Source organism: Methylobacterium sp. Leaf123 (assembly GCF_001423405.1).
Lineage (GTDB): Bacteria > Pseudomonadota > Alphaproteobacteria > Rhizobiales > Beijerinckiaceae > Methylobacterium.
Window position 1 is genome coordinate 1 of record NZ_LMNS01000003.1, and the last position, 57671, is coordinate 57671.

Sequence of the window (57671 nt, forward strand, 5' to 3'; positions counted from 1 at the left end):
GCGCTGGAGGCCGAGGGTGTCGTGGCCACAGTCGCGGATGCGCGCTTTGCCAAGCCGCTGGATGCGGAGCTGATCGTCGATCTGGCGATGAGCCACGAGGTTCTGGTGACGATCGAGGAGGGCTCGGTCGGCGGCTTCGGCGCGATGGTTCTGCACCTGCTGGCCGAGCGCGGCGTTCTGGATACGGGCCGCGTCCGGGTCCGCACGCTGACGCTGCCGGACAGCTACCAGGACCACGACAAGCCGGAGAAGATGTACGCCGAGGCCGGGCTCGATGCCGACGGCATCCTCAAGGCCGTCCGCGCCGCCNCGCTGCCGGACAGCTACCAGGACCACGACAAGCCGGAGAAGATGTACGCCGAGGCCGGGCTCGATGCCGACGGCATCCTCAAGGCCGTCCGCGCCGCCCTGCCGGACCAGAAGAAGGGCAGCCGGACTGGGCGCCTGCGTCTGGCCTGAGGCTCGAGTGCCTGAAAGCCATCGCCCGGCGGGCGATGGCACCGTAGACCGGGCGCGAAGAGCGCCTCGCGAAGCGAAAGCCAAGGCCGCGGGGGCGGCTGCCGGCGCTTGAGGTTGCGAAAGACGCGCGGTGCTTGCTGCACCGCGCCATCAGTGAGACAAGCGCCGCACCGTCCGGCCCTGAATCGGGTGCGTCGACGGAGCGGCGTTTCCATTCGCCCTCTGGTCCCACGACCAAGGGGCGAGATCACCCGTGAATCACGCGAGCACGATGACAGAGCCGACCCAAAGCGGCCCGTTCCCAGCGGGGCCGGTGTTGATCACCGGTGCCAGCGGCTTCCTCGGAGCCGCCCTGGTGGACGTCTTCCGTGCGGCCGGGTTTGCCGTGCGCATCACCGTGCGCGCCTCCTCGCCCCGCACCAACCTGATCTGGCCCGATGTCGAGATCGTCGAGGCCGACATGCGCGACCGGGCGGCCGTGGCGAGCGCCATGCGCGGCCAGCGCTACCTCGTCCACGCCGCGGCCGATTATCGGCTCTGGGCGCCGGACATGGAGGAGATCGTCCGCACCAACCGTGACGGCACGCGCATCCTGATGGAGGAGGCGCTGAAGGCCGGCGTCGAGCGGATCGTCTACACGTCGAGCGTCGCGACCATCAAACCGCACGACGACGGCACCCCGGCCGACGAAACGCGTCCGCTGACGCCGGAGACCGCCATCGGCGCCTACAAGCGCAGCAAGGTGGTGGCCGAGCGCGTGGTCGATGAGATGGTGACCCGTGATGGCCTGCCCGCCGTCATTGTGAACCCCTCGACGCCGATCGGCCCGCGCGACGTGAAACCGACGCCGACCGGCCGCATCATCCTCGACGCGGCCCAGGGCAAGATCCCGGCCTTCGTCGATACCGGCCTCAACCTCGCCCATGTCGACGACGTGGCCGCCGGCCATCTCCTGGCCCTGCGCAAGGGCCGGATCGGCGAGCACTACATCCTCGGCGGCGAGGACGTGATGCTGGCGCAAATGCTTGCCGACATCGCCGCCATCGTCGGTCGCAAGGCGCCGACGACGCGGCTGCCCTACGCGGTGATCTACCCGATCGCGTTCATCTCCGAGCAGATCGCGCGGGTGACCGGCAAGGCGCCGCTCGCCACCATCGACGGCGTGCGCATGTCGAAGTACCGGATGTTCTTCTCCGACGCCAAGGCACGGGCGGAACTCGGCTATTCCGCGCGGCCCTACCGCCAGGGCCTTGAGGATGCCATCGCGTGGTTCCGTCAGGCGGGGTACATGAAATGAGCGCCGCGCTTCAGACCGCCACCGACGCTCGCACCGGCAAGGGCCAGCACGACGAGAACTTTCCCGTCGCCTCGCACCTGATCCACCCGCGCTACCGCGGGGCGATCCTAGCCTTCTACAACTACGTCCGGGCCGGCGACGACGTCGCCGACCACACCGGCCTGAGCCCTGAGCGCAAGATCGAGCTGCTCGATGCACTCGCCGACGCGCTCACCGGCAAGGGCGGCTCGGACCCCACGGTCGAACCGCTCAAGCGGGAATTGGCCGCCCACCGCCAGCCGCCGACCCACGCGCTCGAACTGCTCGACGCCTTCCGCATGGATGCGCGCAAGTCGCGCTACGCGGATTGGGACGAGCTGATCCATTATTGCCGCTACTCGGCGATGCCGGTCGGGCGCTTCCTGCTCGATGTGCACGGCGAGGACCCGGCGCGGGTCTACCGGACCTCCGACGCGATCTGCGCCGCGCTTCAGGTGCTCAACCACCTCCAGGATTGCGGCAAGGATTTCCGCAATCTCGACCGGGTCTATATCCCACTCGACGTCATGGAGCGGCACGGCGCCGACGTGTCGATGCTGGGGCTGCCCCAGGCCACGCCGCAGTTGCGCGCGGTCATCCGCGAACTCGCCGAGCGCACGCTGGTGTTGCTCGAAGAGGGAGCGCCGCTCCCCAATCAAATCAACGATTTCCGCCTGAGCCTGGAGATCGCCGCGATCCATCGGCTGGCCGTCGTCCTGACGCGGGGCCTGCTGACCCGCGATCCGCTCAGCGAAAAAGTCCATCACGGCAAGGCCGCCTTCGCGCTCACCGCGCTCGGCGGCATCGCCGCCACGCTGGTGCGCCGCCCGTTCCGGTCGCGTGCGCCCCGTCCCGCCCCCGCCGGAGCCGGCCGATGAGCGCCACCGCCACCCCGATGCCGGGCGAGACCCCCGACTCGACCGCCCTGCCGGCCGCCGGCTCGTCCTTCTACACGGCGATGCGTCTGCTGCCGAAGGAACGGCGTGAGGCGATGTATGCCGTCTACGCCTTCTGCCGGGTCGTGGACGATGTCGCCGACGATGGCGGCCCGCGCGAGGTTCGCGCCGCCGAACTCGACCGCTGGCGCGCCGATATCGACGCGCTCTATGCCGGCAATCCGCCCGCGCGGGTGAAGCCGCTCGAAGAGCCGATGCGTCGCTTCGACCTCAAGCGCGAGGATTTCCAGGCGGTCATCGACGGCATGGCGATGGATGCGGAAGAGGACATCGTCGCCCCCTCGGAGGCCAAGCTCGACCTCTATTGCGACCGGGTCGCAAGCGCCGTCGGGCGGCTCTCCGTGCGCATTTTCGGCATGCCGGAGGCGGACGGAATCCGGCTCGCGTGGCACCAGGGCCGGGCGCTCCAGCTCACCAACATCCTGCGCGACATCGACGAGGATGCCGAGCGCGGGCGCCTCTACCTACCGATGGAGAAATTCCACAAGATCGGGCTGATGAACCCGACTCCGCAGAGCGCGCTGGCGCATCCGCGTCTCGGCGAGGTCTGCGCCGCGGTCGCCGCGGAAGCGGAAGAGCATTACCGCCAGACCTGGGCGATCATCGCGCGCAGTCCGCGTCGCGCCACCAAGGCGGCCCGCCTGATGGCGGCGGCCTACCGCCTCTACCTCAAGGCCGTGGTGAAGCGCGGCTGGGCAGCCCCGCGGGCGCGGGTGAAGCCGGGCAAACTCCCCCTTCTCCTCGTCGCTCTGCGCCACGGGATTCTGTGATGACGGGTACGGTTCACGTTGTCGGCGCCGGGCTTGCCGGCCTCTCGGCCGCGGCCTCGCTGGCGGAGGCCGGCAGCCGTGTGGTGCTGCACGAAGCGGCCAAGCAGGCGGGTGGGCGCTGCCGCTCCTACTTCGATCCCTCGCTCGGCCTGACCATCGACAACGGCAACCACCTGCTCCTGTCGGGCAACCGCTCGTCCCTCGATTTCATGCGCCTCATCGGCGCGCCGGACAGTGCCCTGACCGGGCCCGACGAGGCGGTTTTCCACTTCGCCGACATCCGCAGCGGCGAGCGCTGGACCTTGCGCCCGAACGAGGGCCGCTTGCCATGGTGGGTGCTGCGGGCCGGCCGGCGCGTGCCGGGCACCCGCGCGCGCGACTACCTCGCGCCGGTTTCCCTGATGATGGCCGCCTCCGGCAACAAGCCGGGCCAGAGCGGCACGATCGGCGAGAAGATGTCCTGCGAGGGTCCGCTCTATGAGCGGCTCTGGCACCCTGTCCTGCTCGCCGCGCTCAACACCGATCCCCGCGAGAGCGATGTCGGGCTCGCCGCCACCATCCTGCGCGAGACCCTGGGGGCGGGCGGGCGTGCCTGCCGGCCGCTCATCGCGGTCGAGGGCCTGTCCGCTGCCTTCGTCGATCCGGCCCTGCGCTACCTCGAGAGCCGCGGCGCCGAGATCCGCTACGGCCGGCGCCTGCGGGCGCTGACCCTCGGCCAGGGCCGAATCGAGCGCCTCGACTTCACCGACGAGCCGACGGTGATCGGTCGCGACGACGCCGTGGTCATGGCCCTGCCGCCCTGGGTCGCGAGCGAACTCCTGCCCGGCACGCCCGCGCCGCAGGAATTTCGATCCATCGTTAACGCGCATTTCGCCGTGCGTCCGCCCGAGGGCGCTCCGCTGATGCTCGGCGTCGTCGGCGGCCTGACCGAGTGGCTCTTCGCCTATCCCGACCGTTTCTCGGTCACCATCAGCGGCGCCGACCGCCTGCTGGAGGACGGCCGCGAGGATCTCGCGCGCCGGATCTGGACCGAGATCGCGGATCTCAACGGCCTTGCACGGGATTTGCCCAACTGGCAAATCGTCAAGGAGAAGCGTGCGACCTTCGCGGCGACGCCCGCGGAAGCCGCGCGCCGACCCGGCGCGGCGACGCGCTACCGGAATCTGGTTCTCGCCGGTGATTGGACGGAGACGGGGCTGCCCTCGACCATCGAGGGCGCGATCCGATCCGGCACAAACGCCGCGCAAGCTCTGTTCCGCACCGGGATGTGCGGACGGGCACAGGCACAGGGAGTCGCTTGAAGGATATGACGACGGCATCGAGACAGTCGAACGAGGCGAGAACGATGCGTGAGGCGGCCGTAAGCAAGGTCGAGACGCTGCAGCGTCCCAAGACCCGCGACGTGTCCCTCGACGACGTGGAGCGTGGCGTCCAGAGCGCCACCCGCGCGCTCACCGAGATGACGCAGGCGGATGGCCACATCTGCTTCGAACTCGAGGCGGATGCGACCATCCCCTCCGAGTACATCCTGTTCCACCAGTTCCGCGGAACCGAGCCCCGGCCCGGTCTCGAGGCCAAGATCGGCAATTACCTGCGCCGCGCGCAGTCGAAGGTGCATGGCGGCTGGGCGCTGGTGCATGACGGCCCGTTCGACATGAGCGCGTCGGTGAAGGCCTATTTCGCCCTCAAGATGATCGGCGACGACATCGAGGCGCCGCATATGCGCGCCGTGCGCAAGGCGATCCTCCAGCGCGGGGGCGCGGCCAACGCCAACGTCTTCACCCGCATCCTGCTCGCGCTCTACGGCGAAGTGCCGTGGGCGGCGGTGCCGGTGATGCCCGTGGAGGTGATGCACCTGCCGAAGTGGTTCCCGTTCCACCTCGACAAGGTGTCCTACTGGGCCCGCTGCACCATGGTGCCGCTGTTCGTGATCCAGGCCAAGAAGCCGCGGGCCAAGAACCCGCGCGGCGTCGGCGTGGCCGAACTGTTCGTGACGCCGCCCGATTCGGTGCGGACCTGGCCGGGTTCGCCCCACGCCACCTGGCCGTGGACGCCGATCTTCGGCGGCATCGACCGCGTGCTGCAGAAGACGCAGGACCATTTCCCGAAGGTGCCGCGCCAGCGCGCCATCGACAAGGCGGTCGCCTGGGTCTCCGAGCGGCTGAACGGTGAGGACGGCCTCGGCGCCATCTTCCCGGCCATGGTCAACTCGGTGCTGATGTACGAGGTGCTGGGCTATCCGCCCGAGCACCCGCAGGTGAAGATCGCGCTGGAAGCCATCGAGAAGCTCGTCGCCGAGAAGGACGACGAGGCCTATGTCCAGCCCTGCCTCTCCCCGGTCTGGGATACGGCGCTGAACAGCCATGCCATGCTCGAAGCCGGCGGCCATCAGGCGGAGGCCAATGCCCGCGCCGGCCTCGATTGGCTCAAGCCCCTGCAGATCCTCGACATCAAGGGCGACTGGGCCGAGACCAAGCCGAACGTGCGCCCCGGCGGCTGGGCCTTCCAGTACGCCAATCCGCACTACCCGGACCTCGACGACACCGCCGTCGTGGTGATGGCGATGGATCGCGCCCAGCGTCAGCACGGGCTGGTCAGCGGCATGCCGGACTATTCCGAGTCGATCGCTCGCGCCCGTGAATGGGTCGAAGGCCTTCAGAGCGCCGATGGCGGCTGGGCGGCCTTCGATGCCGACAACAACCACCACTACCTCAACCACATCCCGTTCTCGGATCACGGCGCGCTGCTCGATCCGCCGACCGCGGACGTGACCGCCCGCGTCGTCTCGATGCTTTCGCAGCTCGGCGAGACCCGCGCGACCAGCCGGGCGCTCGATCGCGGCGTGACCTACCTGCTCAACGACCAGGAGAAGGACGGGAGCTGGTACGGCCGCTGGGGCATGAACTTCATCTACGGCACGTGGTCGGTGCTGTGCGCGCTCAACGCCGCCGGGGTCGATCCGCAATCGCCTGAGATCCGCAAGGCGGTGGCGTGGCTCATCCGCATCCAGAATCCGGATGGCGGCTGGGGCGAGGATGCCTCCTCCTACAAGCTCAACCCCGAATTCGAGCCGGGCTACTCGACCGCCTCGCAGACGGCCTGGGCCCTGCTCGCGCTGATGGCGGCGGGCGAGGTCGACGATCCGGCGGTCGCCCGCGGCGTCAACTACCTCGTGCGCACGCAGGGGCAGGACGGGCTGTGGAGCGAGGAGCGCTACACCGCGACCGGCTTCCCGCGGGTGTTCTATCTCCGCTACCACGGCTATCCGAAGTTCTTCCCGCTCTGGGCGATGGCCCGCTTCCGCAACCTGAAGAAGGGCAACAGCCGGCAGGTGCAGTTCGGGATGTAGTTTTGGGCGTTCGTCCCAAGGAAGAGAGACGGCGCGGGGGCATCCCGCGCCGTTTTCGTTTGTACCGGGGCGCCGTCCGAACGAGATCGGTCCTGCGCCCCTTTCCTGATACGAGCCCGCGAGACTGCCGTTGATCCCCTGGGAGCACCTCGACACCGCCGCGATCCCCGGTGAGGCGGGGACCTTGCGCCTGATGCGCCGGGGCAGCGAATTCTCGATCCAGCTCGATCGCAACGAACTCATGAACAGCCGGCTCAGCGGCTCCGAGGAGGCGCTGGCGCAGCTCTCGGCCGAGCGGATCGCGGGCGTGAAGACGCCCCGCGTGCTGATCGGCGGCTATGGCATGGGCTTCACCCTGCGCGCCGCGCTGGGCCTTCTGCCCGCTTCGGCGCAGGTGAGCGTGGCAGAGATCGTGCCGGCGGTGCTCGCCTGGGCGCGGGGTCCGATGGGGGAACTGACCGGCGGCTGCCTGGATGACCCGCGGGTTTCGATCCGTGAGGCCGACGTCGCCGCGGTGATCCGCGAGCGTTCGGGGGCTTGGGACGCGATCCTGCTCGACGTGGATAACGGCCCCGACGGTCTCACCCGCAGCGCCAACGACCGTCTCTACGACGCCGCCGGCCTCGGTGCCGCGCGCGCGGCCTTGCGTCCCCGCGGCGTGCTCGCGGTCTGGTCGGCGCATCCCGATCCCGCCTTCACCCGACGGCTCGGACAGGCGGGGTTTTCGGTCGAGGAGGTCGGCACGAGGGCGCGCGGCAAGCGCGGGGCCCGGCACGTGATCTGGCTGGCCGGACGGCGCTGATGCCGGCAGCAATCCCAATCGCAACCTCATCCTGAGGTGCCCGCGCCAGCGGGCCTCGAAGGATCCTCCAGATCGCGCACCGCTTACCGGTGTATCCTTCGAGGCCGCCGCTCCGCGCCGGCACCTCAGGATGAGGGAATGGCAGGGATATACGGGAGGTTCACGCCCCCCGGCGGGCCATCAACTGCTCGATCAGCGTAGCGCCGGTTTCGAGCGCGGCCAGCTCTTCCCCAATCGTCGCGACCGTCTGCGCGATCTGCTCCGGGGTGTGCTCGGAGGTCATGAAGAAGCGTAGGCGGGAGGAGCGCTCCGGCACCGCCGGGTGGATGATCGGCTGCACGTTGATACCGCGCTTGAACAGCCGGTCGGACAGCGTCACGGCTTTGAGCGAATCGCCGATGATGACCGGGATCACCGCCAGCCCGAGGCTCGTGCCGGTGTTGAGGCCGTGCTTCTTGGCCAGCGCCAGGAACTGGTTGCCGTTGCGGCGCAGGCGCTCCACCCGCTCGGGCTCGGCCTGCATCACCGAGAGCGCAGCCTCGGCCGCCGCAGCGAGCGGCGGCGACATGCCGACGCTGTAGACGAAGCCGCCCGCGGTGCATTTCAGGTACTCGACCAGCACCGAAGGGCCGCAGATGTAGCCGCCGCAGGAGGACAGCGTCTTCGAGAGCGTGCCCATCCAGATATCGACGTCGCCGGCATCGACCCCGCAATGCTCGTGCAGCCCCGCCCCGGTGCGGCCGAGAACGCCGAGCCCGTGGGCGTCGTCCACCATCAGCCAGCAATCGTAGCGGCGCTTCAGCTCGACGAAGGCAGCCAGATCCGGCGCGTCGCCGTCCATGCTGTAGAGGCCCTCGATCACGATCAGCGCGCGGCGGTGCTCGTGACGCGTCGCTTCGAGTAGCTTTTCGAGGGCGGCCGGGTCGTTATGGGCGAAGGAGCGGCGCTGGGCGCCGGAGAGCTGGGCGCCCGTCACCACGCTGTTGTGGATCAGCGCGTCGTGGAAAATGACGTCCGGCGCTTCCAGGATCGCGCCGATGGCGGTGACGTTGGTGGCGTGCCCGCTCACCAGCACCACGCAGGCTTCCGTGTCGTAATGGGCGGCCAGTGCCCGCTCCAGCTTGAGGTGGCCGGGCCGCTCACCCGCCACGATCCGGCTCGCGGAAGCCGAGGTGCCGAAGGCCTCGATCGCCTTGCGCGCGGCACCGCTCACCGCCGGGTGACCGTTGAGGCCGAGATAGTCGTAGGACGAGTAGTTCGAGAAGGTCTGGCCCTCGATACGGGTGTTGGCGCCCGCACGGGTCTCGTGAACCCGGAAGAACGGGTTGCCGAGGCCGATCAGGTCAGCGGCCGAGCGCTGCAGGCGCAGCTCCCGGTAGCCGGTCAGCTTCTCGAAATCCTGAGGCGAATCGTTGGCCGGCGCCCTGGTCTCGGCGAGGGCGGGGGCGGGCCGGGCATTGGCGCGGCCCAGCCGGTTGGTGACGAAGCTCGCGAGCGCGGCCCGGCCGTCCTGCGGGCGTGACGGCTGGGTCATGGCAAGATCTCTTTAATGTCCGAGACGTTCTTCTCAACGAGCTCGTTGAACGGCACGAGCGTGGCGGCATCGAGATCGCCGACATGCTTCGTGGCGAGACTCAAGGTCACGCCCGCCGCCTCGTCTACCGGCGTCGCCACCGCCTGGATCAGGGTTTCGGTCAGCTCGTTGACGGTCAGCCCCGAGGAGATGCCCGCGGGCGGCGCGTCGAGGGCGAAGCGCTCCTGAAGGCTCGCCCCCAGCTCGACGCCCATCAGCGAATCGAGGCCGATCTCGGAGAGCTGGCGCACGCGGCTGATGTCGTCCTTCGGCAGGCGCAGGATGCGGGCGATGTCCTCGACGATGGCGTCGGAGACCGTTTTGCGCACCGCGTCAATATCCTGGCTCCGCAGCAGCGCCCCGATATTGATGGCTGCCACCGTGCCGGACTCGGCCTGCTGGTCGCCGCCGAGGCTGGCATAACTCGGCGAGCGCAGGGTCGCGAGGCGTTCGCGCGCCTTGCCCCAGTGCATCGCCGCGATGGCGATCACGCCCTCGTCGCTCGCCTTGCCCTGGCCTTCCAGCGCCTCGGCCATCAGGTCGAGGCAGAGGCGGGCATCCATCGGCGTCACGCCGACGCGGGAGGCCAGCGTTTCCATCACCGCCTTGTTGCGGGCGAGCACGCCGACATCGCCGATGGCACCCCAGGCGACCGCGAGCGCGGGCAGGCCGAGGCGGCGGCGCTGCCGGGCGACGCCTTCCATGAAGCCGTTGGCGGCGACATAGGAGCCCTGGCCGGGATTGCCGATGAAGGTCGTGGCCGAGGAGAACAGCACGAAGTAGTCGAGCTTTCGCCCGCGGGTGGCGGCATCGAGATGCCCCGCACCGATCACCTTCGGCGCGATCACCGCCTCCAGTGTTTCCGGCTCGATCGCCGAGATCAGGCCGTCCTGCAGCACCATGGCGCCGTGGATCACGCCGGCGAGTTTCTCGCCCCGTGCCTCGATGCCTTCGATCAGCGCTTCGACCGCCCGGCGGCTGGTGATGTTGCAGGCCTTGGTCTCGACCCGCACGCCTTGTGCGGCGAGCTCGGCGACGACCGCGCGGCCCTCCGCGTTCGGCTTGCCGGAGCGGCCGACGAGGACGATGCGCTTGGCCCCCCGGTCGGCGAGCCAGCGGGCCGCCTCGATGCCGAAGCCGCCGAGGCCGCCGGTGACGAGGTGGACGCCCTCGGCGCTCACCGTGAAGGCGTTGCGCTGGACCCGCGCCACGGAGCCGGGTGCCGGCGGCGTGACGACGATCTTACCGACATGCCCCGATTGCTGCATCAGCCGGAAGGCGTCCGACGTCTCGTCGGCGGCGAAGGGCTGGTAGGGCAGGGGACGTAAGCCCCCTTCGGCGAACAGAGCCATCACCTCGCGGAACATCCGCGCGCCGTCCTCGCCCTGGTGCTGGAGCACCTGATCGAGATCGACGCCGAAGTAGGAGAGGTTCCGGCGGAACGGCCGCAGCCCGATATGGGTGTTGGCCACGTAGTCGCGCTTGCCCAGTTCGACGAAGCGCCCGAACGGCCGCAGGCAGTTGAGCGAGCGCTCCATCATCTCGCCGAACAGCGAGTTGAGCACCACGTCGACGCCGTCGCCGGTGATGCGGCGGACGTCGTCCACGAAGGCGAGCGAGCGCGAATCGAGCACGTGCTCGGCGCCGAGCGCGGCCACCAGCGCGCGCTTCTCCCGCGAGCCGGCGGTGGCGATGACCCGCGCGCCCTTCCACTTGGCGATCTGAAGCGCGGCCAGACCCACGCCGCCCGCGCCGCCATGGACCAGCAGCCACTCGCCCTTGCGCAGGCGGGCGCAGGTGCAGAGCGCGTAGTAGGCGGTGAGGAAGGCCACCGGCACCGTCGCGGCGGCGGCCGGATCGAGCCCCGCCGGCATCGGCGCGACGACCATTTCCGGCACGACGACGTGGGTGGCGAAGCCCGATTGGGCGAAGGCCACGACGGCATCGCCGACGGCGAAATCCACCACGCCGGGGCCGATCGCGGTCACTTGGCCCGAGACTTCGAGGCCCAGGCGCGGGCCGGCAAAGCCGTCCTCCAAGATCTCCTCCGGGAGCATGGAGAGCGCCCAGAGCACGTCGCGGAAGTTGAGGCCGGTGGCCGCCACCGCGATCTCGACCTCGCCGGGACCGGGGGCGACGCGCTCGGCCGGGCCCCAGACCATCTCGTTGAGGCCGCCGGTGTTGGACCGCTCCAGCCGGGCGGCAGGCGCCGCCTCACCGACCGTCTTCGCGGCACGGCCGGGATGGAAGCGCACGACGCGGGTGGCGTCGGCATCGAGCACGATCTCGGTCTCGTCGGTGCCCGACAGGATCAGAGCGCGCAGCCGCTCGGCCGCGTCCTTCGAGGACAGGGTCGGCGCGAGGTCGATCCGGCGCACGTCGAGGGTGGCGGTTTCGTTGGCGAGCGTCCGGCTGAAGGCCCAGACGCCGGCCTCGACCGCCGCCACCTCGCCGCCCGCATCGCGGGTGGCACCGGGGGCGACCACCCAGAGCCGGGTCTGGCGGCTGCCGAGATGCTCGGCGCAGCGCTTCAGGCTGAGGCAGCGGTCGCGCAGCCGCGTCGCCGCCGCACCCTCGCCGGCGAAGGCACCGGCCAGGAACACCACGGTGTCCGGGGTCTCGCGCTCGAGTTCCCGCAGCGATTGCTCGGAATCGAGGATGATCGAGACGTGGACGCCGCTCGCGACCAGCAGGGTCGCCAGCGACGAGGCGGTCTCCGCGCCGAACTCGTCATGGGAGCCGACGACGAAGGCGAAGCTCTGGCCGTGGCCGACCGCCGAGCGCGTCGGGGCTTCGGCGACGAGCAGGAGGTCGTCGCCGTTGGCCGAAGCCGCCCGCTCGGCCGAAACCCGCACGAGGCCCGACGCGCTGAGGCGGCGCTGCCAGCCGGTGACGTCGTCGAGACGCGAGAGCGGCATGCCGGCGACCGCTTCCTCGAACCAGTTCGGCGCGAGGCCGAAGACGAGGTCGCGGAACAGCGAGGCGCCGGGCTCGACGGCCACGAGCAATCCGCCCGAGGCGAGCGCGGCGGCGAGCTGTCCCGGCAGAGCCTTGTCGGCACGGTGCAGCACGTCGCTGGCCAGAATCAGATCGAAGGCGGCGGCCGGCAGAGCGGCGATGTCCTCGATCACCTCCACCGTGGTCGGCAGGGCGAGGCGGGCGCGCTCGGCGAGACGCCGGTCCGTGTCCAGCACGGTCAACCGGGCATCCGCCTCGCGGGCCAGCGCGGCGGCGCGGGCCGAGAGCGGGCCGAAGCCGACCTGAAGGATGCGCAGGGCCCGGTCCGACGGCATGCGGCCGCGGGCCTCGGCGACGATCCGTGCCACCACGTCGGCGGCGGCGCGGGCCGTGGCGCCGCGCAGATGGAAGGCGTCCAGGGCCGCCGGGGGCAGGCTGGCGGAAGCCGGCGCGTCGCCCGCCACGATCCGCCCGACCAGGGCGGTGGTGTCGGCGAGCAGCACCAGTTCGGCGGCCAGTTCCGGATGGTCGGCCGCGATCCAGCGCATGGTCTCTTCGGGCGCGGGAAGGGACACGTCGCGGCGCAGGCGCCAGACGCCCTTCTCGAGGGTCGCGAGACCGCTGCTCTCCAGGGCGTAGAGGGCGTTGGTCGCCCAAGCGTGCAGCGACGTGGGCAGGCGGCGGTCGAGGGTGACCTTGCCTTTCTCGGAGAGGCCGTCGGCGAGGCGGTAGGCGAGCGCCGTCGCCCAGCCTTCCAGCAGCAGATGGCCCGGCCCGAGATCGGCCGTGTCCGGCGCGGTCGCGGCGGCGAGGCTCGGGCGCAGGCGCTCGGCCACGCTCGGGCGGCGCTCCAGCGGCAGGGCGGTCGGTTCGGTGGCGCGCTCGACCCCTTGCGTGATCGCGTAGGCGTCGAGGTCGCTGCCGCTGCGGGCGCGCAGGGCCTGGAACCGGCCCTCGCGGATCGTCGCGACGACCTCGCCCTCGGCGTCGGTCAGGGTGAAGTCGGCCAGGATCGAGCGCTCGTTGCAGCGCCGGGTGCGGATCTCGGCCCGGGCGATCGCGGCGCCGGGGCGCAGCAGCCGCACCTCGCCGAAGCGCACCGGCACGTAGGCCTTGGTGGCGCCTTCGCCCATCAGCTCGGCGAAGAGCAGGATCAGGCCGTGGAAGCAGGAATCGAGGCGCGCGGGCACGAGGCCGTAGCGGGCATCGGCCTCGGCTGGGATCAGCTCGGAGACGATGGTGGTCTCGTCGATGCGCGCCGACGCCGCCACCTGCCGGAAGTTCTCGCCGAAGCCGAGGCCGGAGGCGAGGGCCCGGCGGTAGAGCCCCTCACCGGAAATCGCGTGCTCGGCGGGCACCGCGAGGTCGCGGCGGGCCGGCACGGGGAAGTCGCCCTCGATGATCTTGGCCGAGGCGTGGAGCTGCCACGGGGTCGGGGTCAGGCGGGGGCGGCTGAGGATCTGGATCTGGTTGCCGGAGCCGGAGAGGCGCACCAGCACCTCGCGCAACGAATCCTCGGCGAAGACCATCGGCGAGAGGATCTCGACGTCGGACAGCGTCACGCTGTCGGCGCGCAGGGCTTGGCGGGCGACGTAGAGCGCCATTTCGACGAAGGCGGCGCCGGGCAGGATCACCTGACCGTCGATGCGGTGGTCGTCGAGTTCGGGCACCAGCGCCGCGTCGAGATGGCCGTGCCATTCGAGGCCGTCGGGCGCGAGGCGCGCGCCGGCGAGCGGGTGGTAGGGCCGCGGCGCGGCGCCCGCCCCCTCGGTGGTCTCGGCGAGACGGAACGGGCGGCGCTGCCAGGGATAGAGCGGCAGGGCGATGGCGCCGGCCGGATCGGCGCCGAACAGGCCCGCCTCATCGACGGCGGCCCCCGCGACGAGGGCGGCGGCGACCGCCTTGGCGATCGGATCGCCGCCGATGGGCTTGCGGTGCATCACGCCGACCGAGGCCACCTCGATGGCGAGCGGCTCGATGGCGTCGCCGATATGCGGGAGCAGGGTCGCGCGCGGGCCGACCTCGACGAAGACGCGGGCGCCCTGGCGGGTCGCCTCCTGCAGCGCCTCGCAGAAACGCACCGGCTCGCGGATGTTGCGCCACCAGTAGCCGGCGCCGAACTGGGCACCGGGCAGCACCGTGCCGGTCACGGTCGAGACCATGGCGGTGTGGCCGGCCGAGGCCTTGAGCCCGTCGAGGTCGCGCAGCAGTGGACGCTCGGTCGGGTCCATCAGGCGGCCGTGGAAGGGGTAGTCGAGGTCGAGCTTGCGCCCGCGGCGGCGCTTGCGCGCCAGCGCCTTCATCGCGGCCTCGATATCGGCCTCGGGGCCGGCCACCGTGATCGCCTTGGGGCTGTTATAGGCGGCGATGTCGAGGGTCGGGTAGTCGGCGAGAAACGTCTCCATTTCCTCGGCCGGTCCGAGCAGCACGGCCATGGTGCCGAAGCCGCGCGTCGATTCCTGGTGCTTGCTGCGGTAGAAAATCACCCGCACCGCCTGTTCCAGGCTCAAGATGCCAGCGGCCTCGGCCGCGGCGATCTCGCCGACGCTGTGGCCGAGCACGTAGCGGGGGGCGAGGCCCTTGGCGCGCAGGGCCGCGGTCGAGGCGCTCTGGATCGCGAAGATCAGCGGCTGCGAGACGCGGGTGAGCGAGAGACGCGTGTCGAGATCCTCGGCGAACATCGCTTCCTTGAGCGACCAGCCGGAGAGCTTCTCGAACAGCTTGTCGGTCTGATCGAAGCGGGCGCGGAAAGTCTTGCTCTCCTCATAGGCCTCGCGGCCCATGCCGACCCACTGGCTGCCATTGCCGGAATAGACGAAGGCGACCTCGGCCTGGCGCTCGACCGCCGTGCCGACGATGGCGGCATCGCTGTCCTCGCCCTCCGCCAGCGCCCGCAGGGCGGCGGGGACGTCGGTTTGAGGAGTGAGCGGCAGAGCGAGCCGGGTGCCGAGGCGCTCGCGGCGATGGAAGGCGGCGGCCGTGACGCGGGCGGCTTCGGCCGGCGCGGCGCCGTCGAAGCGGGCGGCGTAATCGAGGGCGAGATCGTTCAGGGCGGCGCGGCTCTGGGCCGACAGCAGCAGGATCTCGGGCGCGGGGCCCGCATCGTTGGCGGCCGCGACCGGGCGTGCATCGGTGAGCACGACGTGGGCGTTGGTGCCGCCGAAGCCGAACGAGTTCACGCCGGCGAAGCGCTCGGCCTTGGTGCGGGCGAGCGCCAGCGGCGCGCGGTTGACCGCAAGCTTCATCGCCTCGAACGGGATGTCGGGATTGAGCTCGGCCGCGTGCAGCGAGGGCGGCAGCAGGTCGTGCTCGAGCGCGAGGCTGGCCTTCAACAGGCCTGCGAGGCCCGAGGTCGGCTCGGTATGGCCGATATTGGTCTTGATCGAGCCGATCGGCAGCGGGTTTTGGCGCGGCTTGCCGAGCTTGGAGCCGATGGCCCCGGCTTCGATCGGATCGCCGACGGGGGTGCCGGTGCCGTGCGCCTCGACGAAGGCGAGCTTATCGAGGTCGATCTCGGCGTCACGGTAGACCTGCTCCAGCAGCGCGCCTTGCGCGTGGCCGGAGGGCAGCGAGATGCCGGTAGTGCGCCCGTCCGAGTTGACGCCGCTCGCTGCGATCACGCCGCGCACCGCCCGGCCGCTGCGGGCGGCGGCCTCGGCCGATTGCAGGATCAGGACGACGCCGCCCTCGGCGCGGACATAGCCGTCGGCGCTCGACGAGAAGGCCTGGCACAGGCCGGTGCGCGACAGCATCTGCGCGTTGGAGAAGGAGATGAAGTTGAACGGGCTCGCCAGGATGTTGGCGCCGGCCACCACGGCGGTGTCGACCTGCCCGGCCTCGATCGCCGCGATCGCCGCGTTGAGCGCGACCAGCGACGACGAGCAGGCGGTGTCGAGGGTGAAGCTCGGGCCCTTCAGGTCGTAGATGTAGGAGATGCGGTTCGAGATGATCGAGAGCGTGTTGCCGGTGGCCGCGTAGGCGTCGCCCGAGGACGGATCGAGGATGCGCAGGTTGCCGTAATCGAGCGCCGAGGCGCCGACGAACACGCCGATATGGCTGCCGGCCACCGCGGAGGGGCGTAGGCCCGCATCCTCGAACGCTTCCCAGGTCAGTTCCAGCAGCATGCGCTGCTGCGGGTCCATCTGCTCGGCCTCGCGCGGCGAGATGCCGAACACACCCGGATCGAACGACCAGATGTCGTCGAGCACGCCGGCGGCCCAGGTGTAGCTCTTGCCCCGCTCCTGTGCGCGCGGATGCCCGAAGGCCTGCAGCGACCAGCGGTCCTCGGGGATGCGTGAGACGGCGCAGCGCCCCTCCGTCAGGAGCTGCCACAGCCCCTCGACGTTCTGAGCCCCGGGCAGGCGGCAAGCGCGGCCGACGATCGCGATGTCTTTGCGGTGAGTCACGTCGATCCGTTTATGCTCGTGAAGCAGGGACCGGGGGTCCGTCCGGCGAGGGCGTTTCGCCCCCACCGCGAATGTCTCTTGAAACCTCGGCTTCTCCGTGGCGCCCGCGACAGGGCGGCCGACGATCGGGGGTTTGAAGAGGCATCCTTTAATCTGACCGTCTGGACCGTCCAACCCGCTTGGCTGCAACCTCTCCCTTAATCCTGAGAGATTGGGAGATTGTGTGGCACGTATTCATCAGTGAATCGTTGATGGTGAAAAATCCGCGCGGTGCCGAGGCCAACAAAGATCAGTAGGGGCGTCGAGGTAAGTTCAAAAATTGCCATCACTCTGCCGCGCTTGTGGCAAAGGTCATGCGAATATTGCGGCGAGCTTTCAATAAGCTTTCTCGCTCGGCTGATATGATCGATCGCGGCGGCCACTGGCGAATTGCTGCGCTTATAAGTTGCAGCCTTCCCATTGGGCGGATGAGACCGGTTCGAAAGTCCGTCCGAAGCGCTGAGGGGTCACACGTCCCAATCAAGCAATGCCGATGCCCGAATAGGCAAAGCCGTGCCGTTCGGTCTCCGCGGGCGCGTAGACGTTGCGCAGATCGACGAGGACGGGCGCGCGCATCACACCCTTGAGTCGGGCAAGATCCAGCGCCCGGAACGCGTTCCACTCCGTCACGATCACCAGAGCGTCCGCGCCCTCCGCGCAGGCATAGGCGTCCTCAGCGTAGGCAACGCCCTGCAGCAGCGGCCGCGCCTGCTCCATCCCCTCCGGATCGTAGGCCACGATCTGTGCGCCCGCATCCTGCAAGCCGGCGATGATCGACAGCGAGGGCGCGTCGCGCATGTCGTCGGTGTTCGGCTTGAACGTCAGCCCGAGCAACGCCACCCGCTTGCCCCGTACGCTGCCGCCGCAGGCCGCGATCACCTTGCGCGCCATCGCGCGCTTGCGCTGATCGTTGACCGCCACCACCGTCTCGACGATCCGCACCGGCGTGCCGTAATCCTGCGCCGTCTTCACCAGGGCCAGCGTGTCCTTCGGGAAGCACGAGCCGCCATAGCCCGGCCCGGCATGCAGGAACTTGGAGNACCGGCGTGCCGTAATCCTGCGCCGTCTTCACCAGGGCCAGCGTGTCCTTCGGGAAGCACGAGCCGCCATAGCCCGGCCCGGCATGCAGGAACTTGGAGCCGATGCGGTTGTCGAGGCCGATGCCGCGGGCGACCTCCTGCACGTTGGCGCCGACCTGCTCGCACAGGTCCGCGATTTCGTTGATGAAGGTGATCTTGGTCGCCAGGAACGCGTTGGCGGCATACTTGGTCAGCTCGGCCGTGCGCCGTCCGGTAAGCAGGATCGGCGCCGCATTGAGGTAAAGCGGGCGGTAAACCTCCTGCATCACCGCCGCCGCGCGGGTGTCCTCGGCGCCGATGACGATGCGGTCGGGCCGCTTGAAATCGTCGATGGCGGCGCCCTCGCGCAGGAATTCGGGGTTGGAGGCCACCCCGACATCCATGTCGGGCCGGGCCTCGCGGATGATGCGCTCGACCTCATCGCCGGTGCCGACGGGCACCGTCGATTTGGTGACGACCACGGTGTAGCCGGTCAGCGCCGAAGCGATCTCGCGGGCGGCGGCATAGACGTAGGAGAGGTCGGCAAAGCCGTCGCCGCGGCGGGACGGGGTGCCGACCGCGATGAACACGGCCTGGGCGCTCGCCACGGCGGGCTTGAGGTCGGTGGAGAAGGTGAGGCGTTTGGCCCGCACGTTCTCGGCGACGAGGCTGTCGAGTCCGGGCTCGTAGATCGGCATGCGGCCCTCGTTGAGGGCGGCGATCTTGTCCGGATCCTTGTCGATGCAGACGACCTCGTGGCCGAAATCGGCGAGGCACGACACGAGGCCGACATAGCCCGAGCCAATCATCGCAATGCGCATCGATGTCTCCGCCGGGGCGGCCGGATCGCATCCGGCGTGTTGCGGTGCGGTGTGTAGCCCGGTTCGGAGCCGGCGCAAACCTTCGTCCGCGCCGCCGGCCTATAGCCGGTAATGCGCCGCCGCGCGCGAAAGGTTCGGATTGTAATAAGGGTCGGCCCGCAGCACCGGCTCCCAGCGCTCGCGCATCACCCGTGATTCGGCCTCGAAGCGGGCGCGCTTCTCCGGCGTGTCCTCGGCGCCCCGGCTCTTCGATTCGTGGTGGACGAGGCAGGCCTGCGGCGTCCAGACGATGCGGTAGCCTGCTGCGCGAATCCGCAGGCAGAGATCGACGTCGTTGAAGGCCACCGCGAGATGCGCGGCATCGAAGCCGCCGACCTCGGAAAAGACTTCTGCGCGCATCGCGAGGCAGGCGCCGGTCACCGCGGAGACTTCCTGCGACAGCTGCATCCGCGCGAAGTAGCCGGGTTCGTTGCCCGGCAGGCCGAGATGACTGTGGCCGGCGATGCCGCCGATCCCGAGCACGATTCCGCCGTGCTGGATCGTACCGTCGGGGTAGAGGAGCTTTGCGCCGACCGCGCCGATCTCAGGGTCGCTCGCGATCGAAGCGAGTTCGGTGAGCCAGCCCGGCTCCAGCACCTCGATGTCGTTGTTGAGGAATAAGAGGATCGCGCCCCGCGCCGCGGCGGCGCCCCGGTTCGACAGCTCCGAGAAGTTGAACGGACCGGGCGCGGGCAGCACGCGCAGGCGCGGCTCGGAGGCATAGCGCGCGAAGAGATCCCGCGTCGCCGGCTCGGTGCTGCCGTTATCGACAACGACGACCTCCAGGGCCGGGTAATCGGTGCGCGCGAACAACCCGTCGAGGACGATACCGAGCAGTTCCGCCCGGTCGCGGGTCGGGATGACGACCGAGACGAGGGGCGGCGGCTCCGGCAGCGGGCGGACCAGCCGGTTGAACCCTTGCGGTCCCCGCTCGGCCCGCGCGCCCCGGCGTGCGGCCACCTCGGCGAGCGCCTGCAAGCGCGCCGCCTCGGCCCGCGCCAGGGCCCGATCCGAGAAGGTGCCGGACCCGGCCGCCGCCCGCCAGTGATAGAGCACCTTGGGGATGTGGCGCACCCGCTCCGCTGCAAGTCCTTCGGTCAGGCGCAGCAGCAGGTCGTGATCCTGGCTGCCCTCGAAGCCGGGCCGCAGGCCGCCCAGCCGGCGCAGCATGTCGGTGCGGACCACGCAGAGATGGTTCACGTAGTTCTGGGCCCACAGCAATTCGCGGTCGTAGCCCGACTTGAAATGCGGTTCGAAGCGGCGGCCGCGGCCGTCGACCTTGTCCTCGTCGCTGTAGATCAGCGCCAGATCCGGATCGGCCCGAACGGCGGCGGCCACCTCGAACAGGGCGTTTTCCGAGAGGAGGTCGTCGTGGTCAAGGAAGGCGGCGTAGGCGCCGCTCGCCAGGGTCAGCGCGTCGTTGGTCGCGCGGGCGATGTGGCCGTTCTCCGGCCGGCGCAGGGAGCGGATGCGCGGCTCCTCGGCGGCGTGGCGGGCGATCAGCCGCGGAATGCGCGGATCGGTCGAGGCGTCGTCGGCGATGCAGAGTTCCCAGGCCGGATAGAGCTGGCTCCGCACCGAGCGGATCGCCGCCTCCAGCACGCGCGGATCGGGATTGTGGACCGGCATCAAGACGGAGATCAGCGGCGGCGGCTCCCAGCCTGCGATCTCGGCACGGATTCGTGCCCGCTCCGCCGCCGTGAGGCGGTCGAACCGGGCGATCCAGGCCGAATAGCCGGTCTCGGCCCGATGCGAGAGAGCCCGCGCGATCAGCCCGCGGGCGCGGACCTTCAGACCGAGGATGCGCCAATAGACCGCCTGCGCCGTGAGGCCGGGCTGGCGCGTGCCCGCCCGCGCCACGATCCCGATGCGACCGCGGCGGCGGATGGCGAGGTCTTGCAGTTGAAACGGATTGGTCCGCGACAGGGCGCTCAAGCGTAAGCCCGAGACGCCCGGCGGCAGCCGGCCGGTCCAGGCGAAGGCATCGCCGCCGAGCGGCTCCTCGGCCAGCGCCATGCTCTCGCCGCCGCTCGAGACCGCGCTGACGAGGGCGCGGGCGATGCCGCCGCTGCCGGCATCGCGCCATGTCAGGCTCACCCAGGCGCCGCCGAGGCCGGCGCCGGAGAGGTCGATGCGCAACTCGGCCCCGTCCGCACCCGTCACCGGCAGCGCCCGGCCCGCGAGCGACGCTATGGGCCCGGCCCGTTCCGCCATCGCCCCTCAGCTCTCCCAACTCTTCGAGACGGAGGCCCGCACGGCGTCGCTGAGCACGGTGTCGTAGACCACCATGTCGCGGGCAAAGCGCATGCCGCGCAGCAGCTCGGCGAGCGCCAGCGTCTCGTTGGGGATCGGCAGGGGCAACGGCACCGGCGCCTCGATCCCGATATGGTGGAAGGCGGAGGCCATGAACGCCTCGAAGTAGTCGCGGTGGCCGACGACGTCGATGCGGGACAGAATCTCGACCGCGATGATGGAACTGCCCGGCATCAGCCGGTCCTCGGGCACGTGGGTGCTGAGCTGACGGGTCAGGGGGTTGTAGAGCAGGTGATAGGCCGGCTCCGGCATCATCCGGAACAGCCGCTTCAGGCTCTTCACGTCGGTGAAGTCGTAATCGAGGGTGAAGGCGGCGGCCTCGACGAGATTGCCGAGACGCCAGTGCTGCTCGGCATTGGCGGCAAGGCTCGCCCGCTCGCGCAGCCAGTAGAGGCGGCTTGCCAGTTCCACGAAGGGGTCGTGGATCATCAGCATGGTGAGCGCGCCGCTCTGGACGAAGTGCCCCTCGTAGCGCGGGAAGATGATCGAGCCGGCCATCAGGCAGGAATCGAGGGTGACGGTGTCGAACATCGCCCGCAGGATCTCGTCCGGAAAGCGGCCGATGCCGAAATACGATTGCTGGAAATAGGGATACAGCGCGGTCTGGATCACCGTTTCCGGGCGGATATGCCCGTTGATCAGGATGACCTTCTTGTCGGTGAGGCCGGTCCGCGGCAGCCGCCGGTAGATCAGCACATTGGTGTCGACGTCGTAGATCTCGAGCCGCTCGATGCCGGGAAGGCCCGGCACGTCGGTCTCGCGGACCTCGAAATGGCACTGCCCGGTCGCGTGCCAGCCGAACCGGACGAAGTTCGGATCGGCATGGATCGCCGAGACCTCGGCCACCCGGCGCCCCTCGATGCAGACGGAGACCCGGCTGATCGCCTGCGGGTTGTCCGGCACCACCCAACCCCGGATCACGTCGCCCTCGTCGGACGAAAGGAGAAACCGCATCCTTAGCTCGCCGCCCTCGGCCCCGTGCTGATCGGTACGCTCGTTCCGCGCGCCGGCTTGCGTTGCGGCGCGGCCTGTTTGACCCGCCTCTCCCTCGCAATGCAGCCGTGAGGGCAACGGAGGGGAGATCGGCGGTCGGTCGTCCCGCGGTGCACTCTTAGCCGATTTTTGCCGCTCGCATGCAATGGGCCCCGGCAGTGATGGGTGGCGCGGGTGTTTCGACGGCGGGCATCAGATTCCGCCAAAGTCCCGCTTGCGGAGCCGCTCGGCACCGGCTATAGCCGCGGCCTCGCAGGACGCCGGGGCCACCCGGACAGCTTGCAGGGGCGCGTAGCTCAGCGGGAGAGCACTACCTTGACATGGTAGGGGTCACAGGTTCGATCCCTGTCGCGCCCACCATCCCACCCCGATGGGATGACCGAGTAGACCAAGGCTCCGGAGACGGGGCCTTTTTCTTTGGCCGATCGACACCCCCGATCGCGGGGCGGCGCGCCGAGGAAGCCCGTTTCAAAAGAAAAGCCCCGCCGTCTCCGGCGGGGCTTTCTTGTTCCGGCCTCCGCCCCCGAGGGAGCGGAGGTGTCGGCTCAGGCGTGGGCGAGCGCCGCGTTCGGCACCGCCGCGTTGTTGGCGAGGTGGTGCTGCTTCAGCATCGGCCGCAGGACGGCGATGGCAAGCGCCGCCGCGATCAGGTCCATCGTCGCCACCGTGTAGAGCACCGTCGACCACGTGCCCGTCGCCTGCATGATCAGGTTCCCGACCGGCACGAACAGCGCGGCAAAGCCCTTGGCGCAGTAGAGGACGCCGTAGATCTTGCCGATATGCTTCGAGCCGAAGGTGTCGGCGGCGGTGGCGCTGAACAGCGAGTACACTTCGCCCCAGGCCAGGAACACGATGCCCGACAGGATCACGAACGCCCAGGGGTTCGAGCCGAAATAGCCGAGCGCCACGATGCCGATGCCTTCCATCGCGAAGGCGATGAACATCGTCTTCTCACGGCCGATCCGGTCCGAGATGAAGCCGAAGAGCGGACGCGAGATGCCGTTCATGACGCGGTCCAGCATCAGGGCGAAGGGCAGCGCGGCCATGGCGAAGAAGTACAGGTTCACTTGGAAGTGCTTCACGCCGAGGTCGGTCGCGATGACGCCGAGCTGCGCCACCGCCATCAGGCCGCCGGTCACCGTGCAGGTGAACATCAGCAGCATGACGTAGAAGACCGGCGTCCGCAGCGCCTCACCGAGGGTGTAGTCGCGGCGGCTCTGCAGCACCTTGGTCGAGAACTTGACCTCGTCCTTGGCCGGCGAGCGCATGAAGATGGAGGCCAGGATGATGACGGTGCCCTGGATCAGGCCGAAGGTGAAGAACGCCTGGGCGTAGCTGCCGGCATCGATCATCTTGGCGATCGGGATGATCGTCAGGGCCGAGCCCGCGCCGTAGCCGCCCGCGGTGAGACCGACGGCGAGGCCGCGCTTGTCCGGGAACCACTTCAGGGCGTTGTTGATGCAGGTGGCGTAGACGCAGCCGACGCCGATGCCGCCGAGAACCGAGCCGATGTAGAAGCCGGTCAGCGAGGTGGCATAGGAGTTCATCACCCAGGCCGCGCCGGTCATCAGGCCGCCGAACATCACGACCCGGCTCGGGCCGTACTTGTCGATGAAGTAACCCTCGATCGGGGTCAGCCAGGTCTGGACGACGACGAAGATCGTGAAGGCCACTTGGATCGCGGCGCGATCCCAGCCGAACGTCTTCTGAATCTCGGGGACGAACAGGGTCCAGGCGTACTGGATGTTGGCCGCGGCCACCATGCAGATGACGCCGAAGATGATTTGCAGCCACCGGTTCGAAGACGGTACCGGCCGATCCGGGGCAATGGTCGACAATGCCATGAGCGTGCTCCCTCGTTCCTGCACAGACGTGAAGGCCTGTTGCGTAGGTTTGGCGTTTTGGTCTTGAGAAGCGTTCAGTGCAGGTTGTTGCGATTCCTCGTCTGCCCGCTGGGTCCGAGGGGCCGTCTCGTCCCGGGCATTGGTATGCATTATTTGGTATACCAGTCATGCAGGCAAGCGAAATAATGCCCAATCTGACACGAAAGTGACGGATCGGAAGGATGAAAAGTCGGAACTCACCGGGAAGCGCCTTGGCCCGCCTGCAAAAAATCGTGGATTGCCGGCCGCGGAGCGCCTGAGCCGACGTGATTCTGCACATGTCTCACCGCCGGCCGATGCGCAGCCGCCGACCTGTCGGCCGAATCACGGTGAGGAAGACGTCTTCTCGGCTCTTTCGGAAAACTTCGAGCGTGGCCCCATTGCCCGGAAACTTACGCTGGCGGATCACCGAATAGCCAGATCGCGCGCGGGCGTGCCGCGCCTTGCGTCGATCGACCTCGGGCGGGCGTCGTTCTTGCTTGATTGTGTGCGAGGTGGGCCGAACGCCCCTTCCGCGAATCCACCTCGACAGGTCTCGCGATCCTTGCATCCTGTCCGGCGAAGCCAAGGAGCCAGTCGATGCCCTATCGCCACACCGTTGGCCCCCGCACCCATGTCTTCGCCGATCTGGCGACGCTGATGGCGAAGGCGACGCCGGTGCGCTCCGGCGATTGTCTTGCGGGCATCGCCGCGGAATCGGCCGAGGAGAACATGGCCGCGCGCTGGTGCCTCGCCGAGGTGCCGCTCAAGGAGATCCTGGCCCGTCCGCTGATCCCCTACGACGAGGACGACGTCACCCGCCTGATCCTCGACGACCACGATGAGGCGGCGTTCGCCGAGATCGCCGCTCTGACGGTCGGAGATTTTCGCGAGTTTCTGCTGACGGCTTCCTCCGGGACGCTGGCGCGGATCGCACCGGGCGTGACGCCGGAGATCGCCGCCGCGGTGTGCAAGATCATGCGCAACCAGGATCTGATTCTGGTCGCGAAGAAGTGCCGCGTGGTCACCCGCTTTCGTAACACGATCGGCCTGCCCGGCACCCTCGCGGTGCGGCTCCAGCCCAATCACCCGACCGACGACCCGGCGGGCGTCACCGCCTCGATCCTCGATGGCCTCTCCTACGGCTGCGGCGACGCCGTGATCGGCATCAACCCGGTTTCCGATTCGATCCAGACGATGGGGACGCTGCTGCGTCTGTTCGACGGCATCATCGGCCGGCTGGAGATCCCGACCCAGGCCTGCGTGCTCACCCACGTCACGACGACGCTCGACGCGATGAACCGCGGCCTGCCGGTCGATCTCGTGTTCCAGTCGATCGCCGGGACGCAGCGCGCCAATGCGAGCTTCGGCGTCACGCTGCCGATCCTGCAGGAGGCGCATGAGGCGGCGCTCGCGCTCAAGCGCGGCACGCTCGGCGACAACGTGATGTATTTCGAGACCGGCCAGGGTTCGGCCCTCTCGGCGGATGCGCATCACGGCATCGACCAGCAGACCCTGGAGGCGCGCGCCTATGCCGTCGCCCGCCGCTACCGGCCGCTTCTGGTCAACACCGTGGTCGGCTTCATCGGGCCGGAATATCTCTACAACGGCAAGGAGATCATCCGCGCCGGGCTGGAGGACCATTTCTGCGGCAAGCTGATGGGCGTGCCGCTCGGCGTGGACGTCTGCTACACCAACCATGCCGAGGCCGATCAGGACGACATGGACACGCTCCTGACCCTGCTCGGGGCGGCGGGCTGCACCTACGTGATGGGCATTCCCGGCGCCGACGACGTGATGCTGAACTACCAATCCACCTCGTTCCACGATCAACTCTACATCCGCGAGGTGCTGGGCCTGAAGCGCGCGCCCGAATTCGAGGAATGGCTCGCCCGCATCGGCCTCACCGACGCGGACGGCATGCTCCTGCCCGGCGGGGCCGAGGCTCGCCTGCTCACCGCCGCGCCGGAACTGGCCGCATGAGCACGCAGACCGACACGCTCTGGCAGCGGCTGGCCCGCCTCACCCCCGCCCGGATCGGTCTCGGCCGCGCCGGGGCGGGCCTGCCGACCCGCGAAGTGCTGAAGTTCGGCCTCGCCCATGCCCAGGCCCGCGATGCCGTGCATACGCCGATGGACGCCGCCGCGATCGCGGGCGCCGTCGAGGCGCTGGGCTTTCCAACCGTGACCGTGACCTCCGGTGCGGAGGATCGCGCGACCTATCTGCGCCGCCCCGATTACGGACGCCGCCTCTCGCCGGGGAGCCTCAAATCCCTCTCCGATTCCGCGGCCGAACCCGTCGATCTCGCGATCGTGGTGGCGGACGGTCTCTCGGCGCGCGCCGTCCACGAGGGCGCCGCCGCGCTGCTCGCCGCCTTCAAGTCCCATGCGGAGGCGGCCGGCTGGCGCTTGGCGCCGGTCGTGATCGCTTGCCAAGCGCGCGTCGCGCTGGGGGACGCGGTCGGCGCGGCGCTGCGGGCCCGCGCGGTGGTGGTGGTGATCGGCGAGCGTCCCGGCCTGTCCTCGCCCGACAGCCTCGGACTCTACGTCACCTTCGATCCGAAGCCCGGACGCTCGGATGCGGAAAGAAACTGCATCTCAAACGTCCGGCCCGCCGGCCTCAGCTTCGAACTTGCCGCGTTCAAGCTGAATTGGCTCCTGACGCAGGCCTTCTCCCGCGGGCTGACGGGCGTGAACCTTAAAGACGAAAGCGATCGGTTGCTTGAGGCCGCCGCGCCTGATCCTGCCATCGGCGGGCGCTGAGTGAATTCGCCGGAGCAGGGGTCGACGTCCCGAAAAAACGGTGCCGGCTTCCAAAAGAAAACGTGTGTCGACATTGTCGAGGTCGTTCGCGAAGGCTGAATTGCACGCGCCGACGCAGCGGGAAATTTCGCTGAAAACAGCCCTCGTGCGGGACCGCGCGAGGGTGTGTGCGCGTTGATTTTGCGAAGTCTTTCCGAGGCCAGGGCAAGCTCGGCTGTTGCGGCCCCGACACACCGCGAAAGCAACCTGACTTTGCCTTGAGCTGTGCCTTTGAGCGCCGCAATCCCACCATAAACCGGGACGACTTCCGGGGTCGCGGTAAATGCTGTCGCTCCAACGCCTTACCGCAGAGTTTCGAGGACGTCGAAGGACGTTTTTCCGCGCTGAACCGTAACGGGCCGCGCGGACCTCGGGGGCGTAACGGGACCGGGGCACGAGATCAGCGATGGACGCGCGTCAGACCGACAAGTCGAAGCTGCCGAGCCGGCACGTGACGGAGGGGCCCGAGCGGGCGCCCCACCGCTCGTACCTCTACGCCATGGGTCTGACCACCGAGCAGATCCACCAGCCCCTGGTCGGCGTCGCCTCGTGCTGGAACGAGGCCGCGCCCTGCAACATCTCGCTGATGCGCCAGGCGCAGGCGGTGAAGAAGGGCGTCGCCGCCGCCAAGGGCACCCCGCGCGAGTTCTGCACCATCACCGTCACCGACGGCATCGCCATGGGCCATGGCGGCATGCGCGCCTCGCTGCCGTCCCGCGAGGTCATCGCCGACTCGGTCGAGCTGACGATCCGCGGCCATTCCTACGACGCCCTCGTGGGGCTGGCCGGCTGCGACAAGTCCCTGCCCGGCATGATGATGGCCATGGTGCGCCTCAACGTGCCCTCGATCTTCATCTATGGCGGCTCGATCCTGCCGGGCTCGTTCCGCGGTCGGCCGGTCACGGTGCAGGATCTGTTCGAGGCGGTCGGCAAAGTCGCCGTCGGCGACATGAGCCTCGACGATCTCGACGAGCTGGAGCGGGTCGCCTGCCCCTCGGCCGGCGCCTGCGGCGCGCAGTTCACTGCCAACACCATGGCCACCGTCTCCGAGGCGATCGGCCTCGCGCTGCCCTACTCGGCCGGCGCCCCCGCGCCTTACGAGATCCGCGACCAATTCTGCGCCGCCGCCGGCGAGAAGGTCATGGAGCTGATCGCCAAGAACATCCGCCCGCGCGACATCGTCACCCGCAAGGCGCTGGAGAACGCCGCCGCGACGGTGGCGGCCTCGGGCGGCTCGACCAACGCGGCGCTGCACCTGCCGGCGATCGCGCATGAATGCGGCATCGAGTTCACCCTGTTCGACGTCGCCGAGATCTTCCGCAAGACCCCCTACATCGCCGACCTAAAGCCCGGCGGGCGCTATGTGGCCAAGGACATGTTCGAGGTCGGCGGCATCCCGCTGCTGATGAAGACGCTGCTCGACCACGGCTACCTGCACGGCGACTGCCTCACCGTCACCGGCCGCACCATCGCGGAGAACCTCGCCAAGGTCGCCTGGAACCCGGATCAGGACGTGGTGCGCCCGGCCGACAAGCCCATCACCGTCACCGGCGGCGTGGTGGGCCTTCGCGGCAACCTCGCCCCCGAGGGCGCGATCGTGAAGGTCGCCGGCATGCCGCCCGAGGCTCAGGTCTTCACCGGCCCCGCCCGCGTCTTCGACGGCGAGGAAGCCTGTTTCGAGGCGGTGCAGAACCGCACCTACAAGCCCGGCGACGTTCTGGTCATCCGGTACGAGGGCCCGAAGGGAGGCCCCGGCATGCGCGAGATGCTCTCGACCACCGCGGCCCTCTACGGCCAGGGCATGGGCGACAAGGTGGCCCTCATCACCGACGGGCGCTTCTCCGGCGCGACCCGCGGCTTCTGCGTCGGCCATGTCGGCCCCGAGGCGGCCATCGGCGGGCCGATCGGCCTGCTGCGCGACGGCGACATCATCACCCTCGACGCGATCAAGGGCACGCTGGACGTGGCGCTCTCCGACGAGGAGCTGGCCCAGCGCCGGGCCGCGTGGACGCCACGGGGCAATGCCGCGACCTCCGGCTACCTCTGGAAATACGCGCAGTCCGTCGGACCCGCGGTGAACGGCGCCGTGACGCATCCGGGCGGCGCGGGGGAGACGAACGTCTATGCCGACATCTAGGACTGCCCCTTTCCGGCCCTTGTGGCCGGCCGGGGCCGATCCAGGTCGGCTCCGGGCGGGGCTTCTCGCCGGCTTCCTCGGCTTTGCGCTGATGCTCACGGCCGTCGATCCCGGCACCGCGCTCGACGCGACCGCCCGCACCCCGGTCCCCGAGAAGGGTTTTCGCTCGGGTCGCGATGCCTTGAGATCAGGCGTGCGCGACTACAACGCGGGCGACAAGCAGGGCGCCGTGCGGGCGCTGGAATACGCCGCCGACCAGGGCCAGACCTTGGCCTTGTGGAAGCTCGGCCGCATGTACGCGGACGGCGACGGCGTGCCTCACGACGACTTGAAGGCGTTCGAGTACTTCTCGCGCATCGCAGACGACAACACCGACGATTCGCCCGACACCCCGAATTCGGGCGTGGTGGCGAGCGCCTTCAACGCGCTCGGCACCTACTTCCTCGAAGGGATCAAGGGCACCTACGTGCGCCCGAGCGCCGAGCGCGCCTACGACATGTTCAACTACGCGGCGTCGTATTTCGGCGACCCCAACGCGCAGTACAACCTGGCCCGGCTCTATCTCGACGGCACCGGCGTCGAGCAGGATCCGCGCAAGGCCGCGCGCTGGTTCAACCTCGCCGCCGAGAAGGGCCACCGCCCGGCCCAGGCCCTGCTCGGCGACATGCTCGTCAACGGCACCGGCGTGCAGCGCCAGCCCGTGAAGGGGCTGACCTGGCTCGCCATCGCCCGCGGCGGGGCGCAGGGCGCGGCGGACACTTGGATCGTCAATCTCTACGACAAGGCCTGGGCCTCGGCCAACGAGGCCGACCGGGCGGATGCGATGGCCCAGGCGCAATCGCTGTCGACGGGCTCGACCCGCCGGCGGCGGTAAGCGATCCGGTCCCGTGGTGATCGGGACTGGACCGCATTGATCTGGTTAAGCTGGACGAGGATGGCCCGCATCCGGCGGGGGAGCTTCGATGAACGTGCTGCAGAGCACGATACATTCGTTGCAGATCGAGACCGCGGGTCCGGCGAGCAGCTTTGCGACCTGATCTTGGCTTTTCCCGCAGAACGAGCAGCGCAGGATCTGGCTAATCGCTTTCGCCTCCGTTCGCGTGATGCGCTTCGCCGGCTTTTCGAGCACCCGTGGCGGCTCTAAAACAACAGGAGTTTCCCCAGGCTCTGGTATGAACATCACGGTCAAATGCTCAATGATCTGAGTCGCCGGTCCGGTTGCTGCGAGGGAAAAAGAATACTGGCCCTTTTTTCCGGAAACTTCGAAGCGGCCGCCCGGAAAGGCGCTCAATTCCTGCGTGGTCCCGCTGCCCGCCTGTAGGAACAGGGTGTCTTCGGCGCGCGTGACGATGAGTAAGCGCCCATTGCCGGAGTCGTAGACGCCCGTGCAGCGATCCAGATCGACGTCGTTGATGTTCAGCCCGCGGTCGATCTGCCGATTCCCGAAGGATGCTCGCAAATCCCGCCAACTGCGAAAACCGTATTCGCGGGCGATGGTGTACTGAACCGTCGCCAGTTTCGCGGCCGGATCAGTGGCACGAAGCCGCCGCAACCGACCCTTTGCGTCGTTTTTCAGGTATTCGAGACTGGCGTCTTCCGGAAGTCTCGCGTGTGGGCGTGCATCCGCCGACGGTTCATCGACCATAAATCGTCCCTCCTAGAGGCCCGGGATCCGCACGGTCGGGCAGGAAGTCCGATCGAATGATCGAGAGAGACGAATGGGCTCAGCCCTTTACGCGGATCGTCGGCCTATCGTGAGGCCCCGCCGAAGCTAGGCAGCAGGCAAAACGAAGTCAACTTCCCCTTGTGCCGATCCCGGTTCATGTCGGCTGGATGGGCGGATCACCCGTCGCTCAGCTCCACCGTCACCGGCACGTGGTCCGAGGGTTTTTCCAGCCCGCGCAGGTGGCGCTGCACCGAGGCCGAGACGAGGCGGTCGGCGGCTTGCGGCGAGAGCAGCAGATGGTCGATGCGGATGCCTTGGTTCCGCGGCCAGCAGCCCGCCTGATAGTCCCAGAAGGTGTAGAGGCCGGCGCTCGGCTCGCAGGCCCGCAGGCCATCCGTAAACCCCTCCGCCAGCAGCGCTCGGAAGGCGCGGCGGGTCTCGGGCAGGAACAGCGCGTCCTGCGTCCAGGCGGTGGGGTCGGCGGCGTCCTCGGGCTCGGGGATGACGTTGAAGTCGCCCGCCAGCACCAGCGCTTCCTCGGTGGTCATCAGCGCGCGCGCATGCGCCCGCAGGCGGGCCATGAAGGCGAGCTTGTAGCTGTATTTCGGCCCCGGCGCCGGGTTGCCGTTCGGCAGGTAGATCGAGGCGACCCGCACCGGCGCCACGCCCTCGCCCTGCACCAGCGCCTCGATGTAGCGGGCCTGCTCGTCCTCGGCGTCGCCCGGCAGGCCGCGCAGCAACTGGGTGTACTGGAGCGGCGCACGCACCAGTAGGGCGACGCCGTTATAGGCCTTCTGCCCCAGCGTCTCGACCGCATAGCCCGCCGCCTCGATCTCCTCGCGGGGGAAGGACGCGTCCTGGCATTTCAGCTCCTGCAGGCAGACCACGTCGGGCTTGGCCTCGTCGAGGAAGCCCAGCAGGTGGCCGACCCGCTGCTTGATCGAATTGACGTTCCAGGTGGTGATCCGCATGGGGCGTGGGGAGGCTCGGCCGGAGGGGCTCCCGTCATCAAGCCTTAACGCGGCCCTGGCAAGGCGGCCGCCGCCTGTCGGGCGCGAAGCGCACCCTGCGGCGTGGAAGCCTGAGGCCGTGGACGCGGCCGCTTACGTTTGAGGCCGAGGACGACCCCAATGGACGCGTCGTGGTTTGAGTCGGTGCAGGGCTATTGCGAGCGCGGCGATGCCAGCTTCTGGGCCGAGCCGATCAATGCCCTGACGAACGGCGCCTTCCTGATCGCGGCCGGGCTCGCCGCGCGGCGCGCCCGCGGCGACGGACCCGTCCTGGCACTGGCCGCCGTGACCTTCGTGGTGGGGATCGGCTCGTTCCTGTTCCACACCCTGGCGAACCGCTGGTCGATGCTGGCCGACGTGATTCCGATCGCGGTCTTCATCTTCGGCTTCTTCGCCCTCGCCATGGCCCGCTTCTTCGGCTTCCGGCCGCTGGCGGCGACCGCCCTCACGCTGGCCTTTGCCGCCTTCAGCTTTGGCCTGACGCCGGCTCTCGATGTCCTCACCGGCCGCTCGGTTGCAGACCTCAGCAACGGCTCGGTCGCGTATGCTCCGGCGCTCCTGGCCCTCCTCGGCGTCGGCCTCGGTCTCCTGAAACGGGCGCCCGGCACCGCCCGCTCCGTGCTCGTGACCGCCGCGATCTTTCTCGCCTCGATCACCTTCCGGACGATCGATATGGGCATCTGTGCCCACCTGCCGCTCGGCACGCATTTCCTCTGGCACGTGCTCAACGCGGTGGTGCTCTACCGCCTGCTGATCGCCGCCACCCGGTTCCGGGCCTGAGGCCCTCGTTCCGGGATCGCAAAGGGATCATCCCTTTGCCGGGGTATTGGGGCGCCGCCCCGATTGCCCTTCACCAGGGCTCTGCCCTGGACCCGCGAAAGGACTTGTCCTTTCGAAACCTGGGCTTCAGCCTCCGATCCCGCGGGCCTTCAGGCTGTCGCCGATCTCCTCCAGCGTGGCCGGGTCCTCGATCGTCGGGGGCATCGAGAACGCCTCGCCGTCGGCGATGCGCTTCATCGTGCCGCGCAGGATCTTGCCCGAGCGGGTCTTCGGCAGCCGCCCGACGGTGAGCGCCAGCTTGAAGGCGGCCACGGGGCCGATCTCCTCGCGCACCCGCGCAACGAGTTCGCGCTCGACCGTCTCCGCGTCCTTGGCGACGCCGGATTTGAGCACGACGAAGCCGCAGGGCGCCTCGCCCTTGAGCGGGTCGCGGATGCCGATCACTGCGCATTCAGCGACATCCGGGTGCGCAGCGAGCACCGCCTCCATGCCGCCGGTGGAGAGGCGGTGGCCGGCGACGTTGATGATGTCGTCGGTCCGGCCCAGCACCGTGATATAGCCATCCGCGTCCACCACCCCCGCATCCGAGGTGTCGTAGTAGCCGGGGAAGGTGGCGAGATAGCTCTGGCGGAAGCGCGCGTCCGAGCCCCACAGGGTCGGCAGGCAGCCGGGTGGCAGGGGAAGCTTGAGGGCGATCGTGCCCATTGTGCCGGGGGGAACCGGCTTGCCGGCCTCGTCGAGCACGTGAAGGTCGTAGCCCGGCATCGGCTTGGCGGTGGAGCCGTACTTCACCGGTAGCCACTCCAGCCCGATCGGGTTGCCGGCGATCGCCCAGCCGGTCTCGGTCTGCCACCAATGGTCGATCACCGGCCGGTCCAGCGCCCGTTCGGCCCAGGCGACCGAATCCGGGTCGGCCCGCTCGCCGGCCAGGAACAGGGCGCGGAACCGCGAGAGGTCGTAGCCGGCGATCCGTTCAGCCCGCGGATCTTCCTTCTTGATCGCGCGCAGCGCCGTCGGGGCCGTGAACAAGGTCGCGGCGCCGTGCTCGGCGGCGACTCGCCAGAAGGCGCCGGCATCCGGCGTGCCGACGGGCTTGCCCTCGTAGAGCACCGTGGTGCAGCCGTGCAGCAGCGGCGCGTAGACGATGTAGGAGTGGCCCACCACCCAGCCGATGTCGGAGGCGCAGAAATAAACCTCGCCGGGCGCGACGCCGTAAAGGTTCGTCATCGACCACGCCAGCGCGACGCAGTAGCCGCCGCTGTCGCGCACCACGCCCTTGGGCCGCCCGGTCGTGCCGGAGGTGTAGAGGATGTAGAGCGGGTCGGTCGCGGCGACCGGCACCGGCTCGGCCCGCCGCCCGGTCTTGCGCGCCCGCGCCACGGTCTCCGCCCAGTCCCGGTCGCGGCCCTCGACGAGGCCCGCTTCCGCTTGCGGGCGCTGCAGGATCAGGCAGGCGTCGGGCTTGTGGGTCGAGCGGGCGATCGCCGCATCGAGCAACGGCTTGTAGGCGACGGTGCGGGCCGGCTCGATGCCGCAGGAGGCGGCCAGGATCACCTTGGGTGCGGCATCCTCGATGCGGGCGGCGAGTTCGTTGGCGGCGAACCCGCCGAAGACCACCGAGTGGATCGCCCCGATCCGGGCGCAGGCCAGCATCCCGAACAGGGCTTCGGGCACCATCGGCATGTAGATCACCACCCGGTCGCCCTTGGCCACGCCGAGATCCGCGAGGATGCCGGCGAGCACCGCGACTTCGTCGCGCAACTCCGCGTAGGTGATGCGGCGCTTGGTGCCGGTGACGGGCGAATCGTGGATGATCGCGGCTTGGTCGGCCCGCCCACCCTCCGCGTGCCGATCGACGGCGTTGCGGCAGACATTGAGCCACGCGTCCGGAAACCAGCGACCGTAGACGCCCTGCTCGGCATCGAAGGCGCGGGTCGGGGCAACATCCCAATCGATCACCGCCGCGGCCTTCAGCCAGAAGCCGTTCCGGTCCGCCAGCGAGGCGGCGTGGACGGCGGCATAGGCGCCCTCGGGCGCGGACGGCGTGGCGGCGGACATCGGCGTTTACTCGTGCGGCCTGTTGATCCGGCCTGTTCGAGGGGGATGATAGCGCGGTTTCGACCGCCGCGCCCCCAACCACGCGGTCTGGGAGACGTATGCTGCCTCAAAGCAGAACCGCCGCGCTGGTTGCCCAGGCGGCGGTCACGGTTTTGTCCGAGTCGGGAGAAGAAGTGGAGAGCCGGCAGCGCCTCCCGGGGCGAAGCCGGCCGGGGCGTCGCTAGTGGAGGGTCTCCCCGCGCAGGCGCTCGATTTCGTCCTTGAGGTGCAGTTTCTTACGCTTGAGTTCGGCGATGCGCAGATCGTCGCTGGCGAGGGACTGCATCGCGTGGTGAAGCTCGCGCTCGAGGGCTTCGTGCTTGGCGGCGAGCTGGCTCAAATGCGTCTGCAAGGACATGAGGTGTCGCTCCTGTCACAGTTTCCGACGGGGGTAGACTGGCACAGGATGGAGCACGTGTCGAAGCCATTCGGCGGCAAAGTGGATGGTTCGGTAACGGGGCCATTTCAAATCTTTTGGAGCGGGACGGTGCGCTGACCTTGGCCGTTTCAAGCTCCGACAAGACGGGAGAACCGGGTGCCCCGCCTTGCTCCGGCCGGAAGCTTGGCGCATGGTCGCGCCCGGTCCAGGCCGGTGGTGTGTTTCGAGCGATGATGGCGGACGAGATTGCCAACGACGCGGTCGCGGATCCGGCCGGTGAGCTGACGCGGTTGCGCGAAGAGCACCGGGATCTCGACGAAGCCATCGAGGCGCTGAAGGTCAGCGTCGCCGTCGATCAGCTTCAGTTGCAGCGACTCAAGAAGCGCAAGCTCGTGCTGCGCGACCGGATCACGCATCTGGAAGATCAGATCACGCCGGACATCATCGCGTAGCGCCAAAAGCCGGTTATCACCTTCCGGGATGATGCTCGCGCGGCAACGCCGGGAAGGTCGTGGCCTTCCCGGCGCAGCTTTTGTCGATCGGCGGATCGTTACTTGGCGAGGTAGGCCGAGACGCTCGACACCCGGGTTCCGACGAGCCGGACCGCCTTGCGCAGGCGCTCGTCGGAAACCTGAAGCAGGTCGGCCCAATGCTTCCGGGTGGTGCTGTCGTGGATGTCGATATGGGTTGCCGTGCGGGCGCGCGTGGTCTGGTCCGCGGAGGACATTGGGGGGCTCGCTGAGGTAAGGGGCCCGGCCGCTCATGGCCGTTTCCAGCACAACGCGGTCGGTCGGTTTCGGCTCCGCCCGGTTCGGCGAGAATCAGGCGATTTTCACAGGGTGTCACCGGTGCCGCCGCCCGACCTCGGTGCCATGCCAGGGGCGAGGCTCGCGCCTTAGGGCTGACCCGCCGCACAACTGCATTTCAAGTGTTTGCATCGTCTCGCCTTGCCGGGGTGCGGGCCCCCCTGTTATTCGGCCTTTTTGCGGGCCGACGGGCCCGCTTCCTCGTAATGGGCCAGACGACGATGCTGGGATCGCCCCCGGTCGCGATCATCATGGGAAGCCAGTCGGACTGGGCGACCATGCGCAACGCCGCCGAAACGCTGGATGCGCTCGGCGTCGCCTACGATGCCCGCATCGTCTCGGCCCACCGCACCCCGGACCGGCTGGTCTCGTTCGCCAAGGGCGCGCGGGAGGCCGGCTTCAAGGTGGTGATCGCGGGGGCGGGCGGAGCGGCGCACCTGCCCGGCATGACGGCGGCGATGACCTCGCTGCCGGTCTTCGGCGTTCCGGTCGAGTCGAAGGCGCTCTCGGGGCAGGACAGCCTGCTCTCCATCGTGCAGATGCCCGCCGGCATTCCCGTCGGTACGCTGGCGATCGGCCGGGCCGGGGCCGTCAACGCCGCCCTGCTCGCCGCCGCCGTGCTGGCGCTCACCGATGCCGGGCTCGCCGAGCGGCTCGATGCGTGGCGCGACCGCCAGACCGCCTCCGTCGCCGAACGGCCGGACCCCTCTCAAGCCTGACAACGACACGAAGCGCCATGGCCACTCCCCCCTCCTCGCCGCAGATCCGGCCCGGCGGCACCCTCGGCATCGTCGGCGGCGGCCAGCTCGGCCGCATGATCGCGCTCGCGGCGGCCAATTACGGCCTCAAGGTCCACATCTACGCCCCCGACGCCGACAGCCCGGCCTTCGACGTGGCCCATGCCCACACGCTGGCGCCCTACGACGACGCGGCGGCGCTCGCCGCCTTCGCCGATGCCTGCGACGTGGTCACCTACGAGTTCGAGAACATTCCCCACGCCACCGTCGCGGTGCTGGCCGAGCACGCGACCCTGCGCCCGAGCGCGACGGCGCTGCTTACGACGCAGGACCGCCTCTCCGAGAAGGATTTCGTGACGTCCCTCGGCATCCCGACCGCGCCCTACCGGACGGTCGATACGATCGAGGATCTCGTGCGGGCCCTGGAGGCGCTCGGTCGCCCCGCGGTGCTGAAGACCCGGCGCTTCGGCTATGACGGCAAGGGCCAGCGGATGATCCGCGAGGGCGACGATCCGGCCGCCCTCCTCGCCGAGTTCAAGGGCGCACCCTGCATCCTCGAAGGGTTCGTGCCGTTCGAGCGCGAAATCTCCGTGGTCGCCGCCCGCGGGCCGGACGGGACGTTCGCGGCCTACGACCCCTGCGCCAACGAGCACCGCGACCACATCCTCGCGCTCACCCGCGTGCCCGCTCCCGGCCTGACGCGGATGACGGGTGACGCGGCGGTCGCCATCGCCCGCGCCATTGCCGAGGCGCTCGACTATGTCGGCGTGCTCGCCGTCGAGATGTTCGAGATCGCCGGGCCCGAGGGGGCCGCCCGCCTCGTCGTCAACGAGATCGCGCCCCGCGTGCACAATTCCGGGCACTGGACCATCGAGGGCGCGCTGACCTCGCAATTCGCGCAAACCGTGCGCGCCGTCTGCGGCTGGCCGCTCGGCGACACCGCCCGCACCGGCGGCATGGCGGTGGAGATGGAAAACCTCATCGGCGCCGAGGCCGATGCTTGGGCGGAGCTGCTCGCGGAGCCGGGCGCCCATCTTCACCTCTACGGCAAGGCCGAGGCCCGCCCCGGCCGCAAGATGGGTCATGTCACCCGGCTCAAGTCGATCGACTAAAGCTTGACCATTCAATCTGTCGCCTCTCGGCAACAGCGAACTACAGTCGAGCCCGGTTCGAAGCGTTCGGCGAAAGCGTGAGGACACGGGCCACACCTTCGCCACATCCCGAGGTTTCAGCGGAGGGTACGGGGCGTCTGCGGAAGCATCGTGCGTGTTTGTCCGGTCTCAGGCCGGAGGGGCCCGCTGGATCTTCCCGGATTCGTTTCGCAAAACCGCCGCTCCACGGCTCGGCCCGCGCGGGCCCCGTCGGCGATGCGGATGTTTTGCGAGGCACTTTAAGCGCCCATTCACCGTGTTGCGGCAGCGTGCGCGCGACGGGATGATCCGGGCCTCAAGGGGCCGCCGCGGAAATCCGGGCAAGCGGGCGCGGGGGAGAACGGGACAATGATCGGGATGACGCTGGACGGACGCAAGGCGAGGCTGATCGGTGCCCTCGCGCTGACGGCCGCGGCGCTGGCCGGCTGCGAGACCTATGGCAGCGCGACGGCTCCGCGCCAATTCGCGGTGCTGGAGACCGACACGACGGGCGCCACCAACGTCAACATCGCCTCGCTCAGCGACGTGATCTCGCGCAACCCGTCGGATGCCGGCGCCTACAACACCCGCGGCGCGGCTTATGCCCGCGCGGGGCAGTTCGGCGAGGCGATCACCGACTTCTCGAAGGCGATCCAGCTCGATCCGAACTCGGCCTCGGCCTACAACAACCGGGCGCTGGCCTACCGCCAGACCGGCCGCGCCGATGCGGCGATGCAGGACTTCTCGAAGGCGATCGCCAACGATCCGAATTTCTCCGCCGCCTATATCGGCCGGGCGAACCTCGAACGCGCCCAGGGCGACCTCGACGGCGCGCTGAACGACCTCAATGTCGCGATCCGCCTCGCCCCGGAATCGGCCGAGGCCTACCACGCCCGCGGCCTCGTGCGGCAGAAGCAGAACCACAACCCGGAGGCGATCGGCGACTTCGCGGCGGCCATCGACCGCAATCCCTTCGTCGCCGCCCCCTATGCCGCCCGCGGCCAGAGCCTGATCTCGCTGGGCCAGTACGACAAGGCGATCGAGGACTTCAACGCGGCGCTGAACGTGAACGCGAAGGATGCCGGGTCCTGGGCCTATCGCGGGCTGGCCTACGAGAAGACGAACCGCCGCAAAGAGGCGAACGAGAGCTACCAGCAGGCCGCGCGCCTCGATCCCAACAACGCCGTGGCCAAACAGGGCGTCGGCCGCATGCAGGGCGGCCTGTTCTAGGGCATCGTCCCGAAAGGTGGTTGCCGGCTTTCGGAAAGAGACGATGCAAGAGTAAGGGCACCCCGACGGACGAACGCGGTTCGTCGAGAAACACGTGTCCTGACGGCTTGGAGCCGCCGGCCGATTGGGGCCGGCGGCTCCTTACGCATTTGGGCGAAGACTCGAAGAATCGCCTCGATCCACTGTGACCGGGCGCCTCTCTCCGGCCGCTTGCGGGCCGACGATCGCCGAACCGGCGACGCGAGGCGCTCTGCTCCGTGCCGGCGTGAGCGTCCTGTGATCCGGATAACCATCCGCCCGATAGGCTGGGAACCAACGCGGCCGCCTCGGGGTTGCGGGCAACTTGAAATCTGTGGGCAGGGCTCTCCCAAACCGATTTCGCGGTTTATACTCCCGTATCGAACGCGATCTTGAGCGTATCGGGGGGAGCGTAGAGGGAGGGGCCGATGTCGGACGGAGCCGAACTGTTCAACGGAAGGCATGTCCTCGTCGTCGAGGACGAATATTTTATCGCCGAAGACATACGGCGTGCGTTCGAAGAGCGGGGCGCCCAAGTGGTCGGCCCCGTGGGGAACATCGATGACGCTCTGGCGATGATCGAAACATGCCCGCGCATTGATGGCGCCGTGCTCGACATCAACCTGCGTGAGGTCATGGTCTTTCCGGTGGCCGACGCGCTCAGGGCGCGCGGCGTCCCCTTCGTCTTCGCCACCGGCTACGAGGAGAATGCCGTCCCGGCCCGCCTGCGGGACGCGCTTCATTGCGAGAAGCCGATCGATCCCGCGCGTCTGGCCAAGGCGCTGTTCGGCCAAGCCGTCGTCAGCTGAGCCGGAGCCAGCCCCGCTTCGGCCCGGCCGAGACCAAGCATCGTCCCGAAAACGGTTGCCGGCTTTCGAAAAAAACCAAGACGCCGAAACAATCGCTGCGAGCACCGTCCCGGATTCGGTATCCCGGACGGTGCCGGCGTGATCAGCCCGGCGCGGTTTCCAGCCGGCGGTGTTCGCAGGCGATGCGGCGGACGGTGCCGGTGTTCGAGCGGTAGACCACCGTCTCCGTCTCGATGAGGCCGGGGCTGAACCGCACGCCCGCGAGCAGGGCCCCCGTGGTCACGCCGGTGGCCGCGACGATGACGTCGCCGCGGGCCATGTCGTGCATGTCGTATTTCCGGTTCGGGTCGGTGATGCCCATCTTGACCGCCCGAGCCCGCTTGTCGGCGGAATCGAGGATGAGCCGCCCCTGCATCTGGCCGCCGATGCAGCGCAGCGCGCTGGCGGCGATCACGCCCTCCGGTGCGGCGCCGGTGCCCATGTAGATGTCGACGCCGGTCTCGTCGGGCTTGGTGCAGTGGATGATCGCGGCGATGTCGCCGTCCGAGATCAGGCGGATGCTGGCGCCGGTGTCGCGCACGGCGGCGATCAGGTCCATGTGGCGCGGACGGTCGAGGATGATCGCGGTGATGCCGGAGGTCTCCACGCCCTTGGCGCGGGCGAGCGAGGCGATGTTCCGGGCCGGGCTCCAATCGAGATCGACCGTGCCGAGCGGGTAGCCGGGGCCGATGGCGATCTTCTGCATGTAGACGTCGGGGGCCGCGAGCAGCGAGCCGCGCTCGGCCAAAGCCATCACGGCGATGGCGCCCGGCATATCCTTGGCGCACAGCGTCGTGCCCTCCAGCGGATCGACCGCGATGTCCACGGACGGGCCGTTGCCAGTGCCGACGGCCTCGCCGATGAACAGCATCGGTGCCTCGTCGCGCTCGCCCTCGCCGATCACCACGCGGCCCTCGATCGGCAGCACCATCAGCTCGTCGCGCATGGCATCGACGGCGGCTTGATCGGCCTCCTTCTCGCGGCCATGGCCCCGCAGCCGGGCCGCGGCGATGGCCGCCGCCTCGGTCACCCGCACCAGTTCGAGGGTCAGGCCCCGCGCCGTGGGATCGCTGAAGATCCCGGAATTGGCCGCCGACATTGCCCTACGTTCCTTATCCCCTCGCGCATCGCCCCGGATATCGGATGCGGGACGAGGCGCTCATCTCTTGTTGTCGCGTCTTGTTCGAAAGCCGGTGACGACCTTTCGAGACGACGCGCCACATCAGCGTCACGTCAGGCCATCCCGTTCCGCACAGAATGGTGTTTTCGGCGGGGTTTCGTCGGAAAACGGCGGCGGACGTCTTGGCTCTCGTGCCTATTCGCGCTCGATACGGATCAATTGGGGCGCCTCGGCGAGCAGGCCGTCGCGGTCGATGGCGGCCAGCGCCTCGCGGACATTCCCCTCGGTCGCGGCGTAGGTGATCAGCACCAGCGGCACCGGCTGACCGGACAGCCCCTGCGGATCGCTGGAAGCGGCCTTGGCCGAGCGGCGCTGGACGATGCTCTCGATCGAGATGTTGGCTTCCGCCATCCGGGTGGCGACGCCGGCTGCGACGCCGGTGCGGTCGTGCACGGTCAGCCGGATGTAGTAGCCGCCCTCGTGGCGCTGCATCTCGACCCGGCGCGGCGGCGCGAGGCGCGCGATCGGCTGGCCGAAGGTCGGGCGCACGAGCCCGAGCGCCACATCGGTGATGTCGGCGACGACCGCGGAGGCCGTGGCCGCCCCGCCCGCGCCGGGGCCGATCAGGGTCAGTTCGCCAACCGCATCCGCATCGACGGTGACGGCGTTGGTGACGCCCATCACCTGGGCGATGGCCGAGGCCTTGGCCACCATGGTTGGGTGGACTCGCTGCTCGATCCCGGCCTCCGTCGCCTGCGCGACGCCGAGCAACTTGATGCGGTAGCCGAGTTCGTCGGCCATGGTGAGATCGAGGGGCTGGATCGCCGAGATTCCCTCCACCGAGACGCCCTCGGCGTCGATCTCCACGCCGAAGGCGAGGCTGGTGAGGATGGCGAGCTTGTGGGCGGTGTCGAAGCCCTCGACGTCGAAGGTCGGGTCGGACTCGGCATAGCCGAGCGCCTGCGCGTCCTTGAGGCAGGCCTCGAAGGTCAGCCCCTCCGCCTCCATGCGGCTGAGGATGTAATTGCAGGTGCCGTTGAGGATTCCGTAGACGCGGGAGATCGCGTTGCCGGAAAGCCCCTCGCGGATCGCCTTGATGACCGGGATGCCGCCCGCCACCGACGCCTCGTAGGCGAGGGCGACGCCGTTCGCTTCAGCCAAACGGGCGAGCGCCGCGCCGTGATGGGCGAGCAGCGCCTTGTTGGCGGTCACGACATGCTTGCCGGCACCGAGGGCTGCCTCGACCGCCGCCTTGGCCGGCCCTTCCGAGCCGCCGACGAGTTCGACGAATACGTCGATCTCGGGCGAGCGTGCGAGCGCCACCGGATCGTCGAACCAGTGCAGGCCCGAGAGATCGACACCGCGGTCGCGGCTCCGGTCGCGGGCGGAGACGGCGGTGACGGTGATCGTGCGGCCGGTCGCGGCGGTGAGCGCCTCGGCGCGGCGGGCGACCATGTGCAGGACGGAGGCACCGACCGTGCCGAGCCCCGCGATGCCGAGGCGAAGGGTCTGCGTCATGGAAGTTCGCACCGTAATCGACGTTGGCACCGGACCTGTTCCGGATCGCCGCCCGACGGCCGCTGCTCGTTCAAGGGATCGCCTGGGCAGCGGTCCGGTGAGGGCACGGAAGACGTCTGGGACGGCGCGCACTTCTGCAACGATTTGGGGCCAGTGTGCAAGGAAACGGGCGGGACGGGTGTGGCGGGGTCTTTGGCGCAGCGCGGCCGAGGGCGCCGTGCGGGTTCCGGCTTGCCGAAGATTGGCCTTAAACCGGCGCTTTTCTGCATTTCGGCGGCGTCGCGCTTGAGCCGCAGGCTCCGGCCGCGTTCGCCGGCAGCAACGCGGGAGCGCCGCTGGGCGCGATTCTGAGGAGTTTCAATCGATGAGGGGCATTCTTCTCGGGGGCGTGGTGGCGAGCGCGCTGGCGCTCGGCACGGCACCCGCCGCCCAGGCACGGGACGGCATCGGTCCGGGCGGCGCGGCGGCGCTCGGCGTGCTCGGCGGCCTTGCCGTCGGCGGTGCGATCGCGGCCGCCAACGATCCCTATTACCCCGGCAAGCCGGTCTACCGGGCGCCGCCGCGGCCGGTCTATGTCGAGGGCCCGATCTGCCATTTCGAGCGCCGCGAGACCATCGACCCCTACGGCGACATCTACATCCGGCGCGTGCGCGTCTGCGAGTGAGACGGATTCTCTCCTCGCCCTCGCGGGGAGGAGAGGGTTTTCAGCGCAGTTGCAGGCTGTCCACCACCTGGCGGAACAGGGGCAGCATCTGCTCGCGCTGGTCGGCGCGGGTGACCCCGACGGCGCGGATATAGCCGTCCGGATTGAAGCGGATCGTCTGCGAAACCACCACCGGCTGGCTCGACGGGATGTCGACGGCGCGGGCCACGATCTCGTGCCAATCGACGCCGTTCTGCCGGTAGCTCTGCGAGCGCTCGATGACGAAATCCTTCATCGTCTGGTTGGCGTAGAGCGAGGCGCGGGCGAAGCCGTCGCGCTGCTCCTGGGGCGTCGATTGCTGCACCGCCTGGGCGACCACGAGGATCGGCTGTTCCAGGTTGGTGACCTGATCGCGCGGGCCGAGGGTCAGCAGCACGGAATTGCCGGCCAGCGCCCGCACCGGGCGAAAGCCCGCGAGGTCGCTGAGGCGGAAGGGCAGGGCGGCGATCTGCTGATCGAGGGACAGCGCCCCACGGACGCGCAGACCCGTGAGCATGCCGCGCATCGTCTCGTCGGTTTCGGCATCGACGGCGGCCTGGGCGATGATGATGCCGGTCACCTCCGGGGCGCCGACGATGAGGAGCCATTTGCGCGAAGCGGGCGTGCCCTGGCCGTCGGCGGGGGCCAACTCACCGGTGAACAGCACGCCCTCGGCCCCGCCATCGAGCGTCACCGGCTCGCGGGTCTGGACGATGAGACCCTGCGTCTTGAGGTTCTCGTCGGTGAAGCTCTGTTTGAGTTCCGGATAGGCGCCGGCCGGCAGTTCGACGATCGAGAGCATCGCGCCGCCGCCGAGCCGCTCGAAGCCGGTGAAGCGCTTCGAGATCGTCATGTCCGACGGGGGCTTGAAGCCGAACCGCGAACTCGGCGGGAAGATCGCGTCCTCGGCACGCGCCGGCGACAGGGGTAGGGACACGGCCCCCGCCAGCACGGTCGCCGCAAGGATGGCGGCGGCGAGCCCGCGGGAGAACAGACGCAACGGCATCACAGGTTGTCTCCGAAGAGCCCTTCTCGGCTGAGGCCCATCCGCGATGGGTCGTCCGCCGCGGATATCCTGTCAAGCGCGGCAGAACGCCGAGGGCGGCGTCAGGATTATTTCCCGCGCCAGCGCCGCCACTGATGCTCGATCCAGCGGGCGCATTTCTCCATCGGCACCTTGAGGCCGGGCACGTCCTGGGCCAGCAGCGCGAGGCCGAGCGGCAGCATCCATAGGCCCAGCACCGGCAGGATCGAGAAGACGCCGCCGAGGATCAGCAGGATCGCGGCGAGCAGCCGCACGGGCAGGCGCGCCGGCTCGCGCAGCCATGCCAGCCCGCGCTGCACCCGCTCGGGCAGCTTCTTGCTGGCACGGTCGACCCGCTCGTCCCAGTCGCGCGCCGTGACCGGCGCCTGCGGCGAGGCGGGCGTGGCTCGGGCCGGTTCCATGTCGCGCGGGTTCTCCATTCTCTCAGAATGACGGTGCGGCCAGAAAGGTTCGCCGATTCCGTTGGTTCGGCGCGTTACCCGGTGATGAACAATCCGGCGATGGCCGCGCTGGTGAGGTTCGAGAGCGTGCCCGCCAGGATCGCCCGCAGGCCGAACCGGGCGATCTCGGGCCGGCGCTCGGGGGCGAGACTGGTGAAGCTCGCGAGCTGAATCGCCACCGAGGCGAGGTTGGCAAAGCCGCAGAGCGCGAAGCATACGATCGCGCTCGTGCGCGGATCGAGGGTGCCGGCCTTCAGAGTCGGCGAGAGGCTGGCATAGGCCAGGAACTCGTTGAAGGCGATCTTCTGGCCGATGGCGCCGCCGACGAGGGTCGCCTGCTCCCACGGCACGCCCAAGATCCAGGCCAAAGGCGCCAGCACGACGCCGAGAATGCCCTCGATCGAGAGGCCGGCGAACCCGAACACGCCGCCGGTCCAGCCGATGGCGGCGTTCACCAGCGCAATCAGCCCGACGAAGGCGATCAGCATGGCGCCGACCGCCACGGCAACTCCGAGGCCCTTCTGCGTGCCGTCGGCGGCGGCCTCGATCAGGTTGGCGGCGCGCGCCTCCCCGAACTCGACCCGCGTGGTGAGGATGCGTGTCGGCTCGGTCGAGGGCACGAGGATCTTGGCGTAGAGCAGCCCGCCGGGGATCGCCATGAACGAGGCGGCGAGGAGATACGGCATCGGCACGCCGAGTGCGGCGTATCCGGCGAGGATCGAGCCGGCGGTGGAGGCCGCCCCGCTCGTCATCACCGCGAACAATTCGGCCCCGGTCAGCGCCCCGAGGAAGGGGCGCAATGCCACGGCGATCTCACTCTGCCCGATGAAGATGGTGACGACCGCCGAGAACGATTCGATCGGCGAGGTGCCGAGCACCTTTCGCAAGCCCGCGCCGAGAAACCGGGCCAAAGCCTGCATCACCCCGAGATGGTAGAGCACGCCGATCAGCGCCGAGACGTAGAGGATTTGCGGCAGCACTCGCAGGGCCAGGATGAAGCCCGAGCCGCCGAACAGCTCGAACATCCGTGGCTCGACGAGACCGCCGAACAGGAAGGCGGTGCCCCGGTCACCGAAGGAGAGCACGGTGGTGACGACATCCGCCACCGCGCCGAGCGCCCGCTGCCCGGCGGGCACGAACAGCATAAGCGCGCCGATCCCGACCTGAAGCGCCAGGGCGGCGAGCACCACCCGCGGCCGGATCGCCCGCCGGTTCACCGAGAACAGCCACGCCACAGCGAGCAGCAGGGCAACGCTCGCGCCGGCATGGAACAACCTGTCGAGCATCTTTTTCGGACCGGGCGGGGAGAGAGTATGGCTTTCCGGCGCATGCGCGATCCGGGCCAGGGCGGCAAGGGAGGGCGGCTGTGGCGCCGGATCAGGCGAAGCGCCAGACCGAGGATCGCTTGATCTCGGCATCCTCCAGCGCGCGTGTGACGGGCACTTCGTAGGTCACGAGCGGGATCAGTCGTTCGCGGGGCAGGTAGGAGCGGCCGGGATCGCCGATCAGAACCGTGCGTCCGCGCCCGTGCAGGTCGCCGAGCCAGCCGCCGACCGCGGCGGCGAGGTCGCGCTCGTAGAAGATGTCGGCGGCCAGAACGCAGGCCGCATCCGTGCCGATCAGGTCGCTGCCGTCCGCGGTGATGCGGTCCGCCACGCCATTGGCCGCCGCGTTGAGCGGGATCGCGTGGAGCGCGAAGGGATCGAGGTCGCTTGCGGTGACATGGGTCGCGCCGGCCATCGCGGCGGCGATGGCGACGAGCCCGGAGCCCGAGGCGAAATCGACCACCCGCCGCCCGGCCACGGTCGCGGGGTTGTCGAGGATGTAGCGGGCGAGCGCCTGTCCCCCGGCCCAGGCGAAGGCCCAGAACGGCGGCGGCAGGCCGATCGCCTCCAACTCGTCCTCGGTCTTCTGCCACAGCGCCGTCGCCTCGTCGGCGACGTGCAGGACGATTTCGGGCGCGTGCGGCACCGGGCGTAGGGCCGTGTGCTCGCGGATGAAGCGGGCGGGATCGCGAACCGGGGTCACGAGGCGAGAAGCTCCCCATAGAGCCCGGCCACCGTCTCGGCGACGGCGGCTTCCGTATAGCCGCCCTCAAAGATGCGCGCCCGCGCCGCCTCGCCCATCCGCGCGACGAGCGCAGGGTCGGCGGCGAGCCGGGTCAGTGTGGCGGCGAGCGCGGCAGTGTCGCCCGGCGGCACGAGCAGGCCCTCGCGGCCGTCGCGCACGAGGTCGCGGCAGCCCGGCACGTCGCTGGTGAGGATCGCCCGGCCGCAGGACGCCGCCTCCAGCAGCGTGCGCGGCAATCCCTCGCCGCCGCGCGAGGGCAGGCAACCGACATGATGGGCGGCGAAGATGCCGGCCACGTCCTGGGTGGGGCCATGCCACGTGATTCCGTCGCGGGACCAGTCCCGCAGGGTCGCCTCGGGGATCGCCCGGCGGTTCGACGGGTCGGGTGCGCCGTAGAGCGAGAGTTCCACCGCCGCACCCCCGGCGCGGGCCTGCCGTACCGCCTCGACCGCAACGTCGATGCCCTTCGACCACAGCATCCGCGCGACGATCGCCACCTTCAGCGGGGCCGGCGGCGGCAGCGGGCGCGGGGCGAAGGAATCGGGATCGACGCCCGCGCCGCCGACCAGGGTCACGGCGGTGTCGGACGGGTCGAGGCCGAGCGCGCGGGCGTCGTCGGGGTTCTCGAACAGGAAGCGGGTCTGCGGGCTCGCGAGCGGGCCGCGGATCAGCCCTTTCAGGGCGAGGCGCGACAGCCGCCCGGTTGCGTCCGCGCGGGCGCCGAGCAGGCCGAGGCCGGTCAGCGCGAAGACGCGGCGCGGGATGCCGGCCATCGCCGCGGCCGTGCCACCGACGAGGATGCCGCGCAGCGCCACGCAGTGGACGATGTCGGCCTTGAGCGCCTTCAGGATGCCCGCGAGCTGGCCCGCGGCGTAGCCCGCCGCCATCGGGTTGAGGCTGGAGCGCTCGGCTTCCAGCGGCACGACGCGGATGCCGGCGGCCTCGATCACGGCGCGGTGCGCGCGCACCCGCGTCACGACCGCGACCGAGAGTCCCATAGCCAGCGCGGCGCGGGCCATCGGCAGGAAGTGCGAGGCGAAGAACCAGTCTTCGGTGACGACGAAGACGAGGCTTTTGCCGGCGTAAGAGGGTGTTGAGGCGCTCATCGGGCGTGGCCATAGCACGGGGCCCGCTCCGGAACAGCGCCGCCTCCCGCCCGGTTGTCGCCCCACGGATGAGGGAGGGCGTCATGCTGTCGGAGGAGGTCGGAGCGGGCGTGGTCGATCCCCGCGAGGCCGCGCGGGATGCGGGCCTGCGCTACGTGGACGATTCGAAGCCCGGTCTGCGGCGCAAGCGCAACGGCAAGGGCTTCCGCTACATCGACCCGAAGGGCACCCCGGTCCGCGACGCGGAGGAGATCGCCCGGCTCAAAAGCCTCGCGATCCCGCCCGCCTATACCGAGGTGTGGATCTGCCCGCATCCGAACGGCCACATCCAGGCGACCGGGCGCGACGAGAAGGGGCGCAAGCAGTACCGCTACCATCCCCGCTTCCGCGAGGCGCGGGAGGCCTCGAAGTTCCACCGCATCATGGCCTTCGCCGAGGCGCTGCCGGGCATCCGCGCGCGGATCGACGCCGATATGGGCAAGCGCGGCCTGCCCGGCGAAAAGGTGCTCGCCACCGTGGTCCACCTCTTGGAGACCACGCTGATCCGCGTCGGCAACGACGATTATGCCCGTTCCAACAAGAGCTACGGCCTCACCACCCTGCGCGATCCGCATGTGAAGGTGGCCGGCTCCGAGATGCGCTTCCGCTTCAAGGGCAAGAGCGGCAAGGAATGGTCGGTCTCGGTGCGCGACCGCCGCGTGGCCAAGATCGTCAAGGCCTGCCAGGACCTGCCCGGCCAGGAGCTGTTCCAGTATCTCGACGAGACGGGTGAGCGGCGCGACGTCACCTCCTCGGACGTGAACGCGTATCTTCGCGAGATCACCGGCGAGGATTTCACGGCCAAGGATTTCCGCACCTGGGCCGGCACGGTGCTGGCGGCCCTGGCTTTGCGCGAGTTCGAGGCGTTCGACAACGCGGCGGGGGCCAAGAAGAACCTGCGCGCGGCGATCGAGTCGGTGTCGTCCCGGCTCGGCAACACGCCGACCATCTGCCGCAAGTGCTACATCCACCCGCAGATCCTCGACTGCTACCTCGAAGGCGGAATGCTGCTGCAGGTGAAGGAGGCGGTCGAGGGCGAACTCAAGAACGATCTCGGCGTGCTGCGCCCGGAGGAGGCGGCGGTGCTGAGCCTGCTTCGAGCCCGGCTGGAACGGGCGACGAAGGCCGCGTCCAAGGGCGGCCAGATCGAGAGCACGACGAAGATCGAGCCGCCGCGCCAGACCGGAGGTCGCAAGGCGAGGGCGACCGGCACGAAGCGCACGTCCGGAGGCCGGAGGGCGGCCTGAGCCGTCCTCAGAATCCGGTCAGGTCCCGCTCTGGACGATGGCGCCGTACCAGCCGAGCCCGCGATAGGTCTCGTAGCCCGGCGTACGGTGGAAGGCGGTGACGGTTCCGGTCCGAGGATCGAGGGCGATGCCGCTCTCCCGCCCGTTCAGGTCCACGGCGAGCGTCTCGGTGAGAACGCCCCTGCCGTCGGAGGCGGCGAGAATGCGGCGCTGCGCGTCCACGAGCACCACGCAGGTGCGCGCCCGGTCCTCCTGAGCGATCCGCACGCCCTCGACGATCGATTTCGCCTGGGCTTCCCAATCGAAGTGGATGGCAAGGACGCCGCAGGCCGGGCCGCCATTCGTGTCGTAGATCCCGGCGGTATAGGTCGCGACCTGCGCGCCGCCGAGCTGCGCCTCGCGCCGGACCTCGCCGGGAACGTAGTCGTCGCCGCTCGGCAAGCGGATCGCGTCCCGGAACCAGGGCTCGTTCGCGACGCTGCGCCCGCGCAGATTCGGGTAGCGCTCGGGCCGGCCGTTGGCGAGGATGGTGCCGTCGCGGCCGCACAGCCAGAGATCGAGATAGACCGTATAGGCCGAGAGGATCACCCCGAGCCGCTGGGAGGCATAGTCGGCGGTCTCCGAACCGCCGTCCCGGTCGGGCCGTGCGGCGCAGGCGACCACCGCCGCGTCGGTGGCCCACCAGCGCACGTCGCAGGTTCGCTCGTAGAGATTGCGGTCGATCAGCTCGATGGCGTTGAGGGAGAGATCGACCAGGCGCTCGCCTTCCGCCTTCGCCGTCATCGCATCGACGCCCTGCTGCAACTCGGTGATCCGCGCGGTCAGCCCGGTTTCGAGTTCCTGCGCCAGCGCCTCGATCTCGGCACCGATCCCGCGCACCTCCTGCGCCACCACCGAGAAGCCGCGTCCGTGCTCCCCGGCGCGGGCGGCCTCGATCAGAGCGTTGAGGGCCAGCATCTTCGCTTGGGCGGTGATCTGCCGGATTCGTCCGACCCGGTCCTGAGCGATGCGGCCGACTTCCCGGGTCAGGTCCGCGATGGTCTTCCGCTCGTGGTCCGGCTGCTGCGCGGATTCGGCTTGAGACAAGTAAGGAACCAATGCTGGTGCCGGCATGGCGATGACCCGGTTTGCGTGCATATCATGTTACCGGCCGCGGGATTAACATAGATCTAAATCGAGACGCCTTGCGACCTCCAAACCGCGACATCGATGAGAAATCAGCGCGTTGGCGCGCTCGCTGTCCTGTCTAGGGTTCGGGATCGGCCAATGCCGAACCCGGCGCGGTCAATCCGCACAAGGGATGGACGCGGAGAACCGGCACCGTCCGAGGCCGGTTGACGGATGAATCGGCGCGGCCGGCCGTACGGCACGACAGCCGCTGCCGCGTGAACCGCGGTGACGCCACGGTCAGGAAGGTGAAGCGATGGAACTCGACGCCCTGATGCTCTCGCGCATCCAGTTCGGCTTCACGATGGCCTTCCACATCATCTTTCCGGCCTTCACCATCGGTCTGGCCGCCTTCCTCGTCCGGCTCGAGGCGCAGTGGCTGTGGACGCGCAACCCGATGTACCGGGTGCTCTACCGCTTCTGGGTGAAGGCCTTCGCGGTCTCGTTCGGTCTCGGCGTCGTCTCGGGCATCGTGATGAGCTACCAGCTCGGCACGAACTGGTCGCGCTATTCCGACTTCACCGGCAACGTGCTGGGCCCGCTGATCCAGTACGAAGTCATCACCGCCTTCTTTCTGGAGGCGGGCTTCCTCGGGATCATGCTGTTCGGCTGGGACCGGGTCGGCGACCGGCTGCACTTCCTGGCGACCTGCATGGTTTCGCTCGGCACGCTGATCTCCGCCTTCTGGATCCTCTCGGCCAATTCATGGATGCAGACCCCGGCGGGCTTCACCATCGAGAACGGCCGGGCGGTGGCCACCGACTGGTTCGAGGTGATCTTCAACCCGAGCTTCCCGATCCGCTATGCGCATATGGTGCTGGGCTGCTTCCTCACCACCGCCTTCGCGGTGTCGGGCATGGCCGCCTGGATGATCCTGCGCGGCCGCAAGGAGCCGCCGGCCAAAGTCCAGGGGGCGCGGGTCTCGCTCTCCATGGCGCTGTGGTTCGCGCTGATCTTCACGCCGATCCAGATCTTCGTGGGTGATACCCACGGCCTCGGCGTGCTCAAGCACCAGCCGACCAAGCTCGCGGCGATCGAGGCGAACTGGGACACGCAGGCCAACATGCCGCTGCTGCTGTTCGCGATCCCGAACATGGAGGCCGAGCGCAACGACTTCGAGATCGGCATCCCGAGGCTCGGCTCGTTCATCCTCACCCACGATTTCTCCGGCGTGGTGCCGGGCCTCAAGGACGTGACGCCGGACAAGCGCCCGCCGGTCTGGCCGGTATTCTATGCCTTCCGCGCCATGGTCGCGATCGGCATGGCGATGCTGCTCCTGAGCCTGTGGAGCCTGTATCTGCGCTGGAAGGGCACGCTGTTCACGAACCGCGTCTTCCTCACCTGCGCCATGCTGATGACCCCCTCGGGCTTCGGCGCGGTGATCTTCGGCTGGTTCACCGCCGAGATCGGGCGCCAGCCCTACATCGTCTACGGCCAGCTCAAGACGGCGGACGCCCATTCGCCGCTGACGGCCCAGGCGGTGACGACCTCGCTGATCGCCTTCATTGTCGCCTACGCGATCATCTTCGGCTTCGGCAGCTACTATCTCGCCAAGCTGCTGCGCAAAGGCCCCGAGCCGTTCGAGCCCTCGGTGCCGGGCGAGGATGTCGGCCGCAAGCCCAAGCGTCCCCTCTCGGCCCTGGACGAGAAGCTGGAGCCGCGCTCGATCTGAGGATCGTCCCGAAAGGTGGCCGCCGGCTTTTGGAAAACGACGACGCGGAAAGAAGGGGCGAGAGCATCGTCCCGGCGAAGCATCAGCCGGCCCGATGCGAGCGGGTCGGACCGGCCTTCAGGCTCGGGCGGCGTGGGGGGCGTGGCGGGCGGAGCTGCGCGGCGTCTCGGTGTCGAGCACCGGGGCGAGGCCGAGCTGGCGGGCGAGGGTGACGAGATCCTTGAGGCGGCCGGTCTGCGTCTTGCGGCGCAGGTTGAGCCGGTGGGTCTCGACCGTCCGGACGCTCAGCGAGAGCCGCCGGGCGACCTCCTTGTTGCTGAACCCGGCGCTGAGGAAGCGCAGAACCTCCGCCTCGCGCGGGGTGAGCCCGATGGCCGGATCCTCGGCGGTGGGGCGGGCGGACGACGACTCGGGCGACGGCGCGGCCCCCTTCGCGAGGGCGAGCACGCTGGCGCAGACCTCTTCGGCCGGGGTGCCGCAGCCGACGAAGGCGTCGGCGCCGGCGGCGATCAGGCGGTTCATCGCCAGCGCGTCGAGGGTCCGGAACACCGCGAGCACCCGCAGCCAGGGCCGCCCGTCGCGCAAGGCGGCGATCCGCGCGCAGCCGGCTTCCGCCCGCGCCCCGTCCACCGGAACCAGCGCCACGGCCGGCACCGGACCGCCACGGGCCAGATCGTCCTCGCCGATGGTCCGCAGGGACGGGGCGTGTTCCAGCTCGGCGCGCATCCGTGCGTCGAGCCCCGACGGCTCGTCGACGATCAGAAGCTCGACAGCCCGGCTCGCCGTATGGTTGGCGGTGTGATTGACGGCCTGACTCATGCCGCTCCCCTCTCGTCCCGCCGCAGAACGGTGCGGCTTGTGCGGAGGGAGAAGAACAAGAGTCGTTCCAGCGGTTTAGGGGCCTTTATTGCCCCGAAACGTTCCCGCGGGGCGCCGCCCGGCGCTTACCGTCCCGCTTCGGGACGGGGCGGGGCCGGCCACCTTCCCGCGGTGGTCCGGCCGCGCATGTCTTACGCCGTGCGGGTGAGGACGAGGTCGGACATCGCCGAGACCACGCGGTTGCGGCCCGTCGTCTTGGCTTCGTACAGGGCGATGTCGGCCCGCTTCAGAAGGCCCTCGACGGTCTCACCCTCGGACCATTCGCTGATGCCGAAGCTGCTGGTGAGCCGCACCGGACCCTTGGTCGAGCGGATGCGCAGGTCCGAGGTCTTGATACGTAGGCGCGAGGCGACGGCCTCGGCCTCCGCGAGGCGCTGTCCGGGGAGCATCACCGCGAACTCCTCCCCGCCCAGGCGCCCGGCAACGCCCTCCGCCTCGATCAGCCCCGCCACGGCCTTGATCGCCGCATCGCCGACATCGTGACCGTGCTCGTCGTTGATGCGCTTGAAATGGTCGATATCGAGGATGATCGCGCAGAGATGCCCGAACGACCCGGCCTTCTGGGCCGCCTCCCGCGTGCGCTGCAGGAAGGCGCGGCGGTTGAGCAGGCCGGTGAGCGAGTCGGTCTCGGCGAGCCGGATCAGGTCGCTCTGGAGCGTGGTGAGGCGCTCGGCAGCCCGCATGCGCGCCTGCAACTCCTCGGCGCCCGGCGGCTTGTCGATGAAGTCGTCGGCGCCGCTGTCGAGCGCCTCGGCGAGGTTGCGGGCGTTGCGAGCCGAGGACATGGCGATGATCGAGAGCGGGCGGCTCGATTCGGAGAGAAGGCGTGCCGACCAGCACAGTTCCAGTCCGCTCAACGGCCGGACTTCCAGGCTCGTGATCAGAGCGCGCACCTTCGGATTGTCGGTGATGTAGGTCAGCGCCTCACCGGAATCCGTGAACTGGGTCACCACATGCCCGCGCGGTTCGAGCATGCCGGCCACGATCCGCAGGACGACACGGCTCGAATCCACGATCACAATGTGCACGGCACCACCCCCGCTGACTGGCGTAGATTGTGCGCAAGACAGGTTAAGGGGCCGTCTAGACCGCGTGTCGCATTGAGAAGGGACGTGCCTCTCGTGCGACGGAACTACCGGGAACGGGCCGGAACCCGGACCGACACCACCTGGGCGCCGCTTTCCTCGACCTCGGAACGAGGCGCCGGATCGGTCCAAGTGCCCTTGGAAGTCTTCGAGAGGACGCGGGCACCGTGTCGCCGAGGCGCCGGGCGCAGGCCGGCGGAGGCGGGCCGCTCGATCACGGTCAGGGTCGGGCGCGCGGCGGGGGCGTCGCGCATGCCGGCAGCGGTGGGGATGCCGTAGGTGCCGTAGCCCCAGGCCGGCGGCACGAGACGGCTCGTGCTCGGAAGCCGCGTGAACGGTGCGCCGAGATAGGCGCCCTCGATCACCGGACCGGCGAAGCGGTATCCGCCACCGCCATACCCGTAGACGTAAGGGTCGGCAGCGGCGCCCGAGGCAGCGCCGAGTGCGAACAGGGTGGCGAGACCGGCGGCGAGGGCAGGGCGCATGGGGCTAGGCTTCTCCGGTGGCGCATGGGCGAGACATGCGCGATTCATGAAACCAAATCGGCGGCCCCTATGCTCGTTCCGCTCCCCCTCGTCCCGCCAGCCGATGCAGAATGCTGAGACGGGCTTTCGCGCCCGTCGTTCCGTGGTTAGCGGCAGATCGTGACGCGGCGGACGATCCAGCCTTCACCCTCGATCCACAGGCGGCGGCGCTGCTTGTTGCAGTTGGCGCTCTCCTCGTCGCTCTCCGAGGTCACGGCCGCCTGGGAGACCTGCGCGGCCTCGGCGACCTGGGTGGTGCTGCGGCCGGTGCCCGGTGCGGCGAGGCTCGGCGTCGCGGTCAAGCCGATCAGAGCGAGGCCAAGGAAGGCCGCGGCGGTGGAGTGCGCGTTCATGATATCCTGCCCGCACGCCGCTCGGGGCGCGCTTCAACGGTTCGGTCGGGGCGGCCGGTGTCCCGCCGTGCAGGCGCCGCCGCATATTGAATCAACAATCCACAACGTGGCCATAGGGTTTCGCGCGACCTTCCGGAAAACGGCAAAAATTTGTCTCCGCCTCCCTGCGTTGTCCGCGGTGTTGCCTGCGGCGACGGGGCGCGATCCCGTGCGCCCGGTTCGATGCTTGCGAGAATGGGCCAAAGGGTTGTACTGGCACGCGAAGCGAAACATCGGGCTTCGTTGTCCGAAACCGGGCCGCTCTTCTTGTTAGGAACGTTTCCAAACTACGTTTTGCATCAGAACAACATTGTATCGTGACAAGTATTCGCGGTGCTGCGAGGAGCTGCATCGCCGTTGAGGCAGACAATTCGCCGGGACGCGCGTTCCGCGGATCGAAACGGGAGCAATCGGATGACGGACGGATCGACGTTCGTGCAGGCTTTCATCATCCTGTTCCGTGAGGGACTGGAAGCTCTGCTGGTGATCGCGGCGCTTGCTGCCTTCCTTCGCCGCGCGAATGCAGCGGAGCGGATCGCGCCGGTCTATATGGGCGCGCTCGCCGCCGTCGTCGCCAGCATCGTCATGGCGTGGGTGTTCGCGACCTTCTACGACGGCAATCACAGCGACCTGTTCGAGGCCGGCGTGATGCTCGCGGCCGCGGTGCTGCTGTTCTACATGAGCGGCTGGATGTTCCTCCGCCAGGATCCGAAGGCGTGGCAGGCGGATCTCAACCGGCTTGCCGAACGGGCACTCGGCGCGGGCACCGTGTTGTCGCTCGCCGGCATCGCCTTCCTGGCGGTGTTCCGCGAGGGCGCCGAGACGATCCTGTTCGTCCACACCCTGGCCAAGACCGCCAACGGCTTCGATGCCGCGCTGCTGGGCGGGCTCGCGGCCGCGACCCTGGCGCTGGTGGCGATGTTCGTGGCGATGCAGTGGCTGGCGCTGCGCCTGCCGTTGCGCCCGATGTTCGTGGTGACCTCGGCCTTCCTGTTCTTCATGGGTCTGCGGATGGTCGGCCAGGCCTTCCAAGAGCTTCAGGAGCAGGCGCTGATCCCCTTCACCACGGACGGCGTGCCCGCCTTCGTCTCGGAATGGGGCCTGAGCAACGGCAGTTGGGAGGCGCTCGGCACCCAGCTCGCCATCCTGGCCGTGGCCGCGGCGGCGGCGCTCGTCAGCCTCCGGCGCAAGGGCGGCGGCGGCACCGAGGCGCGCGAGGCGCGGCCGGTCTCGGCCGCGTCCTGATCCCAGCGAAAAGGGGCTCTCCGCTCGGGGAGCCCTTTTGCTTTTTACGCCGCCGTCATCGGCGGCGTTTTCGTGTCTGGGGCCCTGTCAAAGCCCCTGGCCCTCACACCTTCAGCCGGGACTTGATCCGGTAGGTCAGCCCGTCGCGCACGTCGCGGTAGCCGTCGAGGCGCTGCTCGCGGGTGCCCTCCTGCACCAGCGTCGGGTCCGGCGTCGGCCAGTACTCGACATCCGCCGCGAGGGTGTGGGTCAGTTCGAGCGCCCGGTGGTGCGCCTCCGGCGAGAGGGTGATGATCAGGTCGAAGTTCAGCCCTTCCCAATCCTCGAGCTGCTCGATGGTGCGCGGCTTGTGGCGGGCGGCGTCGATGCCGATCTCGTCGAGCGCCGCGACCATGAACGGGTCGCTCGGCTCGCCCGAGCGCACGCCGGCGGACTGCACGTAGGTCGATTTGCCGAAGTAATGGCGCGCGATCGCCTCCGCCGCCAGCGAGCGCACCGCATTGAAGTTGCACATGAACAGGACGGACTGAACCCGCCGCTTCTTGGGCCCGGTCCCGGGGATGGTGTCGTCCGTCATGCCCCGCCCGGGTGCTTCCCACGAAACCCCCGCCGCGCCGTCAGGCCCGGAGGAGAGCGGTCAACGACCGGAAATCCGGTGGAGCACTGCGCGAGCATCGTCCCGAACGGGCGTTGGCTTGTCGGAAAAGACGCTGCAAACACCGTGACCCCTCGCGAAACGCCCACGCCGTCTTGCGCCGATGCACCACGGATCGGGCGTTTCATGAGGTGCTCGCGCACACGCTGATATAGATCCGCCCCAAGCTTCCCGAAAGCGGATCGTTCTGCCGAGCGCAGCCCCCTTCTGCCAGGATAGCGCCGCGATCGTCAGCCCTTCCAGTGAAGGGCGAAGATCAGAGTGAACAGGCGCCGCGCCGTGTCATGGTCAAGATCGACCTTGCCTTCGAGGCGCTGCCTCAGCAGCTCGGAGGCTTCGTTGTGCAGGCCGCGCCGCCCCATGTCGATGGCTTCGATCTGCGTCGGCGAGGCGGTGCGGATCGCGCTGTAATAGCTCTCGCAGATCATCTCGTAATCGCGGATGACCCGGCGGAAGGGGGTGAGCGAGAGCAGGTGGGTCATCACCGGCTCGCCCGTCTCCGTCGCGATCGCGAATGACAGCTTGTTCTCGACGAGGCCGAGGACCAGCCCGTACGGGCCCTCGTCGCGCTCGGGGATCGTGAAGGAGTTCTCCTCCAGGATGTCGTAGATCGCGATGGCGCGCTCGTGCTCCTGGTCGGGGTTGCCCCGGCCGATCGAGCCCTCGTCGAAACGCACCGCCGCGAGCCGATTTCGCGGCTTCGCCGGTGCCTCGCCCTGCGCGTCTTGCGCCCCCTGCTTCGCTTCGGCCTTCATCGCCGGCGCCTTCTCGCGTCGGCACCCGAATCCGGGCGCCCTGTTTCCGTCACATGAGCCGAAAGCCGGGCCCGCACGCAAGCTTTCCGGGCGATCGATCCGAAACGTGATCTCCGCCGACCGGAAGACCTAGAGGTTGAGCCGGATCGATACGGAGCGGGCATGCCCGTCGAGACCCTCGGACTCGCCCAGAGCGATCGCGGCGGGCCCGAGCGCCCTGAGCGCGGCCGGATCGCAGCGCAGGATCGAGGTGCGCTTCATGAAGTCGAGCACTCCGAGCCCCGAGGAGAACCGCGCCGAGCGGGCGGTCGGCAGCACGTGGTTCGGGCCGCCGACATAATCGCCGATGGCTTCGGGCGTGTGCGCGCCGAGGAAGATCGCCCCCGCATTCCGGATCTTGAGCGACAACGCGTCGGCGTCCTCGGTCTCGATTTCGAGATGTTCGGGCGCGATGGCGTCCACGAGCGGCACCGCCTCGTCGAAATTCCGGACGCGGATAATCGCGCCATAGTCGCGCCAACTGGCGCGGGCGATCTCGGCCCGCTTCAGGGTCGCGAGCGCGCGCTCGACCGCGGCCTCGGTCGCGTCGGCCAGCTCGTCCGAGTCGGTGACGAGCACGGCCTGCGCCGCGGTGTCGTGCTCGGCCTGGGCCAGCAGGTCGGCGGCGACCCAATCGGG

General features: G+C 69.2%; 46 protein-coding genes, 1 tRNA gene and 3 pseudogenes (1 of these 50 running past the window's edge). 22 read left to right on the forward strand and 28 right to left on the reverse strand.

Annotation, left to right across the window (positions count from 1 at the left end):
• From ASF53_RS04310 to ASF53_RS04340, 7 genes are all read left to right on the forward strand, one after another.
• The coding region (locus ASF53_RS04310; RefSeq protein ID WP_286134120.1) for a transketolase C-terminal domain-containing protein at positions 1-309 on the forward strand (309 nt) is incomplete at both ends.
• A 421-nt stretch (positions 310-730) separates the two neighbouring features.
• Positions 731-1756 carry a hopanoid-associated sugar epimerase gene (gene hpnA, locus ASF53_RS04315; RefSeq protein WP_056194886.1) on the forward strand — a complete coding sequence of 342 codons (1026 nt, stop codon included), beginning with the start codon at positions 731-733 and terminating at the stop codon, positions 1754-1756.
• On the forward strand, positions 1753-2652 hold the full coding sequence (gene hpnC, locus ASF53_RS04320) for a squalene synthase HpnC (protein ID WP_056194416.1): 900 nt from the start codon (positions 1753-1755) through the stop codon (positions 2650-2652). The genes hpnA and hpnC overlap by 4 nt, the downstream gene beginning before the upstream one ends.
• Complete coding sequence (gene hpnD, locus ASF53_RS04325; protein WP_056194420.1) at positions 2649-3500, forward strand: presqualene diphosphate synthase HpnD; 852 nt, start codon at positions 2649-2651, stop codon at positions 3498-3500. The genes hpnC and hpnD overlap by 4 nt, the downstream gene beginning before the upstream one ends.
• On the forward strand, positions 3500-4801 hold the full coding sequence (gene hpnE / locus ASF53_RS04330) for a hydroxysqualene dehydroxylase HpnE (protein WP_056194422.1): 1302 nt from the start codon (positions 3500-3502) through the stop codon (positions 4799-4801). Before hpnD ends, hpnE begins: the two co-directional genes overlap by 1 nt.
• A 44-nt stretch (positions 4802-4845) precedes the next feature.
• A complete protein-coding gene (shc, locus tag ASF53_RS04335) occupies positions 4846-6849 on the forward strand; it encodes a squalene--hopene cyclase (protein ID WP_056194425.1) in 2004 nt (667 codons plus the stop codon).
• A gap of 130 nt (positions 6850-6979) precedes the next feature.
• A complete protein-coding gene (locus ASF53_RS04340; protein ID WP_056194429.1) occupies positions 6980-7651 on the forward strand; it encodes a polyamine aminopropyltransferase in 672 nt (223 codons plus the stop codon).
• Between the two features lie 160 nt (positions 7652-7811).
• On the opposite strand, the gene ASF53_RS04345 is transcribed toward ASF53_RS04340, so the two are convergent.
• From ASF53_RS04345 to ASF53_RS04365, 7 genes and pseudogenes are all read right to left on the reverse strand, one after another.
• Positions 7812-9185 carry an aminotransferase class I/II-fold pyridoxal phosphate-dependent enzyme gene (locus ASF53_RS04345; protein WP_056194431.1) on the reverse strand — a complete coding sequence of 458 codons (1374 nt, stop codon included), beginning with the start codon at positions 9183-9185 and terminating at the stop codon, positions 7812-7814.
• A complete protein-coding gene (locus ASF53_RS04350) occupies positions 9182-16588 on the reverse strand; it encodes a type I polyketide synthase (protein WP_056194433.1) in 7407 nt (2468 codons plus the stop codon). The genes ASF53_RS04345 and ASF53_RS04350 overlap by 4 nt, the downstream gene beginning before the upstream one ends.
• Positions 16589-17107: 519 nt before the next feature.
• A pseudogene (locus ASF53_RS26505) lies at positions 17108-17584 on the reverse strand (UDP binding domain-containing protein); the annotation flags it as partial.
• A gap of 9 nt (positions 17585-17593) precedes the next feature.
• Positions 17594-17656 (reverse strand): annotated as a pseudogene (locus ASF53_RS27060) (hypothetical protein); the annotation flags it as partial.
• 11 nt (positions 17657-17667) lie between these two features.
• Positions 17668-18506 (reverse strand): annotated as a pseudogene (locus ASF53_RS26510) (UDP-glucose dehydrogenase family protein); the annotation flags it as partial.
• Positions 18507-18605: 99 nt separating this feature from the next.
• Positions 18606-20759, reverse strand: coding sequence for a glycosyltransferase family 2 protein (locus ASF53_RS04360; protein WP_056194437.1), 2154 nt, complete (start codon positions 20757-20759; stop codon positions 18606-18608).
• 6 nt (positions 20760-20765) lie between these two features.
• The gene (locus ASF53_RS04365) at positions 20766-21812 is read right to left on the reverse strand and encodes a hypothetical protein (protein ID WP_056194440.1); all 1047 of its coding nucleotides are present in this window, start codon (positions 21810-21812) and stop codon (positions 20766-20768) included.
• A gap of 324 nt (positions 21813-22136) precedes the next feature.
• On the opposite strand from ASF53_RS04365, the gene ASF53_RS04370 reads away from it, so the two are divergent.
• Positions 22137-22211 (forward strand) — tRNA-Val (locus ASF53_RS04370).
• 185 nt (positions 22212-22396) lie between these two features.
• Here ASF53_RS04370 and oxlT read toward each other — a convergent pair.
• A complete protein-coding gene (gene oxlT, locus ASF53_RS04375) occupies positions 22397-23695 on the reverse strand; it encodes an oxalate/formate MFS antiporter (RefSeq protein ID WP_056194445.1) in 1299 nt (432 codons plus the stop codon).
• 618 nt (positions 23696-24313) lie between these two features.
• Between oxlT and ASF53_RS04380 the strand changes: the two genes are divergently transcribed.
• From ASF53_RS04380 to ASF53_RS04395, 4 genes are all read left to right on the forward strand, one after another.
• The gene (locus ASF53_RS04380) at positions 24314-25696 is read left to right on the forward strand and encodes an ethanolamine ammonia-lyase subunit EutB (protein WP_056194449.1); all 1383 of its coding nucleotides are present in this window, start codon (positions 24314-24316) and stop codon (positions 25694-25696) included.
• Entirely contained in the window at positions 25693-26475 is a 783-nt protein-coding gene (gene eutC / locus ASF53_RS04385; protein WP_056194452.1) for an ethanolamine ammonia-lyase subunit EutC, read from the forward strand. Before ASF53_RS04380 ends, eutC begins: the two co-directional genes overlap by 4 nt.
• A 445-nt stretch (positions 26476-26920) precedes the next feature.
• Positions 26921-28651 carry a dihydroxy-acid dehydratase gene (gene ilvD / locus ASF53_RS04390; RefSeq protein WP_056194456.1) on the forward strand — a complete coding sequence of 577 codons (1731 nt, stop codon included), beginning with the start codon at positions 26921-26923 and terminating at the stop codon, positions 28649-28651.
• Positions 28638-29525 carry a tetratricopeptide repeat protein gene (locus ASF53_RS04395; protein WP_056194459.1) on the forward strand — a complete coding sequence of 296 codons (888 nt, stop codon included), beginning with the start codon at positions 28638-28640 and terminating at the stop codon, positions 29523-29525. The genes ilvD and ASF53_RS04395 overlap by 14 nt, the downstream gene beginning before the upstream one ends.
• A gap of 45 nt (positions 29526-29570) precedes the next feature.
• Here the strand turns inward: ASF53_RS04395 and ASF53_RS27065 are convergent, their stop codons facing one another.
• Together ASF53_RS27065 and xth are read right to left on the reverse strand one after the other, a co-directional pair.
• Complete coding sequence (locus ASF53_RS27065) at positions 29571-30296, reverse strand: ClpX C4-type zinc finger protein (protein WP_502690553.1); 726 nt, start codon at positions 30294-30296, stop codon at positions 29571-29573.
• Positions 30297-30493: 197 nt separating this feature from the next.
• On the reverse strand, positions 30494-31288 hold the full coding sequence (gene xth, locus ASF53_RS04405) for an exodeoxyribonuclease III (RefSeq protein ID WP_056194463.1): 795 nt from the start codon (positions 31286-31288) through the stop codon (positions 30494-30496).
• A 159-nt stretch (positions 31289-31447) separates the two neighbouring features.
• Between xth and ASF53_RS04410 the strand changes: the two genes are divergently transcribed.
• Positions 31448-32107, forward strand: coding sequence for a ceramidase domain-containing protein (locus tag ASF53_RS04410; protein WP_056194465.1), 660 nt, complete (start codon positions 31448-31450; stop codon positions 32105-32107).
• Positions 32108-32233: 126 nt separating this feature from the next.
• On the opposite strand, the gene ASF53_RS04415 is transcribed toward ASF53_RS04410, so the two are convergent.
• Together ASF53_RS04415 and ASF53_RS24685 are read right to left on the reverse strand one after the other, a co-directional pair.
• The gene (locus ASF53_RS04415; protein WP_056194468.1) at positions 32234-34165 is read right to left on the reverse strand and encodes a propionyl-CoA synthetase; all 1932 of its coding nucleotides are present in this window, start codon (positions 34163-34165) and stop codon (positions 32234-32236) included.
• 220 nt (positions 34166-34385) lie between these two features.
• A complete protein-coding gene (locus tag ASF53_RS24685; RefSeq protein ID WP_082482296.1) occupies positions 34386-34562 on the reverse strand; it encodes a YdcH family protein in 177 nt (58 codons plus the stop codon).
• Between the two features lie 251 nt (positions 34563-34813).
• On the opposite strand from ASF53_RS24685, the gene ASF53_RS04420 reads away from it, so the two are divergent.
• Positions 34814-35035: a YdcH family protein gene (locus ASF53_RS04420; RefSeq protein WP_003603178.1), complete on the forward strand. Its 222-nt coding sequence runs from the start codon at positions 34814-34816 to the stop codon at positions 35033-35035.
• Between the two features lie 98 nt (positions 35036-35133).
• Here the strand turns inward: ASF53_RS04420 and ASF53_RS24690 are convergent, their stop codons facing one another.
• Positions 35134-35310: a DUF3606 domain-containing protein gene (locus ASF53_RS24690; RefSeq protein WP_082482298.1), complete on the reverse strand. Its 177-nt coding sequence runs from the start codon at positions 35308-35310 to the stop codon at positions 35134-35136.
• 300 nt (positions 35311-35610) lie between these two features.
• On the opposite strand from ASF53_RS24690, the gene purE reads away from it, so the two are divergent.
• From purE to ASF53_RS04440, 4 genes are all read left to right on the forward strand, one after another.
• Positions 35611-36108: a 5-(carboxyamino)imidazole ribonucleotide mutase gene (gene purE, locus ASF53_RS04425; RefSeq protein WP_015822543.1), complete on the forward strand. Its 498-nt coding sequence runs from the start codon at positions 35611-35613 to the stop codon at positions 36106-36108.
• Between the two features lie 17 nt (positions 36109-36125).
• On the forward strand, positions 36126-37238 hold the full coding sequence (locus ASF53_RS04430; protein WP_056194472.1) for a 5-(carboxyamino)imidazole ribonucleotide synthase: 1113 nt from the start codon (positions 36126-36128) through the stop codon (positions 37236-37238).
• Positions 37239-37625: 387 nt separating this feature from the next.
• Positions 37626-38486 (forward strand): tetratricopeptide repeat protein, encoded by an 861-nt coding sequence (locus ASF53_RS04435; RefSeq protein ID WP_056194475.1) that lies wholly within the window; start codon positions 37626-37628, stop codon positions 38484-38486.
• A gap of 446 nt (positions 38487-38932) precedes the next feature.
• Positions 38933-39313, forward strand: coding sequence for a response regulator (locus tag ASF53_RS04440; protein WP_056194478.1), 381 nt, complete (start codon positions 38933-38935; stop codon positions 39311-39313).
• Positions 39314-39455: 142 nt separating this feature from the next.
• On the opposite strand, the gene glpX is transcribed toward ASF53_RS04440, so the two are convergent.
• On the reverse strand, positions 39456-40451 hold the full coding sequence (gene glpX / locus ASF53_RS04445; RefSeq protein ID WP_056194481.1) for a class II fructose-bisphosphatase: 996 nt from the start codon (positions 40449-40451) through the stop codon (positions 39456-39458).
• Between the two features lie 216 nt (positions 40452-40667).
• Positions 40668-41990 carry a homoserine dehydrogenase gene (locus ASF53_RS04450; RefSeq protein WP_056194484.1) on the reverse strand — a complete coding sequence of 441 codons (1323 nt, stop codon included), beginning with the start codon at positions 41988-41990 and terminating at the stop codon, positions 40668-40670.
• Between the two features lie 364 nt (positions 41991-42354).
• On the opposite strand from ASF53_RS04450, the gene ASF53_RS04455 reads away from it, so the two are divergent.
• Complete coding sequence (locus ASF53_RS04455) at positions 42355-42654, forward strand: hypothetical protein (protein WP_003603193.1); 300 nt, start codon at positions 42355-42357, stop codon at positions 42652-42654.
• A gap of 40 nt (positions 42655-42694) precedes the next feature.
• On the opposite strand, the gene ASF53_RS04460 is transcribed toward ASF53_RS04455, so the two are convergent.
• From ASF53_RS04460 to ASF53_RS04480, 5 genes are all read right to left on the reverse strand, one after another.
• Positions 42695-43678, reverse strand: a complete 984-nt coding sequence (locus tag ASF53_RS04460; RefSeq protein WP_056194487.1) for a hypothetical protein — start codon at positions 43676-43678, stop codon at positions 42695-42697.
• A gap of 107 nt (positions 43679-43785) precedes the next feature.
• Positions 43786-44118, reverse strand: a complete 333-nt coding sequence (locus ASF53_RS04465; protein ID WP_200943164.1) for a hypothetical protein — start codon at positions 44116-44118, stop codon at positions 43786-43788.
• A gap of 74 nt (positions 44119-44192) precedes the next feature.
• Positions 44193-45443, reverse strand: coding sequence for a NupC/NupG family nucleoside CNT transporter (locus tag ASF53_RS04470; protein ID WP_056194494.1), 1251 nt, complete (start codon positions 45441-45443; stop codon positions 44193-44195).
• Between the two features lie 91 nt (positions 45444-45534).
• On the reverse strand, positions 45535-46185 hold the full coding sequence (locus ASF53_RS04475; protein WP_056194497.1) for a class I SAM-dependent methyltransferase: 651 nt from the start codon (positions 46183-46185) through the stop codon (positions 45535-45537).
• Entirely contained in the window at positions 46182-47333 is a 1152-nt protein-coding gene (locus ASF53_RS04480; RefSeq protein WP_056194501.1) for a glycosyltransferase family 4 protein, read from the reverse strand. The genes ASF53_RS04475 and ASF53_RS04480 overlap by 4 nt, the downstream gene beginning before the upstream one ends.
• An 83-nt stretch (positions 47334-47416) precedes the next feature.
• On the opposite strand from ASF53_RS04480, the gene ASF53_RS04485 reads away from it, so the two are divergent.
• Positions 47417-48619, forward strand: a complete 1203-nt coding sequence (locus tag ASF53_RS04485) for a DNA topoisomerase IB (protein WP_056194504.1) — start codon at positions 47417-47419, stop codon at positions 48617-48619.
• 18 nt (positions 48620-48637) lie between these two features.
• Here the strand turns inward: ASF53_RS04485 and ASF53_RS04490 are convergent, their stop codons facing one another.
• A complete protein-coding gene (locus ASF53_RS04490; protein WP_056194889.1) occupies positions 48638-49732 on the reverse strand; it encodes a methyl-accepting chemotaxis protein in 1095 nt (364 codons plus the stop codon).
• Between the two features lie 310 nt (positions 49733-50042).
• On the opposite strand from ASF53_RS04490, the gene ASF53_RS04495 reads away from it, so the two are divergent.
• A complete protein-coding gene (locus ASF53_RS04495) occupies positions 50043-51458 on the forward strand; it encodes a cytochrome ubiquinol oxidase subunit I (protein WP_056194508.1) in 1416 nt (471 codons plus the stop codon).
• A 117-nt stretch (positions 51459-51575) separates the two neighbouring features.
• Here the strand turns inward: ASF53_RS04495 and ASF53_RS04500 are convergent, their stop codons facing one another.
• The 4 genes from ASF53_RS04500 to ASF53_RS04515 all read right to left on the reverse strand — a co-directional run bounded on the left by ASF53_RS04500 (position 51576) and on the right by ASF53_RS04515 (position 54299).
• Positions 51576-52277: a LuxR C-terminal-related transcriptional regulator gene (locus ASF53_RS04500; RefSeq protein ID WP_056194511.1), complete on the reverse strand. Its 702-nt coding sequence runs from the start codon at positions 52275-52277 to the stop codon at positions 51576-51578.
• 191 nt (positions 52278-52468) lie between these two features.
• On the reverse strand, positions 52469-53365 hold the full coding sequence (locus ASF53_RS04505) for a GGDEF domain-containing response regulator (RefSeq protein ID WP_056194513.1): 897 nt from the start codon (positions 53363-53365) through the stop codon (positions 52469-52471).
• 104 nt (positions 53366-53469) lie between these two features.
• The gene (locus tag ASF53_RS04510) at positions 53470-53907 is read right to left on the reverse strand and encodes a hypothetical protein (protein WP_056194515.1); all 438 of its coding nucleotides are present in this window, start codon (positions 53905-53907) and stop codon (positions 53470-53472) included.
• Between the two features lie 146 nt (positions 53908-54053).
• Positions 54054-54299, reverse strand: coding sequence for a hypothetical protein (locus ASF53_RS04515; RefSeq protein WP_056194519.1), 246 nt, complete (start codon positions 54297-54299; stop codon positions 54054-54056).
• Positions 54300-54752: 453 nt separating this feature from the next.
• On the opposite strand from ASF53_RS04515, the gene ASF53_RS04520 reads away from it, so the two are divergent.
• Complete coding sequence (locus ASF53_RS04520) at positions 54753-55583, forward strand: FTR1 family iron permease (protein WP_056194524.1); 831 nt, start codon at positions 54753-54755, stop codon at positions 55581-55583.
• A 103-nt stretch (positions 55584-55686) separates the two neighbouring features.
• Here the strand turns inward: ASF53_RS04520 and ASF53_RS04525 are convergent, their stop codons facing one another.
• The 3 genes from ASF53_RS04525 to hisD all read right to left on the reverse strand — a co-directional run.
• The gene (locus ASF53_RS04525) at positions 55687-56160 is read right to left on the reverse strand and encodes an arsenate-mycothiol transferase ArsC (RefSeq protein ID WP_056194527.1); all 474 of its coding nucleotides are present in this window, start codon (positions 56158-56160) and stop codon (positions 55687-55689) included.
• Between the two features lie 308 nt (positions 56161-56468).
• On the reverse strand, positions 56469-56993 hold the full coding sequence (locus ASF53_RS04530; protein ID WP_056194530.1) for a UPF0262 family protein: 525 nt from the start codon (positions 56991-56993) through the stop codon (positions 56469-56471).
• Between the two features lie 129 nt (positions 56994-57122).
• Positions 57123-57671 carry the 3' portion of a histidinol dehydrogenase gene (gene hisD / locus ASF53_RS04535; protein ID WP_056194533.1) on the reverse strand. It continues 747 nt past the right edge of the window, so the window shows 549 of its 1296 coding nt (coding positions 748-1296); its start codon lies beyond the right edge, outside the window — the gene reads right to left on this strand; the stop codon is at positions 57123-57125.

Bases quoted from the DNA above. Each gene is read 5' to 3' on its own strand.
- hpnA (WP_056194886.1), top strand. From the start codon at position 731: ATGACAGAGCCGACCCAAAGCGGCCCGTTCCCAGCGGGGCCGGTGTTG.
- hpnC (WP_056194416.1), top strand. From the start codon at position 1,753: ATGAGCGCCGCGCTTCAGACCGCCACCGACGCTCGCACCGGCAAGGGC.
- hpnD (WP_056194420.1), top strand. From the start codon at position 2,649: ATGAGCGCCACCGCCACCCCGATGCCGGGCGAGACCCCCGACTCGACC.
- hpnE (WP_056194422.1), top strand. From the start codon at position 3,500: ATGACGGGTACGGTTCACGTTGTCGGCGCCGGGCTTGCCGGCCTCTCG.
- shc (WP_056194425.1), top strand. From the start codon at position 4,846: ATGCGTGAGGCGGCCGTAAGCAAGGTCGAGACGCTGCAGCGTCCCAAG.
- ASF53_RS04345 (WP_056194431.1), bottom strand. From the start codon at position 9,185: ATGACCCAGCCGTCACGCCCGCAGGACGGCCGGGCCGCGCTCGCGAGC.
- ASF53_RS04360 (WP_056194437.1), bottom strand. From the start codon at position 20,759: ATGGCGGAACGGGCCGGGCCCATAGCGTCGCTCGCGGGCCGGGCGCTG.
- ASF53_RS04365 (WP_056194440.1), bottom strand. From the start codon at position 21,812: ATGCGGTTTCTCCTTTCGTCCGACGAGGGCGACGTGATCCGGGGTTGG.
- oxlT (WP_056194445.1), bottom strand. From the start codon at position 23,695: ATGGCATTGTCGACCATTGCCCCGGATCGGCCGGTACCGTCTTCGAAC.
- ASF53_RS04380 (WP_056194449.1), top strand. From the start codon at position 24,314: ATGCCCTATCGCCACACCGTTGGCCCCCGCACCCATGTCTTCGCCGAT.
- eutC (WP_056194452.1), top strand. From the start codon at position 25,693: ATGAGCACGCAGACCGACACGCTCTGGCAGCGGCTGGCCCGCCTCACC.
- ilvD (WP_056194456.1), top strand. From the start codon at position 26,921: ATGGACGCGCGTCAGACCGACAAGTCGAAGCTGCCGAGCCGGCACGTG.
- ASF53_RS04395 (WP_056194459.1), top strand. From the start codon at position 28,638: ATGCCGACATCTAGGACTGCCCCTTTCCGGCCCTTGTGGCCGGCCGGG.
- ASF53_RS27065 (WP_502690553.1), bottom strand. From the start codon at position 30,296: ATGGTCGATGAACCGTCGGCGGATGCACGCCCACACGCGAGACTTCCG.
- xth (WP_056194463.1), bottom strand. From the start codon at position 31,288: ATGCGGATCACCACCTGGAACGTCAATTCGATCAAGCAGCGGGTCGGC.
- ASF53_RS04410 (WP_056194465.1), top strand. From the start codon at position 31,448: ATGGACGCGTCGTGGTTTGAGTCGGTGCAGGGCTATTGCGAGCGCGGC.
- ASF53_RS04415 (WP_056194468.1), bottom strand. From the start codon at position 34,165: ATGTCCGCCGCCACGCCGTCCGCGCCCGAGGGCGCCTATGCCGCCGTC.
- ASF53_RS24685 (WP_082482296.1), bottom strand. From the start codon at position 34,562: ATGTCCTTGCAGACGCATTTGAGCCAGCTCGCCGCCAAGCACGAAGCC.
- ASF53_RS04420 (WP_003603178.1), top strand. From the start codon at position 34,814: ATGATGGCGGACGAGATTGCCAACGACGCGGTCGCGGATCCGGCCGGT.
- ASF53_RS24690 (WP_082482298.1), bottom strand. From the start codon at position 35,310: ATGTCCTCCGCGGACCAGACCACGCGCGCCCGCACGGCAACCCATATC.
- purE (WP_015822543.1), top strand. From the start codon at position 35,611: ATGCTGGGATCGCCCCCGGTCGCGATCATCATGGGAAGCCAGTCGGAC.
- ASF53_RS04430 (WP_056194472.1), top strand. From the start codon at position 36,126: ATGGCCACTCCCCCCTCCTCGCCGCAGATCCGGCCCGGCGGCACCCTC.
- ASF53_RS04435 (WP_056194475.1), top strand. From the start codon at position 37,626: ATGATCGGGATGACGCTGGACGGACGCAAGGCGAGGCTGATCGGTGCC.
- ASF53_RS04440 (WP_056194478.1), top strand. From the start codon at position 38,933: ATGTCGGACGGAGCCGAACTGTTCAACGGAAGGCATGTCCTCGTCGTC.
- glpX (WP_056194481.1), bottom strand. From the start codon at position 40,451: ATGTCGGCGGCCAATTCCGGGATCTTCAGCGATCCCACGGCGCGGGGC.
- ASF53_RS04450 (WP_056194484.1), bottom strand. From the start codon at position 41,990: ATGACGCAGACCCTTCGCCTCGGCATCGCGGGGCTCGGCACGGTCGGT.
- ASF53_RS04455 (WP_003603193.1), top strand. From the start codon at position 42,355: ATGAGGGGCATTCTTCTCGGGGGCGTGGTGGCGAGCGCGCTGGCGCTC.
- ASF53_RS04460 (WP_056194487.1), bottom strand. From the start codon at position 43,678: ATGCCGTTGCGTCTGTTCTCCCGCGGGCTCGCCGCCGCCATCCTTGCG.
- ASF53_RS04465 (WP_200943164.1), bottom strand. From the start codon at position 44,118: ATGGAACCGGCCCGAGCCACGCCCGCCTCGCCGCAGGCGCCGGTCACG.
- ASF53_RS04470 (WP_056194494.1), bottom strand. From the start codon at position 45,443: ATGCTCGACAGGTTGTTCCATGCCGGCGCGAGCGTTGCCCTGCTGCTC.
- ASF53_RS04480 (WP_056194501.1), bottom strand. From the start codon at position 47,333: ATGAGCGCCTCAACACCCTCTTACGCCGGCAAAAGCCTCGTCTTCGTC.
- ASF53_RS04485 (WP_056194504.1), top strand. From the start codon at position 47,417: ATGCTGTCGGAGGAGGTCGGAGCGGGCGTGGTCGATCCCCGCGAGGCC.
- ASF53_RS04490 (WP_056194889.1), bottom strand. From the start codon at position 49,732: ATGCCGGCACCAGCATTGGTTCCTTACTTGTCTCAAGCCGAATCCGCG.
- ASF53_RS04495 (WP_056194508.1), top strand. From the start codon at position 50,043: ATGGAACTCGACGCCCTGATGCTCTCGCGCATCCAGTTCGGCTTCACG.
- ASF53_RS04500 (WP_056194511.1), bottom strand. From the start codon at position 52,277: ATGAGTCAGGCCGTCAATCACACCGCCAACCATACGGCGAGCCGGGCT.
- ASF53_RS04510 (WP_056194515.1), bottom strand. From the start codon at position 53,907: ATGCGCCCTGCCCTCGCCGCCGGTCTCGCCACCCTGTTCGCACTCGGC.
- ASF53_RS04515 (WP_056194519.1), bottom strand. From the start codon at position 54,299: ATGAACGCGCACTCCACCGCCGCGGCCTTCCTTGGCCTCGCTCTGATC.
- ASF53_RS04520 (WP_056194524.1), top strand. From the start codon at position 54,753: ATGACGGACGGATCGACGTTCGTGCAGGCTTTCATCATCCTGTTCCGT.
- ASF53_RS04525 (WP_056194527.1), bottom strand. From the start codon at position 56,160: ATGACGGACGACACCATCCCCGGGACCGGGCCCAAGAAGCGGCGGGTT.
- ASF53_RS04530 (WP_056194530.1), bottom strand. From the start codon at position 56,993: ATGAAGGCCGAAGCGAAGCAGGGGGCGCAAGACGCGCAGGGCGAGGCA.